The sequence below is a fragment of the Phytobacter sp. RSE-02 genome (assembly GCF_040578655.1).
Lineage (GTDB): Bacteria > Pseudomonadota > Gammaproteobacteria > Enterobacterales > Enterobacteriaceae > Phytobacter > Phytobacter diazotrophicus.
The window spans coordinates 114,364-172,034 of sequence record NZ_JBEULY010000007.1 but is presented as its reverse complement, the minus strand read 5'-3'; the positions used below and the strand labels follow the sequence as shown (position 1 = coordinate 172,034).

Sequence of the window (57,671 nt, the reverse complement as noted above, 5' to 3'; positions counted from 1 at the left end):
TGAGCGATTGCCTGAAAAACACCAAAACCGAACCCGGACAAAAAAGTCTGAGTCCTCAACAGCAAAAAATGCGCGAATGCAACGCACAGGCGACGCAGCAGTCGCTTAAAGGCGAAGATCGCAGCAAATTTATGAGTGGCTGCCTGAAAAAAACAGGCTAATCCAAACGGGTGAGCTCGCCACGCGACTCACCCGAAATTTCATACTTTCCCCGCATGACCCCTCTCTATAATTTGGGAAAATGTTTCAGAATGTTCCCAATAATGATGAATGATAATAACTTTTATACAACTGAGAGTGGCAAGGAGAGACGTCGTGCTCTGCACGATGACGATCCCCATTCAATGGGGCTCCAGTTCGCGCAACGGGAACGGCTGCCACGGGCGGTAGGGCTGGCCTGCTTGTTCATGCCGCTCGCTGGGGTACTGGTATTACAGCCGGTTGCGGGAGGCTGGTGGATTTTATTGGTTTTATGGACTTTCGTCTGGCCGCATCTCGCCTGGCAACTGGCGGCCCGCTCAAGCGATCCCTACGCCAGTGAAACCCATAATTTGAAGGCAGATGCCCTGCTGGCCGGAATGTGGATGGGGCTAATCGGTGTGAACCTGCTCCCCTCTATCGCCATGGCAATGGTGGTTTTTATCACCACGATGGGGGCTGGCGGGCCGCGACTGTGTCTTGCCGGCGTTATTCTGATGGCGGTTGCCTGCCTGGTCACACTCCAGCTTACGGGTATTGCCATTACTACCGACAGCTCGTCACTGATTGTCTGCCTGACGGTGCCGGTACTTCTGCTGTATCCACTCCTCTTTTCCTGGGTGACTTTCCGTAACGCCGCGAGGCTTGAGGAGCATAAACGCCGACTGCAGGTGATGAGTATTCGTGACGGTATGACTGGCGTTTACAATCGTCGCCATTGGGAGAGTCTGTTGCGTGATGAATTTGATGATTGTCGCCGTCATCAACGGATCGCGACGCTGTTGCTGATCGATGTCGATCATTTCAAAACTATTAACGATACCTGGGGACATGACGTGGGGGATGAGGCGATCATTGCCATCACCCGTCACCTGCAACTCACTTTGCGCGGTAGCGATCTGATTGGGCGTTTCGGTGGTGATGAATTCGCCGTGATCATGTGCGGCACGCCGCCTGAAAACGCGATTGCAGCCATGGAGCGTGTCCATGACCGCCTTACCGCCTTCCGCCTGCCTTCTGCTCCACAACTGGCGCTGCAAATCAGCGTCGGTGTTGCCCCTCTGACCGATGAAATGACCCACTACCGGGAGTGGCTAAAATCTGCCGATCTGGCGTTATACAAAGCGAAAAAAGCCGGGCGCAATCGCACCGAAGTGGCCGCCTGACTCCTCGCCTGGTTGCTATAGGCCTATTCTCTGCCAGGCTTAACAAGTCATCATTACAGATTGAGTGCTTTTTATTTCCTCGTGGTGTGCGCTGTCTGGCGTTACGTCCGTATCTCCAACACTGACACGAGAGCAATGTTATGAGCTACCAATACGTCTTAGATATCAATTCACTACCGGAGAGCAAGCCGGTAAAAGTCGAAGTGGCGGGTACCGCCATGATCCTCATTCGCACCTTAACGCAGGTGCGCGCATTCCAGAGTAAATGCCCCCATGCGGGAGCTCCCCTTGAGAAAGGGGCCGTCTGCGAAGGGCGCCTGGTTTGTCCGTGGCACAAAGCTGAATTCGACATTAAGAATGGACAGTGGCTTGAGCCGCTTGCGCTGACCAGCCTTAAACAATATCCGGTACTGCTGGAAGAAAACCGCGTTCTGGTCAATCCACGTCCGATGTCCCCTGCCAGCAGGCCGCTGATCCGCGGTGAACAGGAACAGACCACGGTTATTTTGGGGACCGGGGCCGCCGGCAGTTCCGCCGCCATAACGCTGCGCGACTCGGGTTATAGCGGGCGTTTAGTGCTTATCGATAAAGAGAACGATGCCCCCTATGACCGTACGGCACTGAGCAAATTTGTCCCCGCCGGCAAAATGAAAATCAGCGAAGTGCCGCATGTGCTGGATGATGCGTTTTACCAGCAGCCGGGCGTTGAAAGCCTGCGAGAAGAGGTGACCGACCTCAACAGCCGTGAGCGCTTTCTTACCCTGGCCAGCGGGCAAAGGCTCCATTTTGACAAACTGTTGCTGGCGACCGGTGGGCAGCCGCTGTGTCCTGATATTGAAGGTAACCACCTGCAAGGCGTTCATGTTTTGCGAGATCTCCATCAGGCACAGCAGTTGCTCAACGAAGTGGAACAGGAGCATCAACTGGTGATCATCGGCAACAGCTTTATTGCTATGGAGCTGGCGGCGGCCTTACGCAACCAGGATATTGACGTGACGGTGGTGTCGCGCCACGAATTGCCTTTTGTTCCGCAGTTTGGTGAAGAGATGGGCCAACACTTTCTCAATATGCATAAGCAGAATGGCGTGAAATTTGTGACCGGTGAGCCGGCGGCACTGGAGGGCAACGGGCATGTGCAGGGGGTATGCCTGAAAAATGGCCTGACACTGCCTGCACATGTGGTGGTGCTTGCCACCGGGGTTCGTCCGTTTACCGATCTGGCCCATGATCTTCACCATGAAGAAGACGGTAGCCTGACGGTGGATGAAACCTTATGCGCCGCGCCAGGAGTGTGGGCGGTGGGCGATATCGCCAGTTATCCGGCGCCGGAAGGCAGACGGCGAATTGAACACTGGCGCGTGGCGCAGCAGCAGGGGCGACTGGCGGCAAAGAATATGCTGGGGGAACACCAGGCGTTTGATCGGGTGCCGTTTTTCTGGACCACCCATTTCGGTACGCGCTTCGAATATCTGGGTTATGCGCGGGAATGGGACAGTGTGAAAATGCTTGGTTCGTTTGAGGATAAGCGTTTTGCGGTGCTTTATGGCGAAGAGGGGATGCTGAAAGCGGTGCTAAGCTGCGGTGAAAATACCGCAACGGCAGAACTGTTGGTGAAAATGCAGCAGCCGATGCCTCTGCGTCAGGCCAGTGAGATGCTGGCCTAGCACATGACTGCGCCGTATGTGGCCCGGCGGCGCAGTCACGGTCTTATTTACTCATCTGTTCGGATTTCGCCATACAGGCCTGAATGGCGTCGATAACGGCCGCGCGGAAGCCTTTCTCTTCCAGTACCTTGACCGCTTCGATGGTCGTACCGCCAGGGGAGCAGACCATGTCTTTCAACTCTCCCGGATGCTTGCCGGTTTCCAGCACCATTTTCGCCGATCCCATCACCGCCTGCGCGGCAAACTTGTAAGCCTGCGCGCGTGGCATTCCGCCCAGCACGGCGGCATCGGCCATGGCTTCGATAAACATAAACACATACGCCGGGGCGGAACCACTGACGCCTACCACCGGGTGAATCATCGGTTCGGCAATAACCTCAGCGGCACCAAAGCAGCGGAAGATGTTAAGTACGTCGGCGATATCTTCCGGTGTCACCAGGGCGTTCGGCGTGATAGAGGTCATACCGGCATTTACCAGCGACGGTGTGTTAGGCATGGTGCGGACGATTTTCCGATCGTGGCCCAACGCCCGCGCCAGTTGATCGAGGGTGACGCCTGCGGCAATCGACACGACCAGCGACTCTTTATTCAGGCTGGATGCGACGTCGCTAAGAACCTTGACCATAATATTCGGTTTTACGGCGCCAAAGACAATGTCGGCTATCTGGGCGACTTCCTGCGCGCTCTGCGCGGCGTTAATGCCGTACTGGTCATGCAGTGCGGCGACTTTTTCTGGCGATGGGGTATAGACCCAGACCTGTCCAGGTTGTACCTGGCCGCTGGCGATCAGACCCCCGAGAATGGCTTTGCCCATGTTACCGCAGCCGATAAAACCGATTTTTTTCTCCATTACGTCTGTCTCTCTGCTGTTACGTGTTGTGAGGTATAGCTTAACGTGGAAAGGCTTACAGGGCGAAAGCTTAACGTCATGCTTTGCGAAGCGGGGCATTTAACGCGACAATGCCCGAAATGAGAGTGAGGAGCGATGATGGCGATTTGGGTTGATGCGGACGCCTGTCCGAATGTGATTAAAGAGATTCTGTTTCGTGCAGCCGAGCGCACACAAACGCCAGTGACGCTGGTGGCGAACCAAAATATCCGTGTGCCCCCCTCGCGCTTTATCCGTTCCGTGCGCGTTGCCGCGGGGTTTGATGTCGCAGATAACGAAATTGTGCGTCTGTGTGAGGCGGGCGACCTGGTGATCACGGCAGACATTCCATTGGCGGCGGAAGTCTTAGCCAAAGGGGCGGCAGCCATTAACCCGCGCGGCGAGCGCTACACTGAAGCGACGATTCGCGAACGTCTGACGATGCGAGATTTTATGGATACGCTGCGTGCCAGCGGGATTCAGACCGGCGGTCCGGATAGCCTGTCCCAGCGCGACCGCCAGCAGTTTGCCGCTCAACTGGATAAATGGCTGCTCGAGCGCCAGCGCCGCAAGGCTGACGAGTAGTATCATCAACGGTTATATGAATATGTTACGCTAAACGAGCCTGTGGGCTTGTCAACAGACAATCTTTTAAAGTAAGGTTATCGCTACATAGGTTGCATTAAAATCTTTACACTCAAATGTGGCGTCGTCTCTGGGTTCTAATGAGGAAGGATGCAAGTTGTTTTTGAAGCGTAACGATTTGTTTACGATCGCTCAACGCCCGGCAGGGTGATTTACCGTTATCTTATTTTTCTTTTTTTCACCTTGCGATATCAGAGGGAACACCCGTTCATGACGTTACCCATTTTTTTAGTTGGCGCACGTGGTTGCGGTAAGACTACCGTTGGTCATGCGTTATCACAGTTACACCTTTGTCAGTTTGTTGATACAGACCACTGGTTGCAGGAGCAGGCGCAGATGACCGTTGCCCAGCTCGTAAGCAAAGAAGGCTGGCATGGTTTTCGTGCGCGTGAAACCGAAGCTCTGGAAGCGGTTACCGCGCCTGCGCGTGTTGTTGCCACTGGCGGTGGTATCATTCTGAGCGAGTACAATCGCAAATTTATGCGCGAGCAGGGTGTGGTGATTTATCTCTCTGCACCTGTCCCGGTACTGGTTGATCGTCTGGAAGCGTATCCGAAAGAGAGCCAGCGTCCGACCCTGACCGGTAAGCCTGTTCGCGAAGAAGTGGGCGAAATTCTTGCGGTCCGTGATGCCCTCTACCGTGAAGCTGCACATCATGTTGTGAATGCCGCGCAAGATCTTGATTTGGTGATCGCTGAAATTCAGACTGCTCTGCGTCTGGCGCGCGCCAGCTAGCGAAACGATTGTCTATACTTAAGGCCTGACCCCGTAACTGAGGTAACGTCATGCCTGGTAAACCACCTTATCCTCGTGAAGCCCGTGTTGTTGCTGTAGAAAAAGGCACAGCCGGGCAGACCGTCACCTGGTACGAATTACGTGCCGACCATCCTAAACCTGACTCTTTAATCAGTGAGCACCCCACTGAGCAAGAAGCGCTGGATGCTAAAAAGCGGTATGAGGATCCAGATAAAAACTGATTGCCTTGAAAAAGTTCTGAAACATGAAATAAGCGGGGCCTCATCACATTTTTCACTCTGGCAAGATGGATGAGGACCGTCAATAATCAGACATTACTGGCGTATTTGGGAATCTTTAAGAACCTGGAAGTTGCCTGTGCATTTAGGCGGCGTCAAAGCATTAACGAAAAAGCAGTGTTGCAAGGTGGATGAACAAGATGAGTTCAACGATGGCGATCCTCACCGTGGGGGTGGTGCCTGTTCAAACGATATTACCGTTGCTGACCGAGCATATTTCTGAACAGCAGATAACCCATTTCAGCCTGCTTGGTAAAATGGATCCCCAGGACGTCCTGACCGATTACAAAGTTGATCCGGGCGAAACGCCGCTACCTACGCGTCTGTGCGATGGCAGTATTGCGATGGTCTCGCGTGAGAAAGTGGAGCGAGATCTGCAAAGCGTTATCGAAGTGATGGACAACCAGGGCTACGACGTTATTTTGCTGATGAGTACGGCAGATATCCGTGGGCTGAATGCGCGTAATGCCATTTTGATCGAACCACAGCGTATTATTCCGCCCCTGGTTGCCTCGATTGTTGATGGTCATCAGGTAGGGGTGATTGTGCCGATTCCTGAACTGATGGAACCGCAGCAGCGTAAATGGAGCGTGCTGGAAAAGACGCCATTTTACACGCTGGCACATCCGTATGAGGCGACTGAGTATCAACTGGTTTCAGCGGGAAAAGAGCTTATTGAGCAGGGTGCGGACGTATTAATGCTTGATTGCCTCGGTTTTCATCAATGGCACAGAGATTTACTTCAAAAATCATTGGATGTGCCAGTGTTACTTTCTAATGTTCTGGTGGCGCGGCTCGCCTCGGAGCTGCTGGTATAAGCCGTGTTACCCTGCAATTTCGCGTGACAGAAGCGAAGTCTGGCCTCTATAGTGTTTTTCCAGACATTTTCTTTATAAGGGCCAGTTCATGCTTCAAAGTAACGAATACTTTTCCGGTAAAGTGAAATCCATTGGTTTTACCAGCAGCAGTACTGGCCGCGCCAGTGTGGGCGTGATGGTGGAAGGTGAATACACCTTTGGTACTGCGCAGCCGGAAGAGATGACGGTCATTAGCGGTGCGCTTCATGTTCTGCTGCCTGGTGAAACCGAGTGGAAGACTTTCTCTGCGGGGGAAGTGTTCAATGTTGCCGGCCAAAGTGAATTTCATCTGCAGGTAGCCGAGCCGACCTCTTATCTCTGCCGTTATCTGTAAAAAAACGCCCGGCTTAACCGGGCGTTCTGCTTTTTAACGTCTGATTTTTTTCTTAGCGCTGAGCTTCGCCGCCGAGCCCTTCTACCAGACTGTGTATCAGCGTCGCCAGTTCACCGGTCATCAGAATAAAATCGGCATCAAAGCGCTGGGCGATATCATCGCGGTCAATATCTTCGTTCTGATCGCGTAGCTCATCACTAAATTTCAGGCGCTTAATCGAGCCATCATCACACACCACAAACTGAACGCGTTGCTGCCAGTCGAGCGCCAGTTTGGTTACCACTTTGCCCGCTTCGATATGCACTGCGATCTCATCGCTGACCAGTTCCTGTTTTTTGCAGCGAATCACGCCGCCATCTTCCAGGATGGCTTTCAGTTCGGCCTCGTCGAGAAGCTGGAAGCCTTGTGCCACCGTACCGGAACGCACCCATTCCGTCAGCGTCAGTTCAATAGGGGTCTCCAGCGTCAGCGGGACAACGGGCAGAGAACCGAGGCTTTTGCGCAGCAGCGCCAGCGTGTCTTCCGCTTTTTTCGCGCTGGCGCAGTCCACCATAATGAGACCATTGACGGTATCAATCCACATCATGGTCTGGCTAAAACGACTGAAGGCGCGCGGCAGCAATGAGTGCAGCACTTCGTCTTTCAGGGAATCTTTTTCGGTTTTTTTCAGCTTGCGGCCCTGGTCGGCCTCAAGACGGGAAATTTTGGCTTCCAGCGCCTGTTTAATCACCGGCGCAGGCAGGATTTTCTCTTCTTTGCGCGCGCAGATAATAATCTGACCGTTCGCAGTGTGGGTCAGCGCATCACTGTGTGAACCCATCGGTGGAACCCAGCCGGTTTTCGCCATATCCTGACTACCGCACGGGGTAAACGATAGTGGGGCAAGCTGTTTTTCCATCTCTTCCGCCCGCAGCGCTACATCGCGGCTGAGACGGTATACCATTAAATTTTTGAACCACAGCATGATATTTTCCACGGTCTAGTCGTTAATTGCAGCGGGCATGATAACCAATTGTCGCCGCGCTTGCATGTGAATGCGTTGTCCAACTATGAGGAGCATTATGTGCGTATTGGTATCGATTTAGGCGGCACAAAGACGGAAATCATTGCGCTCAGCGATAGCGGCGACGAGCTGTTTCGCCATCGTCAGCCGACACCGCGTGATTACCATCAAACCCTTGATCTGCTGGTCTCTCTGGTGGCGTTGACTGAGAAAGAAACCGGGCAAACGGGCACCGTTGGTATGGGGATCCCCGGCTCTATTTCCCCCTATACGGGCGTGGTAAAAAATGCCAACTCAACCTGGCTCAACGGTAAGCCCTTCGATAAAGATTTAAGCCAACGTTTAAACCGGGACGTTCGTCTGGCGAATGACGCTAACTGCCTGGCCGTTTCTGAGGCGGTAGATGGCGCAGCGGCCGGTGCGCAGACCGTGTTTGCGGTGATTATAGGTACAGGCTGCGGAGCGGGTCTGGCGTTTAATGGCCGCTCGCATATCGGCGGCAACGGGACGGCGGGCGAGTGGGGGCATAATCCGCTGCCATGGATGGATGCAGATGAATTGCGTTATCGGGAAGAGGTGCCGTGCTATTGCGGCAAGCAAGGGTGCATCGAAACCTTTATCTCCGGTACGGGCTTTGGCACCGATTATCAGCGCTTAAGCGGACACACGCTTAAAGGCAATGAAATCATTCGTCTGGTAGAAGCGCAGGATCCGCTTGCCGAGCTGGCGTTAAGCCGTTATGAGCTGCGTCTGGCGAAGTCGCTGGCCCATGTGGTGAATATTCTCGACCCGGATGTGATTGTGCTTGGCGGTGGGATGAGCAATGTCGAACGATTATATAAAACCGTGCCAAATCTGGTGAAAAACTGGGTATTCGGCGGTGAGTGTGAAACCCCGATCCGTAAAGCGCTGCACGGTGATTCCAGTGGTGTGCGTGGTGCAGCCTGGCTGTGGCCGCAGGCGTAATAATCAAACCGGCGGTGATCCTGCCGGTTTTGTTTATTTATTATTTAAAGAAATAAATAATGGTTAATTATTGATTGTTAATATGTGTTTCTTCTTTCGGAATTCCCCCCTAATGTTTTGAGTAACCATTTGTTGCATGGTTCTTTGTTACTGTATTTCTTGGTGAAAAATCTTCCTGACACGTAATTAAGTGAAAAATTAAAGGCGCCGTGGTTGGTTTATGCGTTGATATTGCCGCAATGAAGTGGATAGGTTTTATTCATCCGTTTGACTGCCGGAGTGAACAGGGGTATAAAATTCCGTGATTTAATTTTATTCTTGATACCGCTGCAAGAACTATCTGCCATATGTATGAATAAAGTGATTGCCATTCACATTGAATATGTTTGCAGTTTTTAAGGAATGGTTAGTATGCCAAGGAACTCCCTGCTTACCCTGTTTTTTTTATTTTTATTTAGCCCTGCAGTTTTTGCTACAACATGGGGATGTACTCGAGCATTTCCATCAGTTATGGGTAACGATTTCAAAATTCCTCCAGTTAATATTACATTGAATGCCAGCACGCCAGATAACACACTTCTCTATACGATTAAGCATGTGACACCCGGCGTTCAGAAAGTATACAACTGCAAGTCATCAGATATGCTCTGGCATTTGGCGTTGCAAAATGCGGGAACGCCAGTCTATCAAGGGACTGTTGGCGGTGTCAGTGTATCCATATATCCTACAAATATATCAGGTCTTGGTATTTCTATTAATGATGCTGATGCGGGAGGTGCAACAAACGGTAAGCCTGTAAATCAATACCCGAATGATATCAATAAAAATGTTGCCGATTCCGATATAGTGGCGATGGGTATGTGGCTTGATATCAGGCTCTGGAAAATAGCAGGTTCTGTCCCACTCAATCCCGGTTCGATCACTTTCATTGGCCCAACAATTAATCAGGGTATTGTATCAAAAAATAGTACCGATACATTTAGCGATACCACCATGTCTCCCAGCCCTGGAAAATGGTTCACAGGTAATTATTCACGAATTACAGGTAGTATAAATTTAATTAACAGTACATGTAATCTCCAGGGTGGGGATAAGACGGTCCAGATGGGGGCGTTTAACGGTTCCTCAAGCCAGACAATGGGGAAGTCCTCCTGGAAAGATGCAAGTTTTAATATCGTATGCCCGAATGCTTATGGTTATGGTGGTCAGAACGGTAACGGAACCTGGAGTAGTACTACGGGGATAGGTGATTACGGAACAGTGACTGCGGCTAACTCTGTCAAAAACAATCCAATAACAATTCGAATTATTCCCCGAACCGCGATTGTCAGCCAAAATTGGCTGGGCGCGCCTCTCACCGGAACTATCGCTCTTGATGGGAGTGGGGCACAAGGATACGGTGTGCAACTTTCCTGGGGGGACGCCGCTACATTAGGCTCGGGCGAACCCGCCAGACCCGTTATCTTTAATACCCCCATAACCGCTAACAGCCTGAACTCTTCTGCCTTTCGCGCGGGAGCCTATGATATCGGTTCATCCGCCATTGCATCAGGTCAGGACGGGACGATAAAAATGGCGGCTCGTTTTATTCGCACGACTGGCAATGTTTCGCCCGGGCCAGCCAAAACGGCTATAGAAGTTATAATTGGTTATGATTAGTGTGTCTTTAAACAGGGGCAATCCTGATACGCCGTCTTGCCCCATTTTTAATGATTAATTAATGATTAAAAATGCGCTATCCAGCTTGCTGTACCCCAGCCCGTTAATCTTCCTGACCTTAATCTGCACCGGAATACGCTCCTTCATCGCCTCAACGTGACTGATAACGCCAATGGTTTTTCCACTGGCATTCAGAGCGTCGAGCGCATCCAGTGCCGTATCCAGTGTTTCGCTGTCCAGCGTGCCGAAACCCTCATCCAGGAAGAGTGAATCGATGCGGGTTTTATGGCTCACCAGGTCCGACAGCGCCAGCGCCAGCGCCAGGCTCACAAGAAAACTTTCGCCGCCGGAAAGGGTGCGGGTATCGCGTATCGCATCGGCCTGCCAGGTATCGACGACCTCCAGCTCCAGCGCTTCGCTGACTTTGCGTTTAAGCAGATAGCGCCCGTGCAGGCGGTTCAACTGATTGTTGGCCAGCCACACCAGGTTATCGAGAGTTAACCCCTGGGCGAATTTACGGAATTTATCCCCTTCTTTTGAGCCAATCAGCGCGTTGAGATGCCCCCAGTCGTCACAGCGCAGCGCCGCGCGTTCAATATCCAGCATCAGCGCCTGCTGGCGCTGGCGATTGTCTGCATCCTGTTTAAGTTGCTGTCGGCACTCCCCCTGGCGGGTGGTGTTTTCACGCAACTGGCGGGCCAGCAACTCCAGCGCTTCACGGGATTTTTCGGCGTCCGTATCGTCAGTCAGGGCGGCAGGAGGCTGCGCGCTATGCGCCGCGAGAGCCTGTTCAGCGTTGGCCACCAGTACCTGTGCCTGTTGTTCGTCACGGTCGAGACGCTGACGAAGCTGCTCCAGGCGCGCGCGCTCGTCATCGCTCAACAGCGCAGCAAGAAAGTCTTCCCGATCGGCAAACTCACTGTTTGCCAGCGCATCGGCAAACTGTTTCTCCAGTTCAGCCAGGCGCTCCGTCTCAAGCCGTAGTTGCTGTTGCAGCGTTTGCCACTGACTGTGCAGCGACACGCAATCGTTATGTACCTGCCGCCAGTTGTCCAGGGCAACGGTTTTTATCGCGTCCGGAACAGCTTCTTCCGGCAGCGTGTCGAGAAGCGGTGTTAGTTGTGCAATCTGCTCGTGCAATGCGCTAAATGCGCTCTGTTTTTCCTGCCAGAGTTCCGTTTCGGAGGTGCGTGCTGCCAGCCATTGTGCCTCTTCACCTTCTGGCGGCAGCGCCAGCCCCAGTGGCTCCAGCATCGCGGCCAGACTGGCCCGGCGCGCCTCTGCCGCCTGCTGGTATTGCTGAACCTGCAGGCGCAACTCGTTGATCTGGCTTTGTAATGTCAAACGCTGGCTCAACTGATAGAGCTGATGTTCGTAGGCATCCTGCGAGCTCAGCCAACTGGAGATGTCTTGCTGCGGCCGCAGGGTGACATTCAACGTCAGGCACAATTCCTGCCACTCGTTGGTAAGCGTTTGCTCCTGCTCGCGAAGTGATTTCGCTTCGCGGTCGTCTTTTTCAATGCGCTCACTTATCCCCTTCAGACGCTCGCTGAGTGCCACGCCATCCTCTTTTACCTGACGGACTTCGAGATCCAGCGCATCGCGGCGGGCATGATTCACGCCGGGGACGATGGCCTGATATTCAGCAATCGCAGGGTGAGATGTCGAACCACAAAGCGGGCAGGGATGACCCGGTTGTAGACGGGCGCGTTCGGTTTCCAGGCTGTGGATGCGGTCTTCCAGCTCGCAAATGGTGCGAACATCCATCAGCAACTGGTTTTTTTCTTTATAAAGCTCACGCTTACGCGCCAGCTCGGCCGTCAGTTTTTCCTGCTCAGCTTTCAATTCGGTCAGGCTTTGCTGCCGCTGGGCGAGATGTTTTTGTAACGGAGCAAAACGTGCATGCAGGGCGGTCAGGCGTTGACGCAGCGGGCGGTTCTGCGCACAGAGCGTCATCGCTGCGTTAACCTCATCGGCGGTCATCTCCAGCGAGACGGTCATCAGATTACGTAATTTGTGCTCGTTTTGTTGAATGCGTTCCTGCAGGGCATGCCACGGCTTTTTGTCATCTTCTTGCTGGCTTAGCATCGCCCGCCAGCCGGTTAACTCGGTCTGCCAGCGCTGGAAGCGTTTGTTGTCTTCAAGCCAGAGTGACAGCGTTTTTTGCGACGCCATTAATTCCTGATGCTGGTGTGCAGCGCTGGCGCGGATCTGTGCCCGCAGCGCGAGGCTCGCCTGTAAGCGAGTATTTACTTCCTCATTCTGGCGACGACTGCTGTCCTGTGCTTTTCGCTGCTCCAGTAACCGTTCCCAGACGGGCCGCAACAGCAGGGCCGGTTGAACCCGCGCAAGCCGCGCCAACTGAGGCTCGGCGGCAGTGCGTGCCTGTTGTGCCTGCTGCCGGGCTTTGTGTGCCTGGTCGCAGGCGGCTTGTAGTTCACCGCTGCGAATAAGCCAGTTCAGTTGTGCCTGCACACTCCGCTGCCCGTCTAACAGACGCTGTTCTTCGTCAGTGAGTGCCTGCACACTTGCATTCAGCGATTCCCGCTGCTCATCGGTAAGCAGAACCACGCCTTCGGCCTGCGCCTGCAGTTTCTCCAGCTCGATTTTGGCGACTTTATGTTTTTCAAACACATCGGCAGAAATCTGCCCGTAGATTTCTGTGCCGGTCAGTTCTTCGAGCAGTTCTGCGCGCTCTTTCGGTTTAGCGTTAAGAAACGCGGCGAATTGCCCCTGGGAGAGCAACATGGAGCGGGTGAAACGGCCATAATCGAGCCCGGTTAAGGCGGCGGTTAGCTCCAGTTTATCTTTTACTTTGTCGGCGAGGATCTTGCCGTCTGCACAGCGGGCCAGCTCTACACGCGGAACCTGCAAATTACCGTCCGGCTGATTGCGCGCACGGCTCTGGCTCCAGAATGCACGGTAAGCGACCTCTTTAACTTCGAATTCGACCTCTGCCAGGCAGTCGGCGGTGTCACGGGTCATCAGATCATTCTGCGACTGTGAAACGATATTCAGACGCGGTGTCTCGTGATAGAGCGCCAGGCAGATGGCATCCAGCAGGGTCGTTTTCCCGGCGCCGGTTGGCCCGGTGATGGCAAACAGGCCGTTACTGGCAAACGGCTCGGCGGTGAAATCAATCTTCCATTCGCCTTTTAATGAGTTAAGGTTTTTCAGGCGTAGGCTGAGGATTTTCATGCGTCATGCTCCTGATTGAGCGAGTGGAGCGTTTCGGAAAAGAGCGACTGCAGGCGGGCAATCTGGATGTCATCGAGCTCCTCCTGCGCCAGGCGACGCGCGAAAACCTCTTCCACTTTTAACTCGCTTAAGGTTTCGCGGCGCTCACCTGCGAGGATGCGCTCCCGCTGTTCGCGGCTGCGGCGAACCAATAACACCTCGACCGGCAGATCGGCGGTGAGTGCCTGAATTTTTCGCTGCATGTCGCTCAGATAATCCTCGGTTGCGATCTCAATATCCAGCCACACGGGAGCGTCGGTTGGGCTGCCACGCCACTGCTCAAGTTGCTGACGAATCGACTCAAGATCGCCCTTGATGACAGCCAGTTGCTGTGTAACAGGGACTTCCAGCGCTGTCACATCCGCCAGTTTTCCTGCTGAAAATGTCACTAGATTGACATATTTGCTGTTCCCGGTTTCGTCAAAGCTCAGAGCGATAGGCGAGCCACAGTAGCGGATATGCTCTTGCCCACCCGGCTTTTGCGGGCGGTGAATATGCCCAAGCGCGATGTAATCCGCAGGCGGAAAGTTTTGCGCGGGGAAGGCATCCAGCGTACCGATATAGATGTCACGTACGGCGTCACTCTTACTGGCACCGACGGTGGTCAGATGCCCACTGGCGATTATCGGCAGCACGCTGTCGCCGCGTAATTCGCAGGCGGCCTGGTACTGTTGCTGGTAGTAATCGGTGATGGCATGCAGCAAATGAAGCTGTTTTTCTTGCCCGGAGAGTCCCGCCTGGCTGGTCACGATGTCGCGTGGACGCAAAAAAGGCACCGGGCAGAAAACCGCGCCGGGCGAACCGTCACGCAACGGTAAATAAAAAGGCGCGCTGCCTGCGCTGGCGACAACGGTTGTCTTCAGCCACGCAAGAATATCTTTCGATTCATTAAGGGTGGCTACTGAATCATGATTACCTGCCAGCACAACCAGATGACAACCCGTCTGCTGTAATTTCACCACAAAACGGTTGTACAGCTCGCGCGCATAGCTAGGTGGGGAGCCGGTATCAAAGATGTCGCCCGCGACAATAATGGCGTCGACCAGGTACTCCTCAGCGGTGGCCAGCAGCCAGGTGAGGAAAGCGTCGTGTTCGGCGGCGCGGCTTTTACTGTAGAAGTTCTGACCCAGGTGCCAGTCCGAAGTATGAAGGATGCGCATAGCGGTTCCGTGGCAAAAAAGCGTAAACGCGATTATAACATTCAGGGGCACACGAGCCGCCAGTGAAAGAATTTCCCACTGTCATAAAACAAAGGCTTGGGTCACCTGTTGGTCATTTGTTTCATAAATCTGTCACAAAAGTGACGCATAATGGCGCCGCACTTAGCTGATGACTTAATTTAAACAGGGCAAATTATGGCAAGACGCATTCTGGTCGTAGAAGACGAAGCGCCAATCCGTGAGATGGTGTGTTTCGTGCTCGAACAAAACGGCTTTCAACCTGTCGAAGCGGAAGATTATGACAGCGCGGTGAACCAACTTAATGAACCCTGGCCCGATCTGATTTTGCTCGACTGGATGCTGCCAGGTGGCTCAGGTATTCAGTTCATTAAACATCTCAAGCGTGAAGCGATGACCCGTGATATCCCGGTGATGATGTTGACCGCTCGTGGTGAAGAAGAAGACCGCGTGCGCGGACTTGAGACGGGCGCGGACGATTACATTACTAAGCCGTTTTCGCCCAAGGAACTGGTGGCACGTATTAAAGCTGTCATGCGTCGTATCTCGCCGATGGCGGTAGAAGAAGTCATTGAAATGCAGGGGCTGAGCCTTGATCCGAGCTCTCACCGTGTGATGACCGGTGAAAATCCTCTGGACATGGGGCCGACGGAGTTTAAGCTACTGCATTTCTTTATGACGCATCCTGAGCGTGTGTATAGCCGCGAACAGCTGCTGAACCATGTCTGGGGAACGAATGTGTATGTTGAAGACCGCACGGTGGATGTTCATATTCGCCGGTTGCGTAAAGCGCTGGAACACAGCGGCCACGATCGTATGGTTCAAACCGTTCGCGGCACGGGTTATCGTTTCTCGACCCGTTTCTAAAATCTGAAAGGAGTGTGACGCGTGCTGGAACGGCTGTCATGGAAAAGGCTGGTACTCGAACTCATCCTTTGTTGTCTACCCGCTGCACTGCTCGGCGCTTTCTTTGGTTATCTGCCCTGGTTTTTACTGGTGGCAGTCACCGGGTTACTGGCCTGGCATTTCTGGAATTTAATGCGTCTTTCCTGGTGGTTGTGGGTCGATAAAAGTATGACGCCGCCGCCGGGCACGGGAAGCTGGGAACCCCTGCTTTATGGTCTGCACCAGATGCAGATGCGTAATAAAAAACGCCGTCGTGAGCTGGGTAATCTGATCAAACGTTTTCGTAGTGGCGCGGAGTCGCTACCTGATGCGTTAGTGATGATCACCGAAGAGGGTACGATGTTTTGGTGTAATGGCCTGGCACAGCAATTGCTGAATCTACGCTGGCCGGACGATAACGGACAAAACATCCTCAACCTGCTGCGTTATCCGGAATTTACCCGCTATCTTAAAACGAAAGATTTCACCCGCCCGCTGAATCTGGTGCTTAACAATGGTCGCCATCTGGAGATCCGCGTGATGCCCTACAGCGAGCAGCAGTTATTGATGGTCGCGCGTGACGTCACGCAAATGCATCAGCTTGAAGGGGCCCGGCGTAACTTTTTTGCCAACGTCAGCCACGAGCTACGCACACCGCTGACGGTATTGCAGGGCTATCTGGAAATGATGCAAGAGCAGACGCTGGAAGGGCCGCCGCGTGACAAGGCGCTGCACACCATGCGTGAGCAGACATCGCGAATGGAAGGTCTGGTCAAACAGTTACTGACATTATCCAAAATAGAAGCGGCGCCGACGTTACCGCCGAATGAAACTATTGATGTGCCGATGATGCTGCGTGTTGTGGAGCGCGAGGCGCAGACGTTAAGCCAAAAGAAGCATGAGCTTGAATTCGTGGTCGACAGTGACCTGAAAGTGCTGGGGAATGAGGATCAGCTACGCAGCGCGATTTCCAATCTGGTCTATAACGCCGTGAACCATACGCCAGCGGGAACACACATTACCGTGCGCTGGCAACGCGCGATCTCTGGCGCACAGTTTATCGTTGAAGATAATGGGCCGGGGATTGGGCCTGAACATATTCCTCGCCTGACAGAGCGCTTTTACCGCGTTGATAAAGCCCGCTCCCGGCAAACCGGTGGTAGCGGTTTGGGGCTGGCTATCGTAAAACACGCGCTTAACCATCACGAAAGTAAGCTCGAAATCGACAGTACGCCGGGTAAAGGCACCCGTTTCAGTTTTACATTGCCCGCACGTCTCGTCGTGAAGAACGCAAGCTGACACCTGAGGTGTCAGTTTTTCTTTCCACTTCTGTCATAGACCCGCTTTTCACACTTCGTTTTTCCCGAATCTGCAAACAGATTATGTCTCTGACTATTTTTTGTTCGCATGATTAGCCATCCGTTTTTCTTATATACAGTATCTTCATCTGGCATTTATTGTAGAGTTGGTATAACCATCTGGTTTTGCGATCCCTTATTGCCTTTAAACGTTATAAGCGTTTAAATTGCGCCCCGTATGTCGTCAGACCGACTGTATTTGCGTGGTAAATCGAAAAACTATTCTCCGTCACGCAGCGCGGGAAGTGTTTCCCGCTACGTTTAAAGGTTATTTCCGCCGTAATGTTCCGCTGAAATAAGGCGAAAATTTCAACACTTACAACATCACATCCACAGGCAGTAAACGTTTATGACCCATCATTTAAAACCACGAGACATTGTTGCTCTGGGCTTTATGACTTTCGCGTTGTTCGTCGGCGCCGGAAATATCATCTTCCCTCCGATGGTTGGTTTGCAGGCGGGCGAGCACGTCTGGACTGCCTCAATTGGCTTTCTGATTACCGCTGTGGGCCTGCCGGTGCTGACGGTCGTCGCGCTGGCGAAAGTGGGCGGAGGGGTGGATAGCCTCAGCACGCCGATTGGTAAAGTAGCCGGCGTACTGCTGGCCACCGTCTGCTATCTGGCCGTGGGGCCGCTGTTTGCCACGCCGCGTACCGCGACGGTATCGTTTGAGGTGGGGATTGCGCCGCTGACCGGTGAAGGCTCACTGCCGCTGCTGATTTACAGCATTATCTACTTTGCGCTGGTCATTCTGGTTTCGCTCTATCCGGGCAAATTGCTGGATACCGTCGGGAATTTTCTCGCGCCGCTGAAAATTATCGCGCTGATCGTTCTCTCTGTTGCCGCTATCATCTGGCCAGCCGGTCCGATTAGCCATGCGATGGATGCCTACCAGCATGCGGCGTTCTCGAACGGTTTTGTGAATGGCTATCTCACCATGGATACGCTGGGCGCGATGGTGTTCGGCATCGTTATCGTTAATGCGGCACGTTCACGTGGCGTAACAGAAGCCCGCTTGCTGACCCGCTATACCGTCTGGGCTGGCCTGATGGCCGGTGTCGGTCTGACGCTGCTCTATCTGGCGCTGTTCCGTCTGGGTTCTGATAGCTCGACGCTGGTGGACCAGTCTGCCAATGGTGCTGCGATTTTGCATGCATATGTTGCCTATACCTTTGGTGGCGCTGGCAGCCTCCTGTTGGCTGCGCTGATTTTTATCGCCTGCCTGGTTACGGCGGTGGGGCTGACCTGCGCCTGCGCTGAGTTCTTCTCGCAATATTTGCCGCTCTCTTATCGTGCGCTGGTGTTTATCCTGGGGATCTTCTCCATGGCGGTGTCGAATCTGGGGCTGAGTCATCTGATTCAAATCTCTATTCCGGTGCTGACAATGATTTATCCGCCGTGTATCGCACTTGTGGTGTTAAGCTTTACGCGCTCCTGGTGGCATAATTCGACCCGCGTAATTGCACCGGCGATGTTCATCAGTCTGGCGTTTGGCGTACTGGACGGTATCAAAGCATCTGCATTTAGCGATATGCTTCCGGCCTGGACTCAGCGTCTGCCGCTGGCAGAGCAGGGGCTGGCCTGGTTGATGCCAACAGTGGTGATGGTGGCTCTGGCTGTGTGCTGGGATCGTGCCGCCGGGCGTCAGGTGACATCCAGCGCCCATTAATTGCGCAATAAGGTTTGCTAACCACGGGACGTAAAGTCCCGTGGTTTTTTGTTTTTTTTAGATCCTGGAACAGGAAACCATGGAAAGTACGAACAAACTAAAGCGAGGTCTTAGTACCCGGCACATTCGCTTTATGGCCCTGGGGTCGGCGATTGGCACCGGGCTGTTTTACGGTTCCGCCGATGCCATCAAAATGGCCGGGCCAAGCGTATTGCTGGCCTATATCATCGGTGGTGTGGCGGCGTATATCATCATGCGTGCGCTGGGCGAGATGTCAGTACACAACCCGTCCGCCAGTTCATTTTCCCGCTACGCGCAGGAAAACCTCGGGCCATTGGCCGGTTATATCACCGGCTGGACCTATTGTTTCGAAATCCTGATTGTGGCGATTGCCGATGTGACGGCCTTTGGCATTTATATGGGGGTCTGGTTTCCCGCCGTACCGCACTGGATCTGGGTGCTCAGCGTCGTGCTGATCATCTGCGCCATCAACCTGATGAGCGTGAAAGTCTTTGGTGAGCTGGAGTTTTGGTTCTCTTTCTTCAAAGTGGCTACCATCATCATCATGATTGTCGCCGGTTTTGGCATCATCATCTGGGGGATTGGTAACGGCGGACAGCCTACCGGTATCAGTAACCTGTGGACCAACGGCGGTTTCTTTAGTAACGGCTGGTTGGGGATGGTGATGTCGCTGCAAATGGTAATGTTCGCCTACGGCGGTATTGAAATCATCGGCATCACCGCCGGGGAAGCGAAAGACCCTGAGAAATCTATTCCGCGTGCGATAAACTCCGTACCGATGCGTATCCTGGTGTTTTACGTGGGCACGCTGTTTGTCATCATGTCTATCTACCCGTGGAACCAGGTGGGGACCGACGGCAGCCCCTTCGTGCTGACCTTCCAGCATATGGGGATCACTTTCGCGGCCAGCATTCTTAACTTCGTCGTACTGACAGCCTCATTGTCGGCGATTAACTCCGATGTGTTTGGCGTGGGGCGTATGCTGCACGGTATGGCGGAGCAGGGCAGTGCGCCCAAAGTGTTTGCCAAAACGTCCCGTCGCGGCATTCCGTGGGTCACGGTAATGGTGATGACCATCGCGCTGCTGTTTGCGGTTTACCTCAATTACATCATGCCGGAAAACGTCTTCCTGGTGATTGCCTCTCTGGCGACATTCGCCACCGTGTGGGTATGGATCATGATCCTGCTGTCGCAAATTGCCTTCCGTCGTCGTTTGTCGCCGCAGGAAGTGAATGCCCTGAAATTCAAAGTGCCGGGCGGCGTTGCCACCACCGTGGCTGGCCTGGTTTTTCTGGTCTTTATTATCGCCCTGATTGGCTGGCACCCGGACACGCGCATTTCGCTGTATGTGGGTTTCGCGTGGATTGTTCTGCTACTGATTGGCTGGATGTTTAAACGCCAGAAAGCATAAATTCGCTAATACCCGGTAGTGTCAGGCTACCGGGCAAACGCTGTTTTACCACTATCTCATCATTTCCCATCTTACCGCGCTTATACCGACGAATCACATCTGGCTTTGCGAAAAATATGCGCAGCGAGTTTTCTGCGCCCTGGTTCTCAACCCCATAAAAACGCAGAAAAGATGAGCTGTCGTGACGAGATTTGTGCAAGAGTGAGGTCATTTTTGACATAGGGGAAAGTCGATGTTGCAAGCCTGGCATCTGCCTGTCGCGCCGTTTGTAAAACAGAACAAAGACCAACTGGTGATGACACTCTGGCTAACCGGAAGTAAGCTTCCGTCACGCGTCACGTTACGGGCCGAGATAGATAATGAAGAGACCTCGATATCGATGCGGCGGGTCCGCCTGGCGCCAAAACCTGGCGTGACGGCCTGGCGTGCAGCCATCTCACTGCAAAGTGGGCAGCCGCGGCGTCGTTACAGCTTTAAGCTGCTGTGGGACGACCGCCAGCTCTGGTTTACCCCCCAGGGGTTCAGCCCGTTTCCCCCTGCACGGCTGGAGCAATTCGCCGTCGATTCCCCTGACAGTGGGCCGCAGTGGGTAGCAGAACAGGTGTTCTATCAGATCTTCCCCGATCGTTTTGCCCGGGGTGAACAGCATCAAGATCAGCAGGACAACGTTTACTATCACCACGCCGCAGGCCAGGAGATCGTGCTGCGCGACTGGGATGAACCGTTGAGCGGCGAGGCCGGCGGCTCGACTTTCTACGGCGGCACGCTGGACGGTATCAGTGAAAAGCTGCCCTATCTGCATGAACTGGGTGTGACTGCGCTTTATCTGAACCCGGTCTTTGTCGCCCCTAGCGTGCATAAATACGATACGGAAGATTACCGTCACGTGGACGCACGTTTCGGCGGCGATCAGGCACTGCTTCGCCTGCGTCGGAGTACCCATCGTTTGGGGATCCGTCTGTTACTGGACGGAGTCTTTAATCACAGCGGTGATTCACATGCCTGGTTTGACCGACACAACCGCGGCACCACCGGCGCCTGTCATAACCCCGCTTCCGAATGGCGTGAATGGTACAGTTTTGATGAGGATGGCCGCGCGCGTGACTGGCTGGGCTATTCCAGCCTGCCAAAGCTGGACTACCAGGCGCAAACTCTGGTGGACGAGATGTACCAGGGCGAAGACAGCGTGGTACGTCACTGGCTGAAAGCGCCCTGGAATATGGATGGCTGGCGGCTGGATGTGGTGCACATGCTGGGTGAGGGGGGCGGTGCGCGCAATAACCTACAACATGTCGCCGGGATAACCAAAGCCGCCAAAGAGACGCTGCCTGAGGCCTATATCGTCGGCGAGCATTTCGGCGATGCGCGCCAGTGGCTACAGGCGGACGTGGAAGACGCCGCCATGAACTACCGTGGTTTTACCTTTCCGGTATGGGCGTTTCTGGCGAATACCGATATTTCGATGGATCCCCAGCGTATTGATGCGCACACCTGTATGGTGTGGATGGATAACTACCGCGCCGGACTTTCGCATCAGCAACAGTTACGCATGTTCAACCAACTGGATAGCCACGACACACCGCGTTTTAAAACGGTGTTGGGAAAAGATGTGGCCCGGTTGCCGCTGGCAGTGGTTTGGCTGTTTACCTGGCCCGGCGTACCCTGCATTTACTATGGTGATGAGGTTGGGCTGGACGGTGCCAACGATCCCTTCTGCCGCAAACCCTTCCCGTGGGACAAAGCGAAACAGGACACGGAACTGCTGGCGCTCTATCAGCGGCTGGCCCGTCTGCGCAAACGTAGCCAGGCGCTCTGTTACGGCGGCTGTCAGGTTATCTACGCCGAAGGGAACGTGGTGATCTTTTTGCGTCTGTATCAGCAAGAAAGGGTGCTGGTGGCGATTAACCGTGGCGAGCCCTGCGAAGTTGTCCTGCCGGAATCGCCGCTACTGGATGTCAAAGTCTGGCACGGTAAAGAGGGCAAGGGCACATTACAGGATGGGGTACTGTCGTTACCGGCAATCTCTGCCTCAGTGTGGCAGGGGAACTAACACCTACCAGAAAGCGCAGCGGGAATAGCGCAATTCCGATACTTTGTGCCAAAGTATATGCACGCTCCGGAATGAAGGTGAAATCATGGATGGACTGGTACTGATAGCCTGTACTATGTTGTTTTTATTGCTGGTGGTTATCCCGGTAATGTCGATTCTGGCTTACCGGCGTAGTAATGCGGCCAGAGATGAGCTGTCGCGCCTGCGTCAGCGCGTGGCTCTGCTTGAACAGCAGATGAGTGGTTATGCGCCGGGACATGCGCCTGCAGCGCAGGAGGCCGCTTCTCCTGTTGACTCGCCTGAGGTTATCGTACCTGAGGTTATCGTACCTGATATTTCAGTCCCGGAGCCGCAGCTAACGCCTGAACCCGAACCGGTTCCTGTCGAACCGGCTCCGGTGAATGTCGAACCGGCTCCGGTGAATGTCTGGGCGCGAGGGACACCAGCGGCAACCGTGTCTGCCAGAGGTTCCGTTCCCCTACCGGAACGCGAGGAACCCGCGTCTGGCAGCCAGGCTGGCGGTATGGTCACCGCGCTGTTGCGCTGGTTTATGCAAGGAAACCCGCTGGCAAAGCTGGGTATCATCCTGCTGTTTCTTGGGCTGGCCTTTCTCTTTCGTTATAGCGTTGAACGCTCGCTCTTCCCGTTGGAGCTGCGTCTGGCTGTTGCCGCGCTGGGTGCGATGGCGCTGTTATTCCTCGGCTGGCGTTTGCGACACAAGCAGCCTGTTTTTGCCTTAATTCTACAAGGTGGTGCAACAGGCGCGCTCTATTTAACGGTCTTTGGCGCGTTTCGACTGTGGCAGATGCTCCCCATGTCGCTGGCGTTTGCGCTGTTATTGCTAATTTGCGCGGCCAGCGTCGGGCTGGCGGTGCTACAGCGCGCGTTGAGTCTGGCCATGCTGGCGAGTCTGGGCGGTTACGCCGCGCCGCTGCTGCTGTCTTCGGGCGGCGGCAGTCATGTCACGTTATTCTCTTTCTATTTATTACTTTCTGTCGGCATCCTGGCGATCAGCGTCTGGCAGCACTGGCGCGAACTTAACCTGTTGGGGATGTTCTTCACCTTCGGGGTGGGGGGAGTGTGGGGTATCGCCGACTACCGGCCTCAGTACTATCTGAGCTGCCAGCTCTTCCTGATTACTAATCTGTTGATCTTCGGCGTATTGAGCGTGGCGCTGTCACTGCGTGCGCAAAAGAAAGGCAAGCGCATTATCGATGGCGTGCTGCTCTTTGCCCCGCCGCTGATAGGGTTTGGCATGCAATATGCCATCACACAGCACCTGACATATGGCCCGGCACTCAGTGCGCTGGGTTACGGCGCGTTTTATATGTTGCTGGCCTGGAGCGCCGTAAAACGCTTTCCTGCGGCGGGAAAACCGCTTGTTCTGGCGGCGCTGGCACTTGGCGGCGCATTCACCACGCTTGCTATTCCGCTGGCGCTTTCAGCCCGCTGGACTGCGATGGCCTGGGCGCTGGAAGGGTTGGGCGTACTGTGGCTTGGCGTGATGCAAGGGCAGCGTCGCATGAGCTATAGCGGTACGGGTTTGTTGGTACTGGCGCTCGGCAGCGCGCTATGGGCGATGACCGACGGCACAACGGCGCTCTCGGTGATGGTGATTTTTGCGGTATTGAGCGCGACCTGGCTGGTTGCCGCCAGGTTGTGGCGTCGCCTGCCGGCACCAGGTAGCCTGGTGCTGTTGGCGGGCGGTATCGCCTTCTGGCTGGTGGCGCTCTGGGGCGCGTCTGACTGGATACTCAATAAAAGCATTCCGGCGGCGGTACTCGGACTGCTGGCGCTGTCGGTTTGGGGCTGGCGCTATATGGCACGGCGGCTTCACTGGCGGGCGTTACACTATGCTGTATGGCTGCTTTGGCCCGTGATGCTGGTGGTTTTGCTCTGGCAGTTGACTATCGAGCGGCAATTGTTGGGGGCGGGCTGGCAAAACCTCGCCTGGTGTGTGGCGCTGCCCTCGGCGTACTTACTGTTATCGCGGGAGCGCAGAGTTCCTGCCCGGTTGTCGCAAGGGCTTCATATTTCGCTGCTGTGGATGATTTTACTGGCGGCGGGAACCGAGCTTTTCTGGTTTGTTGATGCACTGCCCTGGGGAATGGACGCCTGGCGTATCGGCTTGCCGATGGCGGCTGGCGGTATTGTTATTCTGCTGCTTCACGGCGGCATTCGTCGCAACATTTGGCCGCTACGCGTCTGGCCTGCACTCTATGGTCAATTGGGACCGCTACCGCTTATCCCGCTGTTAGTTGTTCTGCTGGTGGCTGGCAATATGCATGACGGGCGCGTTATTCACTCTCTTTATCTGCCGCTGGTTAACCCGCTGGAAGAGGGGGCAGCCTTCGCGCTGCTCGGCGTGTGGTTCTGGTGTCGTTATGCGCGGCCGCGCCTGCCTGCGAACGTTACGCCATTGGTTGCACCTGCGCTGCTGGCGCTGGCTTTCTGGTGGATTAACGGGCTATTGCTGCGCCTGCTGGCGCACTATGGCGGTGTGGACTGGGATAGCGAAAGCCTGTGGAATTCGCGTCTGATTCAGACCAGTTTCGCGCTGTTCTGGATGTTGGGTGCGCTGGTGGTGATGCTGCTGGCTACCCGGCGAGGGTCGCGGCACCAGTGGCTCGGCGGCGCGGCGTTGCTGGGGGTTGTCATCGTGAAATTAATGCTGGTGGACAGCGCGGGCGGTGGCGGCCTGGCGCGGGCTATCGCCTTTATTGGCGTGGCGGTGCTGGTGTTAATCGTGGGGTATTTCTCTCCCTTACCGCCTAAAGGGGCGAAGGCGTTCAGCGAGGAAGAAAAATCATGAAATGGAAGATAGCGATTTTTACCGGCGCGTTATGGTGCGCGGCGTTACCGGGGCTTGCCCAGGAAACCGCCCCGGAGTCGCCGCAGGATTATGCCTGGGGCAGGTCGCTTACGACAGCGGCCTCATCGCCTTGGTATCGGGTTACGCTACCCGACGATGTCTACCAGCAAAGCGTCTGGCCCGATCTGCGCGATGTCCGGGTGTTTAACCATCAGGGTGAGCGTGTGCCTTTTACGCTCCAGGTGCAGCAGGAGGCGCAGCCCGCGCCGAAGGAGCAGGCTTTACGCCTTTTCCCTCTTGCTGCTTCACCTGTTGAAAAGCTGTCAGATTCCGGGGAACGGGTCTGGCTGCGTTCCCCGGAGGGTTATGAAATCAAGCTTGAAGGGGAACGCATTAACACGATGGGCGAGAGCTATCTGCTGGCGCTGCCGGATAACGTGCAAAGGCAGAACGTCACACAGCTTCAGCTTAGCTGGGATAAACCGGCGGTGAACTGGCAGGGGAAAGCATCGCTCTACTACAGCAGTGATATGAAAGAGTGGGATTTAATGCAGGCGGATGCGCCGCTGATGGACGTCGCGAGCGGCAGCGATCGCCTGACGCTGAATACCATCAACATTAGTCTTTCGATGGTTACCAATACTCCGCGCTATTTACTGCTGGTGTTTGATAAGCCGCAGTTGCCTGTCACGCTTACCCGCGCAGTGGTGATAGAAAACCCGCAATCGACGGAGATAACGAACGTGGCCCTGCCCGCCGCCGGGCGTGCGCTCTCGCAGGATAAGGCGCTTTATCATTGGGCCAGCCCGCAGCCTGTGACCTCCATTTCCTTGAGTCTGGAAGAGGAGGGTACACTGCCGGTAGAGATCGCCTGGCGCTCCGGCGCCGATGAGGCGTGGCGACCGCTTGCGAAAACAGTGCTGTGGAATTTAAATAACCAGATATCAGAGCCAATTCCCGTCACGGTGGGTAACGTGCAGGAGATTCAGGTGACAACGGTCAACGCTCACCTGCCGAAAGTCTTGCCGCAATTGACTGGGTTACGACCGGGCCAGACGCTTATCTTTAATGCCCAGGGGAGCGGCCCGTACATTCTGGCGTGGGGGAATAAAGCGGCGCAAAGCGTGGCAACGGATCTCGATGCGTTGATTCCTGCGGCTTTACGCCAGAAGCATGCGCCGGAAAGCCTGCCAGAGGCGTGGGTCGGCGACGAGGTAAAACTGGGCGGCGAAGCGCGTCTGAGCGCCACCTCGCCGATTGAGCAGCGTAGCCAGTGGCTTACCGGCCTGGTCTGGGCCGCGCTGGTACTGGGCGTACTGGCGCTGGCATGGATGGCGCTGCGCATATGGCGCGAGGTGAAAGAGAAGGCGTAATTACAGCGTTCTGGCTTCTGCCTGCGCCATCATGCGTGGGTAGAATTGCCAGAACTTCTCTTCCAGCGCCTCGTAGTGGTTATCCAGGTCCTGCCACGAGTCACGTAGAGCATCGAGTCGCGGTCGGCGGCTGGCCATGCCGTTTAGCACCCGCTGGATAAAATCCATCTCCCGGTAGCGCTCAAGCCAGCGCTCCGACCATAAATAGTCATTTAAATTGACGAAACGTGGCGGGGCTTCCGACAGGATCACACTGACTTGTGCATGCGCGTAGCCGACAAATTCGCTAAGCGGCATTGAAGGCGAGATCTGCTCCCAGTGGCGCGAGACGAAATGATCCCACATCACATCAAGCGTGATTGGCGCGACACGGCGTGTTTCAGGACGAAACCAGCCGCGAGCTTCTTTGACTTCCGGCAGGTTGTCGGTCAGTACGTCGATACGGCGGTGCATATGGATGCCGGAAACCACGTCGGGCGCGTAGAGTTCATCCGGGTTGCCGCGAACAAAATCCGCCAGCAAATTACCGGAAAGCGAGCTATTGGCGAGGTGAGCCAGGTGCAGGTGTGCGAGAAAATTCATCGTTATACTCGTTTTTGTTCAGGTCGCATATCGTAGCGGCGTGTGTCATTCACCAGCGATGATTGGGAATTTCCTGTGCTGCCGCCATTTGTAATGCGAATTATTTAGAGTATATGAACTCTCCGGAGGGGTAAAGGTTGCAGGGAGAACGCCCCGGCACTAGACTACCCGCCTCTTATTTACGTCTCGAGTTAGTGTCATGCGCGTTGCCGATTTTTCCTTTGAATTACCAGAATCCCTGATTGCCCATTATCCGCAGCCTGAGCGCAGCAGTTGCCGCTTGCTGTCGCTGGACGGGCCGACAGGCGCGCTTGCGCACGGTACGTTCACGGATTTACTCGACAAACTGAATCCTGGCGACCTGTTGGTTTTCAATAATACCCGCGTGATCCCGGCGCGCCTGTTCGGGCGCAAAGCCAGCGGCGGTAAGATTGAAGTGCTGGTTGAGCGTATGCTCGACGATAAGCGCATTCTGGCGCATATCCGTGCCTCTAAAGCACCGAAACCGGGGGCGGAACTGTTGCTGGGCGATGACGAGAGCATCCATGCCACCATGGTGGCCCGTCATGATGCGCTGTTCGAAGTGGAATTTAACGACGAACGTCCGGTGCTTGATATTCTTAACGCCATCGGCCATATGCCGCTGCCGCCTTATATTGACCGTCCTGACGAAGACGCCGACCGTGAGCTTTACCAGACGGTCTATAGCCAGAAGCCGGGTGCGGTTGCGGCGCCCACTGCCGGTCTGCATTTTGATGAACCGCTGCTGGCGCGTTTGCGCGAGAAGGGTATTGAGATGGCATTCGTTACGCTGCACGTCGGGGCGGGAACCTTCCAGCCGGTGCGCGTGGACAGCATCGAAGACCATATTATGCACTCTGAGTACGCCGAAGTGCCGCAGGAGGTCGTCGATGCGGTGCTGGCGGCCAAAGCGCGTGGCAATCGTGTTATCGCCGTGGGGACCACCTCCGTGCGTTCGCTGGAGAGCGCGGCGCAGGCGGCGAAAAATGCATTGATCGAGCCCTTCTTTGGCGATACGCAAATCTTTATTTTTCCGGGCTATCAGTATCAGGTTATCGATGCGCTGGTGACCAATTTCCACCTGCCGGAATCGACCCTGATTATGCTCGTTTCAGCTTTCGCTGGTTATAAGCACACCATGCACGCCTACCAGGAAGCGGTTGCGCACAAATATCGCTTTTTTAGTTACGGTGATGCGATGTTTATCACGTACAATCCGCAGGCAATTAATGAACGTCCGGGTGAGTGATCTCCCCTGACCGTCGTAGCCCGGCTAAGCGATAGCGCCAGCCGGGGCACTATTAGCACTCTGGCGTGATGCCGGGGTGAATTTTTAACCATCAGACTGTCTCTCTGATGCAGGAGAAATGAAGTGAAATTTGAACTGGATACCACCGATGGTCGCGCACGCCGCGGCCGTCTGGTGTTTGATCGTGGCGTAGTGGAAACGCCTGCATTTATGCCTGTCGGCACCTACGGCACCGTTAAGGGGATGACGCCGGAAGAAGTGGAAGCCACTGGCGCGCAGATTATCCTCGGCAATACCTTCCACCTGTGGTTGCGTCCGGGTCAGGAAATCATGAAATTGCACGGCGACCTGCATGACTTTATGCAGTGGAAAGGGCCGATCCTGACCGATTCCGGCGGCTTCCAGGTCTTTAGCCTGGGTGACATTCGTAAGATCACCGAGAAAGGCGTTCACTTCCGTAACCCAATTAACGGCGATCCGATCTTCCTCGATCCTGAAAAATCCATGGAAATTCAGTACGATCTCGGCTCCGATATCGTCATGATTTTCGATGAATGTACGCCGTACCCGGCAGACTGGGACTACGCCAAACGCTCAATGGAGATGTCGTTGCGCTGGGCAAAACGCAGCCGTGACCGTTTCGACTCGCTGGAAAACCCGAATGCGCTGTTTGGCATCATTCAGGGGAGCGTTTACGAAGATTTACGCGATATCTCTGTGAAAGGTCTGGTAGAGATTGGCTTTGATGGCTACGCTGTCGGCGGTCTCGCTGTGGGTGAACCAAAAGCGGACATGCACCGTATTCTGGAACATGTTTGCCCGCAAATACCAGCGGATAAACCACGTTATCTGATGGGCGTGGGTAAACCAGAAGATTTGGTAGAAGGCGTTCGTCGCGGCATCGATATGTTTGACTGTGTTATGCCAACACGTAATGCCCGCAATGGTCATCTGTTTGTGACCAACGGCGTGGTGAAAATCCGTAACGCGAAATATAAGAGCGATACGGGTTCACTCGACCCTGAGTGTGATTGCTACACCTGTCGCAATTATTCCCTCGCTTACTTGCATCATCTCGATCGTTGCAACGAAATATTGGGCGCGCGACTCAATACCATTCATAACCTGCGTTATTACCAGCGCTTGATGGCGGGTTTACGTAAGGCTATTGAAGAGGGTAAATTAGAGAGCTTCGTGACCGATTTTTACCAACGTCAGGGGCGAGATGTTCCGCCTTTGAATGTTGCTTAATTTTAATAATGAGGGAATTTGAATGAGCTTTTTTATTTCTGATGCGGTAGCAGCAACAGGCGGCGCGGCAGGTGGCAGCCAGAGCCCGATGTCTCTGATCCTGATGTTGGCGGTGTTTGGTCTGATTTTTTACTTCATGATCCTTCGCCCACAGCAGAAACGCACCAAAGAACATAAAAATCTGATGAACTCCATCGCGAAAGGTGATGAAGTGCTGACCAACGGTGGTCTGGTTGGTCGCGTAACCAAAGTAGCGGAAACTGGCTACATTGCTATCGCGCTGAACGATACCACCGAAGTGGTTATCAAACGTGACTTCGTAGCTGCCGTTCTGCCGAAAGGCACCATGAAGGCGCTGTAATTTCTTGTTTTCCCAAAGGGAACTGCCGTGTTAAACCGTTATCCTTTGTGGAAGTACATTATGCTGGTCGTCGTCATTGCCGTCGGCCTGCTCTACGCACTTCCCAACCTGTATGGTGAGGATCCGGCTGTTCAGATCACTGGTGCGCGCGGTGTCGCCGCCAGTGAGCAAACGCTGATCCAGGTCCAGAAAACTCTACAAGAAGAAAAAATCGACGCGAAGTCTGTGGCACTGGAAAACGGCGCTATTCTCGCTCGCTTTGACAGCACTGACGTTCAGTTACGCGCGCGTGAAGCGCTGGTGTCTGAGCTGGGTGACCAGTTTGTCGTGGCGCTTAACCTTGCTCCGGCCACCCCACGCTGGCTGAGCGCAGTCAATGCCGAACCCATGAAACTGGGTCTCGACCTGCGTGGCGGCGTGCACTTCCTGATGGAAGTGGACATGGACACCGCGCTTGGCAAACTCCAGGAACAGAATATCGACAGCCTGCGTAGCGATCTGCGCGATAAAGGCATTCCTTACACCACTGTGCGTAAGGAAGATAACTATGGCCTGAGCATTCTCTTCCGCGATGCCAGCGCACGTGACCAGGCGGTCACTTATCTGACCCAACGTCACCGTGATCTTGTTATCACCAGCCAGGGCGACAATGCGCTGCGTGCGGTGATGTCCGACGCGCGTCTGAGCGAAGCCCGCGAATACGCGGTGCAGCAAAACATTAATATCCTGCGTAACCGTGTGAACCAACTCGGCGTCGCTGAGCCGCTGGTACAGCGTCAGGGTTCAGACCGTATTGTGGTTGAGTTGCCGGGTATTCAGGATACGGCGCGTGCAAAAGAGATTCTGGGTGCAACGGCGACGCTGGAATTCCGTCTGGTAAACAGCAATGTTGATCAGGCTGCTGCTGCCGCAGGCCGCGTTCCGGGTGATTCCGAAGTGAAGCAGACCCGTGAAGGTAACCCGGTTGTGTTGTACAAACGGGTGATTCTGACCGGTGACCATATCACGGACTCCACGTCCAGCCAGGATGAGTACAACCAGCCACAGGTGAACATTTCCCTGGATAGCGCTGGCGGTAACATCATGTCTAACTTCACTAAGGATAACATCGGCAAACCGATGGCGACCCTGTTCGTGGAGTACAAAGACAGCGGTAAGAAAGACGCGAATGGCCGCGCTATTCTGGTGAAAGAGGAAGAGGTGATTAACATCGCCAATATCCAGTCTCGTCTGGGTAACAGCTTCCGTATCACTGGTATCAGTAACCCGACCGAAGCGCGTCAGCTCTCTCTGCTGCTGCGTGCCGGTGCGCTGATTGCGCCGATTCAGATTGTTGAAGAACGTACCATTGGTCCAACACTGGGGATGCAGAACATCACTCAGGGGCTGGAAGCCTGTCTGGCAGGTCTGGTGGTCTCCATCATCTTCATGATCTTCTTCTATAAGAAGTTTGGTCTGATCGCGACGAGCGCACTGATTGCCAACCTGGTACTGATTGTCGGCATTATGTCCCTGCTGCCAGGGGCGACGCTCACCATGCCGGGTATTGCGGGTATCGTGTTAACCCTTGCGGTCGCGGTCGATGCTAACGTACTGATAAACGAACGTATCAAAGAAGAGTTGAGTAACGGTCGTTCGGTGCAGCAAGCCATTGATGAAGGTTATAAAGGCGCGTTCAGTTCCATCTTCGATGCGAACGTCACCACGCTGATTAAAGTCCTGATCCTGTACGCAGTGGGTACGGGCGCCATCAAAGGCTTTGCCATTACAACCGGTATCGGTGTGGCAACGTCGATGTTTACTGCCATTGTCGGCACCCGTGCCATCGTGAACCTGCTGTACGGCGGCAAGCGCGTTAAAAAGCTGTCTATCTGAGGAGTGCGTTGTGGCACAGGAATACACTGTTGAACAATTGAACTACGGCCGTAAAGTCTGGGACTTTATGCGCTGGGATTACTGGGCGTTCGGCATCTCAGGTCTGCTGTTAATCATCTCTATCGCTATCATTGGCGTGCGCGGGTTTAACTGGGGTCTGGATTTTACCGGCGGTACGGTTATCGAAATCACGCTGGAAAAACCAGTGGATATGGACCAGATGCGTGAAGCACTGCAGAAGTCGGGCTTTGAAGAGCCGCTGCTGCAAAACTTCGGCAGTAGCCGTGACATCATGGTACGTATGCCGCCTGTACACGGGGAAACCGGTGGTCAGGAGCTGGGCAGCAAAGTCGTTAAAGTCATTAACGAAACCAGCAGCCAGAATGCAACGGTTAAACGTATTGAGTTTGTTGGCCCGAGCGTGGGTGCAGACCTTGCGCAAACCGGTGCTATGGCGCTGATGGTGGCGCTGATTTGTATCCTTGTTTACGTCGGATTCCGCTTTGAGTGGCGTCTGGCTGCAGGGGTGGTTATCGCGCTGGCGCACGACGTGGTGATTACCATGGGGGTGCTGTCGCTGTTCCATATCGAGGTTGACCTGACTATCGTGGCATCGCTGATGTCTGTTATCGGTTACTCGCTCAACGACAGTATCGTGGTGTCTGACCGTATTCGTGAAAACTTCCGTAAAATTCGTCGCGGAACGCCTTACGAAATCTTTAACGTGTCGCTGACCCAGACGCTGCATCGTACGTTGATCACCTCCGGGACAACCTTAGTCGTGATTCTGATGCTGTATCTGTTTGGTGGTCCAATTCTGGCGGGCTTCTCCCTGACCATGCTTATTGGTGTCACCATTGGTACGGCGTCCTCGATTTACGTGGCCTCTGCGCTGGCGCTGAAACTGGGCATGAAACGCGAGCATCTGATTCAGCAGAAAGTGGAAAAAGAAGGGGCGGATCAGCCGTCAATTCTGCCGTAATCCGGCTCTCCGCTTAAAAAAACCGCAGCCGCAAACTGCGGTTTTTTTATGGTTGATGCGGCTGCGTTACGTCGACGAGGACTTTCTCCGTCCAGAAGCGGGAATATTGATAAAAATACTGCCGCGCGCGAAACTGACGCTAATCCGATATTTATCCAGGTACTGACATATATGGCGATTATCCCTAAAAACTATACGCGGCTGGAAAGCGGCTACCGTGAAAAAGCATTAAAACTGTTTCCATGGGTGTGCGGGCGCTGTTCGCGGGAGTTTGTTTATTCGAACCTGCGTGAACTCACCGTTCACCATATCGATCACGATCATACCAATAACCCCGAAGACGGCAGTAACTGGGAATTGCTTTGCCTGTTCTGCCACGATCATGAGCATTCGAAATATACCGAAGCGGACCAGTACGGTTCGACGGTTGTTGCAGGTGAGGATGCGCAAAAGGATATTGGTGAGGCGACCTATAATCCGTTCGCCGACCTGAAAGCGATGCTCAACAAGAAAAAATAAAACAAAAGTGAAAACCACGGATGGTTTTCTGACGAACAAGGATGTCTGCTATGAGTAAACCTCACTATTTTGCATTCCGCTTTCGCGGTTTTGCCGTGGGTAACGATCCCGAAAGCGGCTATCTGCGCCTCATTACCCGCCATCACACTTTTTATACCGATAAGCGCTTTTTCAACGATGATTCAGGCTTTGACCAGCTTCAGCCAGACAGTCGAATCTACCTTGGAACCCACCGTTTAAAAGATGGTAGTTACTGGATTGACTGGATAACTGATGGCACGACGACGCTTGAGATCGCTCACGCACGTCCCGCGTTATTTCTTCCGCTTAGCCGCCTGCTAACAGGAATTCCGGCTTTTTTTATCTCTGGCTCAATGATGTTTAGCTGGGGATTTGCTTTTCTTATGCCGCTGCTGTTTCTGTCCGTCACAATGATGCTGCTAACCTGGGGACTGGCGGACCTTCATGCGGTCTGTTTGCGCTTTTCCCCACGGGTTCGTGACCTTCTGGCAAAGCTTGAGCAGGCAAAGCGGGGTGATACCTCCTTTTGCGAAGATATTGGTCGGGCGCTGTTAAACCCGCCGTATCCCGATTCGATGCCGGAAGGCTTCTCTGACGTTGGCCCAACGTTGAGTGAAATAAAACAGACGGTCTCGGCTGTCAGAAGCGGGGAGTGGAAATCGTATGTTGCCGACAATTCCGGTGCGGCGCTGGTATATGTATGTCAGGGGCGAGGGTTATCGCTGTCATGGCGGATGGGAGATCCGGCGCTGCGCAGCCAGATCGATAAAATTTTGCCTTTTTTCTACCGGACCCACGCGCCTTTTATCAGTCAGGGCGATCATGTTCTGACCATTTTCAACCACCATTCAAATAAAGCGATTGGCGTCTATAACTTTACCGATGGCGGCTGCTACATCGCCAACGGCAACTGGTATCGCAGTGACCAAAGCATGGCGGCATTTTATCGGGGGATGTTGTTTATCTTCGCCCCATGCATGATGGCGCTGATGATGCTTTTTAGCGCGGGCTTTGCATTGAGCGCGGGCGACGTATGGCGCTGGCATGCAGTTTGCGGGGCACTGAAAAGTATGTTTTCCGTCCTCTGCATCCTCTGTGGCGCACTGCTTGGGGGAAGCGACCTGGCTATTCAACTGACACGCTTATGCTCATCTCGGGTCAGCGACTGGCTACGCCTGCGCAGGCGGCTTGAAAAATTGCGTCAGGAACAGCAGCACCCACCTTACATTCAGGAGATTTGCTAATGTTCGCTACCTTTCCCCGGCGCTGCCTGTGCGTGGCGCTTTTGTTGGCGCTCGGTTACTGGCTGAGCCCGTTTACTGTTTGAAAATAAAAAGGCACCGACGCAAATCGCGTTCGGTGCCTGATTTTAAGCCCAAAAGCGCTTAGAAGTTGTAACCCACAACCAGGTATCCACCCCAACCCGTAGAGCGTACGTTCTCTTTCATCCAGACCAGGTCGGCATCATTATTCCACTGACCACCATTGTGCCAGTAACGCGCAACAGCAGAGTAGTGCCAGTGATCGTAGCTCAGAGACAGGATGTGGCTGGACGCGATAGAGTTGTTGGTGCGCTGCTTGATGCCGTTTTCAGCATACGCACTCTTATCGCCCAGATCTGAACCCCAGTCAAAGTTGGTGAAACCGATATAGCTCAGGTTGCCGCCCCACAGGGAGGTGATCGGCACAAAGTATTTCACTTTGAAACGGTAGCCGTCCCAGTCGTTCTGGTTTTCTGCACCGTAGTTCTGCCACTGGTATTTCGCGTACACGTTCAGAGACAGGCTCATCGGCAGACCGGTATCGATGTCAGTACCCAGACCCATGTACCAGGTGCTCTGGCGGCCGGATGCGTTGCGACCCATGTCGTAGATGTAGTTGTTCGCGAAGTACCACTCTTTGAACGGGCCAAAGCTCAGGTCGGTACCGGTCAGCTTATCAATCGAGAAGCGCGGTTCGATTTCCATGAACAACGGAGAGCCGTGGTTCCAGATACCTTTTGCGTCGGTGTTACCACCGAAGAAGACGGGGGCATCGGCATAGCCATAAAAATCGAACCAGTCTTTTTTAGCAAATGCTTCATATTCCAGATAGGTATCGTTACGAATCTGCGGTCCGAAGCGGGTGTGATAGCTGCCTACCACGTTAACGCTCTGGTGCCACCAGTCAGACACGTATTCCGGTTTGCTGTTATCCGCTGCATTCACGGAGAAAGAGGTCGTAAAAGCCAGTGCAGCGCCGGCTGCGAGTAATGTTTTCTTCATAATTATGCCACTGATAAGAGATCCCTTACGGGAATGAAAGAATGCACGCATTGCGTTTCTAAATATTTCATGTTTCTGCGGACTTATTATAAGTATCCTTGCTCACAAAAATATGTGTTGTTTCACATTAATGAAACACACGTAATCGATTGCGTTCACGTTTGCGCGTATTAAGCAGCGGGGATTGTACTGATGATCATCATTGTTGCCAATAAATGACACCCACCAGATTCTCATCCGGTGGGTGTTCAGACGTAACAAAGTGTGAATAAGAGCGACGGCGTCGCCGGGAAAAATTATTGCGGAGTGGCGGGCTGAATATCGTGGATGCGAACGAAACCTAACTGATCCGGCGTGATGCCATTGAGTTGTAGCGCGACGTCAACATCACTTGGCGCGAGCGTACTGGCCGGAGCACTAATGAGCTGGTTTTGCACATTAACTTCCTGGAAGTTCTGCGTGGTGCCCTGAATTTGTCCCCACTCAACGGTGCCGCTGAATGCCGGGAGTGGATCGTTAGACTCCCCCTGAATTCGCAGCGTGGCCCGCGTGCCGTTCGCATTTGGCGTGATGTCTTTCAGCGTCATACGTAGCATACCGATCTGGCTGTTCAGCCGGGCAGGGGTGTTGGAACCAGGCAGCAGATAGACGCCGTTGCTGGATTTCGCATTCAGCGCGTTTTGCTGGGTAATTTTCACTGTCTCTTTGTTCAATTTGGCCATTTCATTGTTCAGGGTGCTGACATCCTGATGCAACTGGCGGACCTCGCTTTGCTGTGCACAGGCGCTAAGGGCGAAAACGCTTCCCAGTAACAGGGATCTTAGGTAACGTCTTGTCATTCTGTCTGTTTCCTTGAAGATGAGGATGTTCTTTATGGTAGATCGCAACGGCTGCGTTGCCATCGATCCATTGTCTCAAAATCGGCTCGTCTTTGTTGTCATGCCAGTTCAGGGTAAAATAGATTTCAGTTAACTCACTCGCCAGGACGTCGTATGCATTGCCCATTCTGTTTCGCCGTGGATACCAAAGTAATTGATTCTCGCCTTGTCGGTGAAGGTTCCTCTGTTCGCCGCCGCCGCCAGTGTCTGGTATGTAATGAACGTTTCACCACGTTCGAAGTGGCTGAGCTTGTCATGCCGCGCGTTGTAAAAAGCAATGAAGTTCGCGAACCGTTTAACGAAGATAAGCTACGCAGCGGCATGTTAAAAGCGCTGGAAAAACGCCCGGTGAGCTCTGATGACGTTGAGATGGCGTTAAATCACATCAAGTCACAATTACGTGCTACCGGTGAGCGAGAAATTCCCAGCAAAATGATCGGCAATCTGGTCATGGAACAATTGAAAAAGCTCGATAAAGTTGCCTATATCCGTTTTGCGTCGGTATATCGCAGTTTCGAGGATATCAAAGAGTTCGGCGAAGAGATCGCCCGTTTACAGGACTGATCATGCACGACGAAATGTACATGGCGCGCGCGCTTAAGCTCGCGCAACGCGGGCGTTTCACCACTCATCCGAACCCGAATGTCGGCTGTGTGATTGTGAATAACGGCGAAATCGTCGGCGAAGGCTTCCACTATCGTGCGGGTGAACCGCACGCTGAGGTACATGCATTGCGTATGGCGGGTGAGCGCGCACGGGGTGCTACCGCGTATGTGACGCTTGAGCCGTGCAGCCATCATGGGCGTACACCGCCGTGCTGTGAAGCACTCATTGCCGCTGGTGTCGCTCGCGTTGTGGCGGCCATGCAGGATCCGAATCCGCAGGTTGCGGGGCGGGGGTTGTACCGTCTGCAGCAGGAGGGCATCGAGGTCAGTCATGGTCTGATGATGTCAGAAGCCGAAGCGCTGAATAAAGGTTTTTTAAAACGCATGCGTACCGGTTTCCCCTGGATCCAGCTTAAACTTGGCGCATCCCTTGATGGCCGTACCGCGATGGCCAGCGGCGAGAGCCAGTGGATCACGTCGCCGCAGGCGCGACGCGACGTACAGCGTTTACGCGCCCAGAGCCACGCGATTTTAACCAGTAGCGCGACGGTACTGGCGGATGACCCCAAACTGACCGTCCGCTGGGACGAGCTGAGCCCGGACGTACAGCAACTTTATCCGCAGGAAAACCTGCGCCAGCCGGTGCGTATTGTCGTGGACAGCCAGCATCGTGTGACGCCTGAGCATGCCATCGTTCAGCAGCCGGGAGAGACCTGGTTTGCGCGGACACGCCACGATAGCCGAGCCTGGCCTGAATCAGTACGTGAGATCCTCGTGCCGGAACACCGTGGTCATGCAGACCTGGTCACGCTGATGATGATGCTGGGCAAACAGCAGATCAACAGCATTTGGGTAGAAGCAGGGGCTAACCTTGCGGGCGCGTTGCTGCAGGCGGGGCTGGTCGATGAACTGATTGTCTATCTTGCGCCGAAACTGTTGGGCGCGGATGCTCGGGGGCTGTGCGTGCTGCCAGGGCTGGAAGCGCTGGCCGATGCACCCTCTTTTAAATTCAATGAGATACGTCAGGTTGGGCCAGACGTCTGCCTGCATCTTACCCACGCGTAGCCTCTGCTGTAAAAGGGAGGCAGCGCGTGAAATATTATGATAAAATCCGCCCCCCTGCGGGGTCTGAACTGAACCTGTAAAGGAAGAGTATGAACATTATTGAAGCTAACGTTGCTACCCCGGACGCTCGCGTCGCCATCACCATTGCGCGTTTCAACAACTTTATCAATGACAGCCTGCTGGAAGGTGCGATTGACGCCCTGAAACGCATTGGTCAGGTAAAAGATGACAACATTACCGTTGTTTGGGTGCCAGGCGCGTATGAACTGCCACTGGCGGCTGACGCGCTGGCGAAAACCGGTAAATATGACGCGGTGATTGCGCTGGGTACCGTTATCCGTGGCGGCACCGCGCACTTTGAATATGTGGCTGGCGGTGCAAGCAATGGTCTGGCGCATGTCGCTCAGGACAGTGGGATCCCGGTAGCCTTCGGTGTTCTGACCACTGAAAGTATTGAACAAGCCATCGAACGTGCTGGTACCAAAGCCGGTAACAAAGGTGCAGAAGCTGCACTGACCGCGCTTGAAATGATTAACGTATTGAAAGCCATCAAGGCCTGAATTTTGTAAGGGGAATTCCGTGAAACCTGCTGCTCGTCGCCGCGCCCGTGAGTGTGCCGTCCAGGCGCTTTACTCCTGGCAGTTGTCCCAAAACGACATCGCTGATGTTGAATACCAGTTCCTGGCGGAACAGGACGTAAAAGATGTGGACGTTCTGTACTTCCGTGAACTGTTGACCGGGGTGGCGACTAACAGCGCGTATCTCGACGGCCTGATGAAGCCGTACCTGTCCCGTCTGCTCGAAGAGCTGGGCCAGGTTGAAAAAGCGGTGCTGCGCATTGCTCTGTTCGAATTGTCTAAACGTGATGATGTCCCGTACAAAGTTGCGATTAACGAAGCTATCGAACTGGCGAAAACCTTCGGCGCAGAAGACAGCCACAAATTTGTAAATGGCGTGCTCGACAAAGCAGCCCCCGCGATCCGTCCCCACAAAAAATGATCCGTAAGCCGGAGCCGGGCGTTGCTTTGACACGCCCGATCCGGCTTTTTCTTTTCTTTGCTGAGGCATAACGTATGGCATGCGGCGAATTTTCCCTGATTGCCCGTTATTTTGACCGTGTAACAAGCTCGCGCCGTGACGTCGATACCGGCATTGGCGACGACTGTGCACTGCTCAACGTACCCGAAAAGCAGACGCTGGCAATCAGCACTGACACGCTGGTGTCAGGCATCCATTTTCTTCCTGATATCGAACCGGCTGACCTGGCATATAAAGCCCTGGCGGTGAACATTAGCGATCTGGCGGCCATGGGGGCTGATCCGGCATGGCTAACGCTGGCGCTGACCCTGCCGAATGTCGATGAAGACTGGCTTAAAGCGTTTAGCGATAGCCTGTTCGAGCAACTCAATTACTACGATATGCAACTCATTGGCGGTGACACAACCCGTGGCCCGTTGTCGATGACGTTGGGTATTCATGGCTATGTTCCCGCCGGGCGCGCTTTAAAACGTAGCGGCGCCAGGCCTGGTGACTGGATTTATGTCACGGGCACACCGGGCGATAGCGCAGCCGGGCTGGCTATTTTGCAAAAGCAGTTACAGGTCGCCGACGCACAAGATGCCAAATATCTGTTGCAGCGCCACCTGCGCCCTGTACCGCGCATTTTGCACGGGCAGGCGATGCGCAATCTGGCAAGCTCGGCTATCGATCTCTCCGATGGGTTGATCTCGGATCTTGGACATATTCTCAAGGCCAGCGGTTGCGGTGCGCGGGTCGATCTCAGTGCGTTACCTTATTCGCAGGCGATGTTGCGTCATGTGGATGAGGAACAGGCTCTGCGCTGGGCGTTGTCAGGCGGTGAAGATTACGAGTTGTGCTTTACCGTGCCGGAAATTAACCGGGGTGCGCTGGAGGTAGCCGTGGGCCATCTGGGTGTGCCTGTGACCTGTATTGGGCAGATGAGCGCGGATGTGGAAGGCCTGAATTTTACCCGTGAAGGTAAAACTGTGACGCTTGACTGGAAAGGATATGACCATTTTGCCGCGCTTTAAAGACATTGCCAAAAGCCGTTTGAAAATGAGCAACCCGTGGCATTTACTGGCTACGGGTTTTGGCAGCGGATTAAGCCCTGTCGTGCCGGGCACAATGGGCTCTCTGGCCTCTATCCCGTTCTGGTATCTGATGACCTTTCTGCCGTGGCAGCTCTATTCGTTGCTGGTGATGCTGGGGATTAGCGTGGGCGTTTATCTCTGCCATCGTACGGCGAAAGATATGGGCGTGCACGATCATGGCAGCATCGTCTGGGATGAATTTATCGGGATGTGGATCACCCTGATGGCACTCCCGACGAATGACTGGCAGTGGGTTGCCGCCGGTTTTGTGATCTTCCGTATTTTCGACATGTGGAAACCGTGGCCGATTCGCTGGTTTGATCGGAATGTGCATGGGGGCATGGGGATCATGGTTGACGATATCGTGGCCGGGATTATCTCCGCAGGCATTTTATATGCGGTGGGTCACTACTGGCCGATTGGTATTCTCTAGCCGTCGCTTTTATCAGCGGTTGCCCGGATGGTAAGGCGTTTAACGCTGCATCCGGGACATTTCAGACCGTTCAAAAAATCACTGACGAATCACTTAAACCCGACCACCGGATGCTGTTTGTAAGGTGTTTCCATTTCGGCGATCTGCTCTGGTTTTAGCGTTAAATCTACCGCCTGTAATAGCTCTTCGAGTTGTTCTTCGCGCGATGCGCCGATAATCGGGGCGGCGATACCGGGTTTGCTCAGCAGCCATGCCAGCGCGACCTGCGCGCGCGTAGCGCCCGTTTCTTCGGCAATGGAGCCAAGACGCTCAGCAATCTGCGCGTCGTTCTCATCGCTTTCGTTGTAGAGTTTTTTCCCTACTTCGTCTGATACGATTCGCGCGGTGGTTTCACCCCAGGGACGAGTCAGGCGACCGCGCGCCAGCGGACTCCACGGGATCACCGCAACCCCCTCTTTATAGCAGAGCGGCAGCATTTCACGCTCTTCTTCACGGTAGATGAGGTTGTAGTGATCCTGCATGGTGACAAAGGGCGCCCAGCCGTGCTGTTTTTGCAATTCCAGCGCCTGTGCGAACTGGTAGGCGTACATGGAGGACGCGCCGATGTAACGGGCTTTCCCGGCTTTTACGACATCATTGAGCGCTTCCAGCGTCTCTTCAATCGGCGTGTTGTAGTCCCAGCGGTGGATTTGCAGTAAATCGACATAGTCCATCCCCAGGCGTTGCAGGCTGTCATCAATGGAGCGCAGAATTTGCGCACGTGAGAGGCCTTCTTTGAGCGTGCCGGATGCATGATAGACCTTGGTGGCTACCACCACGTCTTCACGGCGGGCGAAGTCACGTAGCGCACGGCCCACGATCTCTTCACTGCTGCCATCGGAATAGCTGTTTGCGGTATCAAAGAAGTTAATTCCGCCATTCAGGGCGTGCTGGATAATCAGACGACTGCTCTCTTCCGGCAGCGTCCAGGCGTGGTTGCCACGATCTGGTTCGCCAAAGGTCATGCAGCCAAGGCAAAGGCGGGAAACTTTAAGATCTGTTTTTCCTAACGTGTTGTATTGCATGGGTCCACTCCTGCTTATACTCGTTATATTTCGAGTGACAGGTGCGTTGCCTGCGTCAGCGCGCCCCAGTCACATAGGTGTCTATGCTCCTGGGGGTTTACTGACTTGGTGCCTTCCTGCAACCCGAACTATTTAGAGTAGGATTTAAAACATTACCGTTAAGCATAGCAGGAGCGTCAGGGGAGGTTATGCGAGCCAGCCTGTGATACGTGCTTGAATACCCGCAGCATCCAGCCCCAGTTCGGCACGCGCTTCATCCTGGGTTCCCTGCGGAATGAAGAAGTCCGGCAGGCCGAGGTTCAGGACAGGAATCGGCTTACGCTGCGACATCAATAGCTCGTTCACCCCGCTGCCCGCACCACCGATGATGGCATTTTCTTCCAGCGTAACCAATGCCTCATGCCGTGCCGCCATCTCCAGAATCAGCGCGTTATCAAGCGGTTTAACGAAACGCATATCGACCAGTGTGGCGTTGAGTGCTTCCGCGGCTTTTGCGGCTTCCGGCAATAAGGTGCCGAAGTTAAGGATGGCGATTTTCTCACCTTCGCGCTTCACAACGCCTTTACCTAACGGCAGTTTTTCCAGCGGTTCGAGCGTCACACCAACCGCGTTACCACGCGGGTAACGCACGGCGCTCGGGCCTGCGTTGTGGTGATATCCGGTAAACAGCATCTGGCGGCATTCGTTCTCGTCGCTTGGCGTCATGATAATCATGTCCGGGATACAGCGCAGATAGGAAATATCAAACGCCCCCTGGTGAGTCTGGCCATCAGCACCGACGATCCCTGCGCGATCAATGGCGAACAGCACCGGCAATTTCTGGATAGCGACGTCGTGGATAACCTGATCATAGGCGCGCTGCAGGAAGGTGGAGTAGATAGCGACCACTGGCTTATAACCGCCAATCGCCAGCCCGGCGGCAAAGGTCACCGCGTGCTGTTCAGCGATCGCAACATCGAAATAGCGATCCGGGAATTTGCGGGAAAACTCCACCATGCCTGAACCTTCACGCATCGCGGGGGTAATCGCCATCAACTTGCTGTCTTTTGCCGCCATTTCGCACAGCCAGTCACCGAAAATCTTCGAATAGCTCGGCATGCCGCCACTGCTTTTCGGCAGGGTACCGCTGGTCGGGTCGAATTTCGGTACCGCATGGAAAGTGATTGGGTCTTTCTCGGCGGGCTCATAACCACGGCCTTTCTTGGTCATGATATGCAGGAACTGCGGGCCTTTCAGACCACGCATATTCTTAAGCGTATTGATAAGCCCCAGAACATCGTGGCCGTCAACCGGGCCAATGTAGTTAAAGCCCAACTCTTCAAACAGGGTGCCGGGCACTACCATGCCTTTGATGTGTTCTTCGGTACGCTTGATGAGCTCTTTGATTGGCGGCACGCCGGAAAGCACCTTTTTGCCGCCTTCGCGCAGCGTGGAATAGAGCTTACCGGAAAGTAACTGCGCCAGATGGTTATTCAGCGCGCCGACATTTTCAGAAATCGACATCTCATTGTCGTTCAGCACAACCAGCATATCCGGGCGGATATCGCCCGCATGGTTCATGGCTTCGAATGCCATCCCGGCGGTAATCGCGCCATCGCCAATCACGCAGACGGTGCGGCGCTGTTTGCCCTCTTTCGCGGCGGCAACGGCAACACCAATGCCCGCGCTAATGGATGTGGAGGAGTGACCGACGCTTAACACATCGTACTCGCTCTCACCGCGCCACGGGAAAGGGTGCAGGCCGTTTTTCTGCCGGATAGTACCGATGCGGTCGCGTCGGCCTGTAAGAATCTTGTGCGGATAAGCCTGGTGGCCAACGTCCCAGATTAACTGATCAAATGGCGTGTTATAGACATAATGCAGTGCCACGGTCAGTTCAACCGTGCCAAGCCCGGAGGCGAAGTGTCCGCTGGAGCGGCTCACGCTGTCGAGCAGGTAGCGACGCAGTTCATCGCACAGCTTCGGCAGGCTCTCTTTTGGCAGCGAACGCAATTCCGCAGTGGAATCGACAAGTGCCAGGGTCGGGTATTTGGCTATATCAAAACTCATCAGAGACTCATCGTGTTGCTCGTCATCCATTGGGCGATGTTTTTGCCTTTCGGCAACCCGGACGATTCGGAGCGTATTGTTTATTTATCACGCTGGATTATGTAATTCGCCAGTGCTTCCAGTGCCGTTGTATCCAGTGATTGTGCCGCCAGGAGATCCAGAGACTGGCGAGCGTCGTCAATCAGATCGCGGGCTTTAATCCGGGCTTGCTCAAGGCCCAGTAACGCAGGATAGGTGCTTTTGCCGAGCTGCTGATCGGCACCCTGGCGTTTACCAAGTGTCGCAGTATCGCCGACAACATCCAGGATGTCATCCTGAACCTGGAAGGCCAGACCGATGCTTTCGGCATACTTATCCAGCACCGGCAGCCATTGATGACCTGAATTCCCCGCACTGAGTGCCCCCATTCTTACCGCCGCGCGAATCAATGCTCCCGTTTTATGGCGATGAATGCGCTCCAGCGCGGCTAAATCGACCTGCTGACCTTCTGCGGCGAGATCCAGAGCCTGGCCTCCGCACATGCCGGCAGCGCCGCTGGCAATCGCCAGTTCGCGTACCATGGCAAGGCGGTCCTGCGTTGCCACTTCTGGCATGGGCGCATCACTGAGGATAGTAAACGCCAGCGTTTGCAGCGCGTCTCCGGCCAGTATCGCATTGGCTTCGCCGAATTTGATGTGGCAGGTGGGCAGGCCACGACGTAAATCATCGTCGTCCATGGCAGGCAGGTCATCGTGAATCAGCGAATAGGCGTGAATACACTCAACCGCTGCTGCAGGGGCATCCAGGGTTTCCCGGCTGACGCCGAACATGCCGCCGGTCGCATAGACCAGGAACGGACGCAGGCGCTTACCGCCTAATAATGCGCCATACTGCATGGCCTCAACCAGAGGAGTGTTCTGAAAGGGAAGAGGGGCAATAAACCGCCGCAGGGCATCGTTGGCATGTTCGACACAGGCCTGTAATTGTTGGCTAAAGTCCATTTACTCGTTATCCGGTGTGAACGGCGTGAGAGGTGCCTCTTCATTGTCGGACAGCAAAATCTGTACGCGCTGTTCCGCCTGCTGGAGTTTCACTTGCCCCTGACGGGCAAGCTGTACGCCGCGTTCGAATTCATTAAGGGCCTCTTCCAGCGGAAGATCGCCGCTTTCAAGACGGGTAACAATCTGTTCCAGCTCGCTCAACGCCGTTTCAAATGTGGCGGGTGCGTCGTTTTTCTTTGGCATAGTGAATGTCTGACTCTTATTGATACCGACTACGATATGGTAGCGAAGTCGTGAGGCTTAGCAAATAACGCGCAATGGTCATGCAAAATGCGCAGGAGCTTCGCGATGGTGGTATACTTCCGCGCCTGGATGGCAGCCGCGGTATACACTTCATCCTTCAAACTGCTTCTTTGTTGGCTGCCTTTGTTCACCCCAGTCACTTACGTGAGTAAGCTCCTGGGTTCACTCAGTTGCCGCCGCGAAGCATTTTGAATGATTTTGTGTATAAGGGCTGCTGTACTATTTTCCATTTCTAGCCCCGTCGGGCTTACCAACGAACCATTGCCGCCATGAAGTTTATCATTAAATTGTTCCCGGAAATCACCATCAAAAGCCAATCTGTGCGTTTGCGCTTTATTAAGATTCTCACCGGGAACATTCGTAACGTTCTTAAGCAGTATGATGAGACCCTCGCCGTTGTCCGTCACTGGGATAATATCGAAGTGCGCGCCAAAGATGAAAACCAACGTCTGGTGATTCGTGACGCGCTGACCCGTATCCCGGGTATTCACCATATTCTGGAGGTGGAAGATGTCCCGTTCACCTCTTTGCACGATATTTTCGAAAAAGCGCTGGTGCAATACCGCGACCAGATCGAAGGCAAAACGTTCTGCGTGCGTGTAAAACGTCGTGGCAAGCACGAGTTTAGTTCTATTGAAGTGGAACGCTACGTCGGCGGCGGTTTGAATCAACACGTAGAGTCCGCCCGCGTGAAGCTGACGCACCCGGATGTCACCGTGAATCTGGAGATCGAAGATGATCGCCTGCTGCTGGTAAAAGGCCGTTACGAAGGCATTGGTGGTTTCCCGATTGGTACGCAGGAAGATGTACTGTCGCTGATTTCCGGCGGTTTCGACTCCGGCGTCTCCAGCTACATGCTGATGCGTCGTGGCTGTCGCGTACATTATTGCTTCTTTAACCTGGGCGGTGCGGCGCATGAGATTGGCGTGCGTCAGGTTGCGCATTACCTGTGGAACCGCTTTGGTAGCTCCCACCGGGTACGTTTTGTGGCGATCAATTTTGAACCAGTGGTTGGCGAGATCCTCGAAAAAGTCGATGACGGCCAGATGGGCGTAGTGCTCAAACGCATGATGGTGCGGGCGGCATCCAAAGTTGCCGAGCGCTATGGTGTGCAGGCGCTGGTAACGGGTGAAGCGCTCGGTCAGGTCTCCAGCCAGACGCTGACCAACCTGCGCCTGATTGATAATGTCTCCGATACCATGATCCTGCGTCCGCTGATCTCTTACGATAAAGAGCACATCATCGATCTGGCGCGTGAAATCGGTACCGAAGATTTTGCCCGTACGATGCCGGAATATTGCGGTGTTATTTCGAAAAGCCCGACGGTGAAAGCCGTGAAGGCCAAAATCGAAGCGGAAGAAGCACATTTCGATTTCGAGATCCTGGATCGTGTGGTTGCGGAAGCCTCGAATATCGATATTCGTGATATCGCTGCGCAGACCAGCGAAACGGTTGTTGAGGTCGAAACGGTCAGCGGATTTGGCCCGAACGATGTGATTCTCGATATCCGTTCTATTGACGAGCAGGACGATAAACCGCTGACGGTGGAAGGTATCGACGTGGTGTCGTTGCCGTTCTATAAGCTGAGCACCAAATTCGGCGACCTCGATCAGAGCAAAACCTGGTTACTGTGGTGTGAGCGTGGGGTGATGAGCCGCCTGCAGGCGCTCTATCTGCGTGAGCAGGGTTTTGAGAATGTGAAGGTGTACCGACCTTAAATTCAGTAAAACAAGGATGTTTACCCATAATGGATTATGAATCTGTATCCGCACGTCAGGATGACGTGCGCTTTTCAATTAACGTACCCGCGCAGTCTTTATCTTTTGAACATTATTTACGAGGCTTAGGTTTTTGCCGTGCGACATTACCTGAAACTCGTCGCCGCTTTGGCAGATTGCCCTTGTTTATCATTACGGCATTCTTTATGTGGCTGGTAATAGCCCTTGCGGTTTCACTGTTTAACGGCAATTTTCATTTCCGTTTTATGGGCTGGGTTGCAGACGATACAACAGATGATTATCTCTTTTATTTTCGCGATGGTGCGGCCCTGTCGCTATTGGTGCTGTGCTATATCGCAGGTGTATTGACCGTAAAGATAACGATGACCCGGCGTTACAGGCAATGGTCACGCAGATATTATGAAGTCAATGATGCCAACCGTTATGGCTACTCACTTGAGCTGACAAATGAAGGGATACAGTGGACGCATGCTGATAATCACGCTTCTCACGCCTTTATGGCGTGGAGTAAAGTCACATCAGTAATGAGTGATGGTACGCTTGATTATATCGTCATGGGGCCGGCAGGGTTTTTATGGATCCCCATTCATTTACCGGATTACCCACAAGAAAAGGTAATCGCGTTTATTAAACAACATCTGTAATCCGTTTAGCGGCGGAAACTACTCCCGCCGCCTGTTCAGGCTTCGTAGTAATTATAAATCCCCGCCGCCATCACCAACTGCGATGCCACTTCATAGGCCTTTTCCCGCCCGACCAGCAGATCAATAATCTTTAAGCCAAAATCAATGCTCGTGCCTGGCCCCTGGCTGGTGAGCAGTTTTACGCGTGGATCCCAGACAACGCGTTTGTCCTGCCACTGCTCCGCCGGTATTTTCTCTTTCAGCGCCGGGAAGCCGGTCATATTGCCTAGTGGGAACAGGTTGTGAGGCACCAATACGGTAGCTGCCGCTGCGCATATGGCCGCGACGATACGTCCGGAGGCATGGAATTGCCGTACAGTCTCTACCAGCAGTGGGCTGTCACGGAAACATTCTGCCCCCTTAATTCCGCCCGGTAAGACGATAATGTCGTAATCACCGTCTGCCACAGAGACCAGCGGCGCATCTGCCAGCAGCTTGACCCCACGCGAGCAGGTGATCGCAAGATTACCGTCACTGGCAACGCTGGCGGTGGTCACGCTGATGCCGCCACGAACAAGCAGGTCGATAGTGGTGACCGCTTCGGTCTCTTCACTACCAGGGGCGAGACATACCAGAGCTGATGCGCTCATACTCACTCTCCTTACGTTTCACTAAGTCATACAGGCGGGCGTTTTCCGGCACCGCGATACCGTGGGCACGGGCGCGTTTGAGCAAGTAGCCTGTGATGTAATCGCACTCGGTATGACGCATGGCGCGAATGTCCTGCAACATTGAGGAAATATTATCCGCCGTGTTATCAATCACCTGGTATACATAGCTGAGTAACTCATCAGCCGAGATATGGTGGCCTTCACGTTCGATAACGGCAGCAACCTCGTGGGTGATTTTCTTGATTTCATCGGGAAAGGTACGTAAATCGCCGTTTCGGCAATTTTCCAGCGCGCTCAGCGGATTCACCACGCAATTAACCGCCAGTTTGCGCCAGAGGGCCGGACGAATGTTGTTGTGCCAGGCCACGTCCGGAAGCACCTCCTGCAGACTATCAGCCAGATAGCTAAAGTCGCCGTCCTGCTGCCTCGCCGGGCCAATATGCGTCGTGCCGCTGGCAACATGCACAATGACATTGCCGTCGCGGCGCGCCGCGTGCGTCGTGGTGCCAATCAGTAAAGGCTGCGACAGTGATTTCAGCTCTTCTACCGTTCCCATGCCGTTATGAATCAGCAAAATGGGTGTGGTGGCTGGCAACATCGCCGCCAAACCTCTTACCGCGTCAGAAACCTGCCAGGCTTTAAGCGTGACCAGCAATAAGTCGCTGCTCGCCAGAAATTCGGGATCGTTCGCGGTCAGAGATTCGTTAAAAATGGAGCCGTCTTCATCAACCAGGTTCACACTGCAAAAGGGTTGCGGTACGCGCAACCAACCCTGTACTTCGTGTCCATGCTTGCACAGAGCAGTTAACCACAATTGCCCTAAAGCACCGCATCCGAGTACGGTAATTTTCATTGTTCCTCCTCACCTGCAACTGCGCCAGGTGTCACTGCTTACAGTATAGCGCCGTCAGCACTGCATTCAGCTATTACAAGTTGAGTTATGCTTTGTTGCGGGTATTATGCATCGCAATAAACACTGAGGGAGAAGAAAAGATGCCATCTTTCGATATTGTTTCTGAGGTTGATCTTCAGGAAGTCCGCAACGCCGTTGAAAATGCGACCCGTGAAGTCGAAACACGCTTCGATTTTCGTAACGTTGAAGCCACTTTTGAGCTGAATGAACAGAATAAGACGATCAAAGTTCTCAGTGAGTCCGATTTTCAGGTCAATCAATTGCTGGATATCCTGCGTGCGAAGCTGTTAAAACGCGGCATTGAAGGCACATCAATTGATGTTCCGGAAGAGTTTGTCCACAGTGGCAAAACCTGGTTCGTTGAAACCAAACTCAAGCAGGGAATTGAGAGCGCCGTTGCCAAAAAAATCGTTAAGCTGATTAAAGACAGCAAACTGAAGGTGCAGACGCAAATTCAGGGCGAAGAAATTCGCGTTACCGGGAAAGCGCGTGACGATCTGCAGTCCGCGATGGCGCTGGTACGTGGCGGTAATCTGGGACAGCCTTTCCAGTTCAAAAACTTCCGCGATTAATAAAAAAGCGGGATTTCCCCGCTTTTTTTATACCCCTTTGATGGCTTGCTCAACCTCAAAACGGTTGGTGACTTTGCTGTCTATTTTGACGTAGGCGCTGCGTTCTTCAGCGACGACCAGCACTTCGCTCACCCCGCTAGTTGCCAGCAGCCGCGCCTGCAGCGAGGCATCTGGCGTGACACCTTCCGGTATGGCAATACGCAGGCTACTGACATAGGGCGGTTCCTGCATACTTCCGGCGACCAGCAGCCAGACCATGGACAACAGCGCGCCTGCCAGAAAGACCGTCTGTGAGTCGAACAGGCCGTCGACCCAGCCACCGAGCGCGCCGCCAATCGCCACCCCAAGGAACTGGCTGGTGGAGTAAATCCCCATCGCTGTGCCTTTATATCCGGCAGGGGCTTCTTTGCTAATAAGCGACGGCAGCAGGGCTTCCATCAGATTAAAGGCGAGGAAGAAAATCTGCACCCCCAGCACCAGTTCCCAGAAATGGGGACCCGCACCCCAGAGCACGATCTCCGCAATAAGCAGCAGCGCGACGCAAAATACAAACACGCGCTTCATGCGGCGCTTCACTTCGGCATAAATAATAAAAGGCACCACGGAAACAAACGACACCAGCATCGTAACAAGATAGATTTTCCAGTGATCGCGGGCGGCAAATCCGGCGGCTTCGAGCATGCCCGGCAGGGCGACGAAGGTGGACATTAGCAGGATATGCAGACACATGATGCCGAAGTTCAGTTTCAGCAGTTTTGGGCTGGCGATGACCTGACTAAAGCAGCCTTTTACCATCCCGGAGTCCCGGTTAAGCACGTGGTTGTGGCTGTTTGGCACCACCCACAATGTTAATGCGATACCCATGGCCGCCAGTGCGGCAATCAGCCAGAAGAGGGCATGCAGACCCAGTGTATGGGTGATGATCGGGCCAAGCACCATCGCGATAGCAAAGGTCACGCCGAAGCTGACGCCAATAAACGCCATGGCTTTGGTGCGATTTTGTTCACGGGTTAAATCAGAGAGCAGGGCCATCACCGCGGCGGCAATGGCGCCGGAGCCCTGGAGCGCGCGCCCAAGGATAATGCCCCAGATGGAATCTGAGAGGGCCGCAATAATACTGCCAACCACAAAGATGGCGAGGCCACCGACGATAAGCGGTTTGCGACCAACGCGGTCTGAAAGCAGACCAAAGGGAATTTGAAACACCGCCTGTGCCAGGCCGTAAATGCCAATCGCCAGACCAATCAGCGCCTCGCTGGCACCCTGTAATGCCATGCCATACGTGGTCAGAACGGGCAGGACCATAAACATGCCAAGCATGCGCAGGGAAAAAACAGTCCCTAAACCCCAGGTTGCGCGCAACTCGCCTGGCGTCATTTTATAATCGTTCATTACCACCTCAATCGAAAAACAGGCCATAGTTTAGGCGGGGTGCCAGGCGCGGTAAATAGGTGATTGTTTAATAGATATTACGAGGCTGTGAACGGTATTTATTTCGCTGCCAGCACACATTAACTACCCAGCCGAAACGGACCGCATCTGGAAACGTGCCGCGAAAGAATTATAAAGGCCATATCGCAGTAAAGAGATGAGGGGAGGGGGCTATGGGGAGGTGGAACGCTGTAGCCAACTGACAGACATAAAAAAGCCGGGTTATCCCCGGCTTTTAAAAGGTGTTATCCGTTACCAGACAGCCGCGAGCAGATTGTGAGAGTCAGGGACCATAAAATCCACTGACATCATCACGCTTAACGCGGTAATCGCGATGATGGAAAAGCCGAACAGCTTACGCGCCCAGACTTTGTCGTCTTCCACTTTGTAGCCACGCAGCGCCATACCCAGCCACCATACGCTTACGGCCGCGGCAACCACCAGATATTTGTACCCGGCATAACCGCCAAGGGAGAGCATCAGTGTTGCGACCGCAAAAGCGATGATATAGAGCGTGATATGGTTCTTGGCGACCGAAATGCCTTTCACCACCGGCAGTACCGGGATGTTTGCCGCCTGGTAATCTTTAAAGCGGAAAATGGCGATGGCGTACGAATGTGGCATCTGCCAGAGGCTGAAAATCGCCAGCAAAATAGCCGCACCGCTGTCAAACCCGCCGGTGACGGCACAGTAGCCAATCACCGGAGGCGCTGCGCCGGAAAGCGAGCCGATCAGCGTACCGTAGACCGAGTGGCGTTTCATATACAGGCTATAGACGCCCACATACACCACAAAGCCCATCACCCCCAGCCAGCAGGCCAGAGGATTCGCGCCAAACCACAGCAGCATGAAGCCAGCAATACCCAACAAGGCAGCGTAAACCAGCGAGACTTTCGGCGAAATCAGGCCCCGGACCAGCACGCGGTTTTTCGTCCGCTCCATCTTCTTATCGATGTCACGGTCAATGTAGTTATTAAATACACAACCGGAGGCGACAACCAGCGACACGCCAACCAGCGTGTAGACGAACAGCGGGTAATCAATGTGGCCTTTAGAGGCCAGCAGGAACCCACCGATCACCGAGATCAGGTTGCCAAAAATAATGCCAGGTTTCGTTACTTGCAGGTATTGCTTCAACATACTCGCCGCTCTTAGTGAACCATCATGTTGTAGTTGAGGTTCCACATGATCCAGATGGAGCCGACTACCAGGATTGCGATGATAATCACGGTAAAGACGAAAGCTGTCATATTCCAGCCTTCATCGGACTTCGTGTTCATGTGCAGGAAGCAAACCAGATGCACCAGAATCTGCACAACCGCGGTAACCAGTACGGTGCCCAGAATCGCAGCATGAGATGCTGTGCCGCTCATCACCATCCAGAACGGAATAACCGTCAGGATGACCGACAGGATAAAACCTGTCATGTAGGTTTTTACGCTACCGTGGGAAGCGCCATGTTCCGTTGAATGACTCATTACATCGCCCCCATCAGATAGACTACAGAGAACACACAGATCCACACCACGTCCAGGAAGTGCCAGAACAGGCTCAGGCACATGATACGGGTACGGTTAGTGCTGGTCAGGCCGCGACGCGAAACCTGGAACATCAGCACTGCCATCCATACCAGACCCGAGGTTACGTGCAGACCGTGGGTGCCGACCAGCGCGAAGAACGCGGAGAGGAAGCCACTGCGGTCCGGACCCATACCTTCTGCGATCAGGTGATGGAATTCATAAATCTCCATGCCTACGAACCCGGCACCGAACAAGAAGGTCAGTGCCAGCCAGGAAATAACCTGGCTTTTGTTGTTTTTGTACATGGCGATCGCCGCCATGCCGTAGGTGATGGAGCTGAATAACAGCAGTGCGGTTTCTACCAGGACGAACGGCAGCTCGAAAATGTCCTTGCCAGTCGGGCCACCCGCCGTGCCGTTCACCAGAACGGCATAGGTAGCAAACAGGCATGAGAACAAAATGCAGTCGCTCATCAGGTAGATCCAGAACCCAAATACCTTAGTCGGGCCTGCATCGTGGTGCCCATGTTCGTGCGCGTGGGCATTCGCATGCGTTAAAGTATCAGTTGCCATTTTTCAGCCCTGCCTTAGAAATCTCATCGAAATGCTGTTTTTCCAGTTTTTCGATTTCTGCAACCGGTACGTAGTAATCCACGTCCTCGTCGAAGCTTTTCACAATCCAGGTAATGATCATGCCGGCGAAGCCAACAATCGCCATCCACCAGATGTGCCAGATCATCGCGAAACCAAACACCGTTGCGAAGGCGGCAATCACAACGCCCGCACCGCTGTTTTTCGGCATATGAATTTCTTCATAATGCGCTGGTTGCTTGTACGCTTCGCCTTTTTCTTTCATTTCCCAGAAGGAGTCACGTTCGTGAATCTCAGGAACCACAGCGAAGTTATAGAACGGCGGCGGAGAAGAGGTCGCCCATTCCAGCGTACGGCCACCCCACGGGTCACCGGTCAGGTCACGGTTCTGGTCGCGGTCGCGAATAGACACGTAAATCTGAATCAGCAGGCAGAGGATACCGATAGCAATCAGTGCCGCACCGCAGGCTGCAATCACCAGCATAGAGTGGAACTGCGGATCAATCTGCTGGCTCAGGCGACGGGTCATACCCATAAAGCCCAGCACGTACAGCGGCATAAATGCCACGAAGAAGCCGATGATCCAGAACCAGAATGCGCGTTTGCCCCAGGTTTCATTCAGCGTGAAGCCAAATGCCTTCGGCCACCAGTAGGTCAGGCCTGCGAAGCAACCGAACACCACACCACCGATAATCACGTTATGGAAGTGGGCAATCAGGAACAGACTGTTGTGCAGGACGAAGTCCGCACCCGGCACCGCCAGCAGAACGCCCGTCATACCGCCCACCGAGAAGGTGACGATAAAGCCGATGGTCCACAGCATCGCAGAGTGGAACACGATGCGACCCTGGTACATGGTGAACAGCCAGTTGAAGATCTTCACCCCGGTCGGGATAGCGATGATCATCGTCGTAATACCAAAGAAGGCGTTTACGTTCGCGCCTGCACCCATCGTAAAGAAGTGGTGCAGCCAGACGATGAACGACAGGATGGTAATACAGATGGTCGCCCATACCAGCGAAGTGTAACCAAACAGACGTTTACGCGAGAAGGTTGCTGCGATTTCGGAGAACACCCCGAACACCGGCAGAACCAGGATGTACACTTCCGGATGGCCCCAGGCCCAAATCAGGTTGATGTACATCATCATGTTGCCGCCCATATCGTTGGTAAAGAAATGGGTACCGATATAACGGTCGAGGGTCAACAGCGCGATGGTCACGGTCAGAATGGGGAACGAGACGATAATCAGGACGTTGGCGCACAGAGATGCCCAGGTAAAGACTGGCATCTTGAACATACCCATGCCCGGCGCACGCATCTTCAGAATCGTTACGAAGAAGTTGATACCGGTCAGCGTCGTACCGATACCAGAGAGCTGGAGTGCCCAGATCCAGTAATCGACCCCGACACCAGGGCTGTATTCAATTCCCGACAGCGGCGGATAAGCCAGCCAACCCGTCTGCGCGAACTCACCGACGCCCAGAGAGATGTTAACCAGAATCACACCGACAACCGTGAACCAGAAGCTCAGGTTGTTCAGGAACGGGAACGCCACGTCACGCGCGCCGATCTGTAGCGGAACCACGAGGTTCATCAGACCGATAACGAATGGCATCGCCACGAAGAAGATCATGATCACACCGTGAGCGGTGAAAATCTGATCGTAGTGGTGAGGTGGCAGGAAACCTGCTTCCCCGGCAGAAGCCAGCGCCTGCTGACTACGCATCATCACGGCGTCTGCAAAGCCACGCAGCAGCATAACGACTGCAACCGCAACATACATAATGCCAAGACGTTTGTGGTCTACAGAGGTAAACCATTCATTCCACAGCCATGCCCACTTTTTGAAGTAAGTGAGCAGACCGACTACCGCCAGTCCCCCGACGATAATCGCAGCAATCGTGACCATGATAATGGGTTCATGGTACGGCACTGCATCCAGTGTAAGTTTTCCGAACATCGTATTCTTCCTCGACCCCTTTAGTGAGAGGCTTCCGCGTGGCTCATGTCCATGCCTTCCATACCTTCATGCGAGGCGTGCTCACCTTCTGGCTGGGTCATGTCCATGCTCTTGCCGTGGCCCATAAATTTGTTGATAACGTCTTTAAACAAATCGGGTTTCACGCTGGAGAAGTATTCAACCTTATTGTATTCGCTTGGTGCGGCAACTTTCTCGTAAGCATCCATGTCAGCCATGGTGTTCTGAGATTGTTTCACTTTAGCGACCCATTGGTCGAACGCTGCGCGGTCCGGCGTGGCGATAGCTTTGAACTTCATACCGGAGAAGCCTGGTCCGCTATAGCTGGCGGAGATACCGTCGTAGGTACCAGCTTCATTGGCGATAAGATGCAGTTTGGTCTGCATACCCGCCATCGCGTAGATCTGGCTGCCCAGACGCGGGATAAAGAACGAGTTCATCACGGAGTTGGAGGTCACCTTGAATTCCACCGGAGTGTTCGCCGGGAAGGCGATTTCATTCACGGTAGCAATGCCTTGTTCCGGGTAGATGAAGAACCATTTCCAGTCCATGGCGACAACTTCAATGGTAACAGGTGCTTCGTCATGCGCCAGCGGTTTGCTCGGTTCGAGCGAGTGGGTAGTTTTCCAGGTGAGTACAGCAAGGAACAGGATGATCAGAATCGGCACCGTCCAGACCACAGCTTCAACTTTGTTGGAGTGTGACCAGTTAGGGCTATACTTCGCATCTTTATTGCTCGCACGATACTTCCAGGCGAAACCAACGGCCATCAAGATGGCGGGAATAACGACAATCAACATCAGGCCAAATGCCGTCAGTATCAGCGAACGTTGCTCCAGTCCAATCTGTCCTTTGGGGTCAAGTAGTGCAGAATCACAGCCACTGAGTAAAATCGTGCCTGCAAATAATGACAACCATCCCAAACTTTTATTGTATTTCCTGAGTCTCATTTACCGACCTCAATTCCACGGGGATCTGGTGGCGTTTAAAGTGTGCGGGCATTTTACGGGAAGGTTACATTACTGTAAACATGAATGGCGTAGTGTCAGTATGGTGTTACTGGGTTCTGCCGATTATGTCACACGAAATGCAACAACCTGTAAAATCGGGTGTTCGCACAGCCTGCCATTAAGGTTATAACGAAATCCCAGGAATACAATAAGGGGGCGGGTAAATTGGTATAACCAATCAAAATCATAAACAATTGCTTAACAATATTTCAGCATTTATTGAACATTACTGGAAACATATAATTAATAACCGTGCTGAATCGTTCAAGAGTAACCCTTAATTAATACCGCACAAAATAATTAAAGAAATTTTCTTCCCCTTTCGATAAATATTCGTATCCAGAATATTTCTGGCTTGCTTGTTTATTGAACGAAATAATAACTGAAAGGTAATATCTAAAGCGAATCCGCATAACTTGCTGATTATTATATTGCGATTCGTTTTTGCTTTTTTATCAGTGACTAAGGGATGGAAATGGCCATAACAGGAAACGACTCGCCAATTATTGGGATAGATCTGGGAACATCTAACAGTGCAGTCGCGTGGTTTGATGGTGAGAACCCACAGTTGCTCACGGGCTCGCGGGGCGAAAGATTGACCCCCTCAGTAGTTGGAGTGGACGACAACGGTAATCTGCTGGTGGGTGAAGCGGCGAAAGCACGACTGGTCAGCCATCCTCACCTGACCATTGCCAGTTTCAAACGCTACATGGGAACAGATAAGACGTGGAGTCTGGGGGCTCGCCGGTTCCGGGCAGAAGAGCTGTCGGCGTTGGTGCTACGTAAACTGAAGACTGACGCGGAAGTTGCGTTGGGTGGCACCATTTCTCGCGCCGTCATCACCGTACCGGCTTATTTTAATGACGTTCAGCGTAAAGCGGTCAAAGTGGCCGGAAGACTGGCCGGGCTTGAGGTTGAGCGCTTGTTGAATGAACCCACCGCGGCATCTTTGGCATACGGGCTTGCGGATAATCGCGAGCAAAAGTTCCTGATTTTCGATCTCGGCGGCGGCACCTTCGATGTCTCCATCGTCGATATGTTTGAAGGTGTGATTGAAGTTCGCGCCAGCAGCGGCGATGCCTGGCTTGGCGGCGATGATTTTACCCAGGCTATTCGTCAATGGATGCAGGAGCGTTACCCTGCGCTAGCTCATCCGAATACAGAGTGTGCGGCGGAGCTAACCCGCATTGCCGAAGCGTTCAAATGCGCACTGAGCCAGCAGGATGAGACCAGCGCGACGCTGAGTTATAACGGTGAAGAGTACTGTTGGACATTAACGGCTGAGACCTTTGCTGGTTGTGCCGCCTCACTTCTCACGCGGCTAAAAAAACCGGTTGTACAGGCTTTGCAGGATGCGCATTTCGACCCCGAACACCTCGACCATGTCATTCTTGTAGGGGGCGCCACCCGGATGCCGATTGTTCGTCAGATGGCGACCCGCATGTTCGGACGCTTCCCGCGTAGCGAATTAAACCCCGATGAAGTGGTGGCCCTTGGTGCCGGTGTACAGGCCGGACTGATTGCCCGGGCATGCGCGCTGGATGATATTGTCCTGACCGATGTCATGCCCTATTCCCTGGGGATCGAGGTTTCACGCAGAACTGGCGACAAAATCGATAC

The 57,671-nt window shown here is 53.9% G+C and carries 54 protein-coding genes (2 of these 54 only partly in view); 34 read left to right on the top strand and 20 right to left on the bottom strand.

Going from position 1 to position 57,671, the window contains the following annotated elements:
- The 3 genes from psiF to ABU190_RS16400 form a co-directional block, all read left to right on the top strand.
- Window positions 1-161: the 3' portion of a phosphate starvation-inducible protein PsiF gene (psiF, locus tag ABU190_RS16410; protein ID WP_354691854.1), read on the top strand. The gene continues 160 nt to the left of window position 1, outside the view; 161 of the gene's 321 nt are visible here — the last part of the coding sequence; its start codon lies off the left edge, out of view; the stop codon is at window positions 159-161.
- 90 nt (window positions 162-251) lie between these two features.
- Window positions 252-1,364 carry a diguanylate cyclase AdrA gene (gene adrA / locus ABU190_RS16405; protein ID WP_354691853.1) on the top strand — a complete coding sequence of 371 codons (1,113 nt, stop codon included), beginning with the start codon at window positions 252-254 and terminating at the stop codon, window positions 1,362-1,364.
- Between the two features lie 140 nt (window positions 1,365-1,504).
- Window positions 1,505-3,028, top strand: a complete 1,524-nt coding sequence (locus ABU190_RS16400) for an FAD-dependent oxidoreductase (protein WP_354691852.1) — start codon at window positions 1,505-1,507, stop codon at window positions 3,026-3,028.
- A gap of 43 nt (window positions 3,029-3,071) precedes the next feature.
- Here ABU190_RS16400 and proC read toward each other — a convergent pair whose 3' ends face one another.
- Window positions 3,072-3,878, bottom strand: coding sequence for a pyrroline-5-carboxylate reductase (gene proC / locus ABU190_RS16395; protein WP_071195854.1), 807 nt, complete (start codon window positions 3,876-3,878; stop codon window positions 3,072-3,074).
- Window positions 3,879-4,016: 138 nt separating this feature from the next.
- Between proC and ABU190_RS16390 the strand changes: the two genes are divergently transcribed.
- The 5 genes from ABU190_RS16390 (at window position 4,017) to ppnP (ending at window position 6,766) form a co-directional block, all read left to right on the top strand.
- A complete protein-coding gene (locus ABU190_RS16390; RefSeq protein WP_354691915.1) occupies window positions 4,017-4,481 on the top strand; it encodes a YaiI/YqxD family protein in 465 nt (154 codons plus the stop codon).
- Window positions 4,482-4,751: 270 nt separating this feature from the next.
- Entirely contained in the window at window positions 4,752-5,276 is a 525-nt protein-coding gene (gene aroL / locus ABU190_RS16385) for a shikimate kinase AroL (RefSeq protein WP_041852553.1), read from the top strand.
- Between the two features lie 50 nt (window positions 5,277-5,326).
- Window positions 5,327-5,518 carry a protein YaiA gene (gene yaiA / locus ABU190_RS16380; RefSeq protein ID WP_041852552.1) on the top strand — a complete coding sequence of 64 codons (192 nt, stop codon included), beginning with the start codon at window positions 5,327-5,329 and terminating at the stop codon, window positions 5,516-5,518.
- A 197-nt stretch (window positions 5,519-5,715) separates the two neighbouring features.
- Window positions 5,716-6,393 (top strand): AroM family protein, encoded by a 678-nt coding sequence (locus ABU190_RS16375; RefSeq protein WP_041852551.1) that lies wholly within the window; start codon window positions 5,716-5,718, stop codon window positions 6,391-6,393.
- Between the two features lie 88 nt (window positions 6,394-6,481).
- Complete coding sequence (gene ppnP, locus ABU190_RS16370) at window positions 6,482-6,766, top strand: pyrimidine/purine nucleoside phosphorylase (protein ID WP_193795258.1); 285 nt, start codon at window positions 6,482-6,484, stop codon at window positions 6,764-6,766.
- A 52-nt stretch (window positions 6,767-6,818) separates the two neighbouring features.
- On the opposite strand, the gene rdgC is transcribed toward ppnP, so the two are convergent.
- Window positions 6,819-7,730 carry a recombination-associated protein RdgC gene (gene rdgC / locus ABU190_RS16365; RefSeq protein WP_354691851.1) on the bottom strand — a complete coding sequence of 304 codons (912 nt, stop codon included), beginning with the start codon at window positions 7,728-7,730 and terminating at the stop codon, window positions 6,819-6,821.
- Between the two features lie 99 nt (window positions 7,731-7,829).
- Here rdgC and mak point away from each other — a divergent pair, with 99 nt between their 5' ends.
- Together mak and ABU190_RS16355 are read left to right on the top strand one after the other, a co-directional pair.
- Entirely contained in the window at window positions 7,830-8,735 is a 906-nt protein-coding gene (gene mak / locus ABU190_RS16360) for a fructokinase (protein WP_354691850.1), read from the top strand.
- Between the two features lie 411 nt (window positions 8,736-9,146).
- A complete protein-coding gene (locus tag ABU190_RS16355; RefSeq protein WP_354691849.1) occupies window positions 9,147-10,394 on the top strand; it encodes a hypothetical protein in 1,248 nt (415 codons plus the stop codon).
- Window positions 10,395-10,448: 54 nt separating this feature from the next.
- Here the strand turns inward: ABU190_RS16355 and sbcC are convergent, their stop codons facing one another.
- Window positions 10,449-13,592, bottom strand: coding sequence for an exonuclease subunit SbcC (sbcC, locus tag ABU190_RS16350; protein WP_354691848.1), 3,144 nt, complete (start codon window positions 13,590-13,592; stop codon window positions 10,449-10,451).
- Entirely contained in the window at window positions 13,589-14,791 is a 1,203-nt protein-coding gene (gene sbcD, locus ABU190_RS16345) for an exonuclease subunit SbcD (protein WP_354691847.1), read from the bottom strand. The genes sbcC and sbcD overlap by 4 nt, the downstream gene beginning before the upstream one ends.
- A 195-nt stretch (window positions 14,792-14,986) precedes the next feature.
- Between sbcD and phoB the strand changes: the two genes are divergently transcribed.
- The 4 genes from phoB to proY all read left to right on the top strand — a co-directional run bounded on the left by phoB (window position 14,987) and on the right by proY (window position 20,153).
- The gene (gene phoB, locus ABU190_RS16340; protein WP_041852545.1) at window positions 14,987-15,676 is read left to right on the top strand and encodes a phosphate response regulator transcription factor PhoB; all 690 of its coding nucleotides are present in this window, start codon (window positions 14,987-14,989) and stop codon (window positions 15,674-15,676) included.
- A gap of 21 nt (window positions 15,677-15,697) precedes the next feature.
- The gene (phoR, locus tag ABU190_RS16335) at window positions 15,698-16,993 is read left to right on the top strand and encodes a phosphate regulon sensor histidine kinase PhoR (RefSeq protein ID WP_354691846.1); all 1,296 of its coding nucleotides are present in this window, start codon (window positions 15,698-15,700) and stop codon (window positions 16,991-16,993) included.
- Window positions 16,994-17,401: 408 nt separating this feature from the next.
- Window positions 17,402-18,721: a branched-chain amino acid transporter carrier protein BrnQ gene (gene brnQ / locus ABU190_RS16330; protein WP_354691845.1), complete on the top strand. Its 1,320-nt coding sequence runs from the start codon at window positions 17,402-17,404 to the stop codon at window positions 18,719-18,721.
- A gap of 79 nt (window positions 18,722-18,800) precedes the next feature.
- A complete protein-coding gene (gene proY, locus ABU190_RS16325) occupies window positions 18,801-20,153 on the top strand; it encodes a proline-specific permease ProY (protein WP_079497574.1) in 1,353 nt (450 codons plus the stop codon).
- On the opposite strand, the gene ABU190_RS16320 is transcribed toward proY, so the two are convergent.
- A complete protein-coding gene (locus ABU190_RS16320; RefSeq protein WP_354691844.1) occupies window positions 20,134-20,373 on the bottom strand; it encodes a hypothetical protein in 240 nt (79 codons plus the stop codon). The two genes, proY and ABU190_RS16320, sit on opposite strands and share 20 nt — an antisense overlap.
- Before the next feature lie 12 nt (window positions 20,374-20,385).
- Between ABU190_RS16320 and malZ the strand changes: the two genes are divergently transcribed.
- From malZ to ABU190_RS16305, 3 genes are all read left to right on the top strand, one after another.
- Window positions 20,386-22,203 carry a maltodextrin glucosidase gene (gene malZ, locus ABU190_RS16315; RefSeq protein WP_354691843.1) on the top strand — a complete coding sequence of 606 codons (1,818 nt, stop codon included), beginning with the start codon at window positions 20,386-20,388 and terminating at the stop codon, window positions 22,201-22,203.
- Window positions 22,204-22,288: 85 nt separating this feature from the next.
- A complete protein-coding gene (locus ABU190_RS16310) occupies window positions 22,289-25,015 on the top strand; it encodes a DUF2339 domain-containing protein (RefSeq protein ID WP_354691842.1) in 2,727 nt (908 codons plus the stop codon).
- Window positions 25,012-26,388 carry a DUF3999 family protein gene (locus ABU190_RS16305; RefSeq protein ID WP_354691841.1) on the top strand — a complete coding sequence of 459 codons (1,377 nt, stop codon included), beginning with the start codon at window positions 25,012-25,014 and terminating at the stop codon, window positions 26,386-26,388. Before ABU190_RS16310 ends, ABU190_RS16305 begins: the two co-directional genes overlap by 4 nt.
- Here the strand turns inward: ABU190_RS16305 and acpH are convergent, their stop codons facing one another.
- Window positions 26,389-26,970, bottom strand: a complete 582-nt coding sequence (acpH, locus tag ABU190_RS16300) for an ACP phosphodiesterase (protein WP_354691840.1) — start codon at window positions 26,968-26,970, stop codon at window positions 26,389-26,391.
- A gap of 199 nt (window positions 26,971-27,169) precedes the next feature.
- Here acpH and queA point away from each other — a divergent pair, with 199 nt between their 5' ends.
- From queA to ABU190_RS16265, 7 genes are all read left to right on the top strand, one after another.
- A complete protein-coding gene (queA, locus tag ABU190_RS16295; RefSeq protein WP_107223661.1) occupies window positions 27,170-28,240 on the top strand; it encodes a tRNA preQ1(34) S-adenosylmethionine ribosyltransferase-isomerase QueA in 1,071 nt (356 codons plus the stop codon).
- Between the two features lie 123 nt (window positions 28,241-28,363).
- Window positions 28,364-29,491: a tRNA guanosine(34) transglycosylase Tgt gene (tgt, locus tag ABU190_RS16290; RefSeq protein ID WP_041852534.1), complete on the top strand. Its 1,128-nt coding sequence runs from the start codon at window positions 28,364-28,366 to the stop codon at window positions 29,489-29,491.
- Window positions 29,492-29,513: 22 nt separating this feature from the next.
- A complete protein-coding gene (gene yajC / locus ABU190_RS16285; protein ID WP_041852533.1) occupies window positions 29,514-29,852 on the top strand; it encodes a preprotein translocase subunit YajC in 339 nt (112 codons plus the stop codon).
- A gap of 27 nt (window positions 29,853-29,879) precedes the next feature.
- A complete protein-coding gene (gene secD / locus ABU190_RS16280) occupies window positions 29,880-31,727 on the top strand; it encodes a protein translocase subunit SecD (RefSeq protein ID WP_072039800.1) in 1,848 nt (615 codons plus the stop codon).
- Between the two features lie 10 nt (window positions 31,728-31,737).
- Window positions 31,738-32,709, top strand: a complete 972-nt coding sequence (gene secF / locus ABU190_RS16275; RefSeq protein WP_271850707.1) for a protein translocase subunit SecF — start codon at window positions 31,738-31,740, stop codon at window positions 32,707-32,709.
- Between the two features lie 171 nt (window positions 32,710-32,880).
- The gene (yajD, locus tag ABU190_RS16270) at window positions 32,881-33,228 is read left to right on the top strand and encodes an HNH nuclease YajD (RefSeq protein WP_041852530.1); all 348 of its coding nucleotides are present in this window, start codon (window positions 32,881-32,883) and stop codon (window positions 33,226-33,228) included.
- A 50-nt stretch (window positions 33,229-33,278) separates the two neighbouring features.
- Entirely contained in the window at window positions 33,279-34,493 is a 1,215-nt protein-coding gene (locus ABU190_RS16265; protein WP_354691839.1) for a hypothetical protein, read from the top strand.
- Between the two features lie 141 nt (window positions 34,494-34,634).
- Here the strand turns inward: ABU190_RS16265 and ABU190_RS16260 are convergent, their stop codons facing one another.
- Together ABU190_RS16260 and ABU190_RS16255 are read right to left on the bottom strand one after the other, a co-directional pair.
- The gene (locus ABU190_RS16260) at window positions 34,635-35,513 is read right to left on the bottom strand and encodes a nucleoside-specific channel-forming protein Tsx (protein ID WP_041852528.1); all 879 of its coding nucleotides are present in this window, start codon (window positions 35,511-35,513) and stop codon (window positions 34,635-34,637) included.
- 296 nt (window positions 35,514-35,809) lie between these two features.
- Window positions 35,810-36,352, bottom strand: coding sequence for a DUF3251 domain-containing protein (locus ABU190_RS16255; protein ID WP_296421898.1), 543 nt, complete (start codon window positions 36,350-36,352; stop codon window positions 35,810-35,812).
- A 153-nt stretch (window positions 36,353-36,505) separates the two neighbouring features.
- Here ABU190_RS16255 and nrdR point away from each other — a divergent pair, with 153 nt between their 5' ends.
- From nrdR to pgpA, 6 genes are all read left to right on the top strand, one after another.
- A complete protein-coding gene (gene nrdR, locus ABU190_RS16250) occupies window positions 36,506-36,955 on the top strand; it encodes a transcriptional regulator NrdR (RefSeq protein WP_041852526.1) in 450 nt (149 codons plus the stop codon).
- A 2-nt stretch (window positions 36,956-36,957) separates the two neighbouring features.
- The gene (gene ribD, locus ABU190_RS16245; RefSeq protein ID WP_354691838.1) at window positions 36,958-38,061 is read left to right on the top strand and encodes a bifunctional diaminohydroxyphosphoribosylaminopyrimidine deaminase/5-amino-6-(5-phosphoribosylamino)uracil reductase RibD; all 1,104 of its coding nucleotides are present in this window, start codon (window positions 36,958-36,960) and stop codon (window positions 38,059-38,061) included.
- 89 nt (window positions 38,062-38,150) lie between these two features.
- Window positions 38,151-38,621, top strand: coding sequence for a 6,7-dimethyl-8-ribityllumazine synthase (ribE, locus tag ABU190_RS16240; RefSeq protein ID WP_041852524.1), 471 nt, complete (start codon window positions 38,151-38,153; stop codon window positions 38,619-38,621).
- 19 nt (window positions 38,622-38,640) lie between these two features.
- Window positions 38,641-39,060, top strand: coding sequence for a transcription antitermination factor NusB (gene nusB / locus ABU190_RS16235; protein ID WP_041852523.1), 420 nt, complete (start codon window positions 38,641-38,643; stop codon window positions 39,058-39,060).
- A gap of 74 nt (window positions 39,061-39,134) precedes the next feature.
- Window positions 39,135-40,112 (top strand): thiamine-phosphate kinase, encoded by a 978-nt coding sequence (gene thiL, locus ABU190_RS16230; RefSeq protein ID WP_354691837.1) that lies wholly within the window; start codon window positions 39,135-39,137, stop codon window positions 40,110-40,112.
- Window positions 40,090-40,605, top strand: coding sequence for a phosphatidylglycerophosphatase A (pgpA, locus tag ABU190_RS16225; RefSeq protein WP_041852521.1), 516 nt, complete (start codon window positions 40,090-40,092; stop codon window positions 40,603-40,605). Before thiL ends, pgpA begins: the two co-directional genes overlap by 23 nt.
- An 89-nt stretch (window positions 40,606-40,694) precedes the next feature.
- Here pgpA and ABU190_RS16220 read toward each other — a convergent pair whose 3' ends face one another.
- From ABU190_RS16220 to xseB, 4 genes are all read right to left on the bottom strand, one after another.
- The gene (locus ABU190_RS16220; protein ID WP_354691836.1) at window positions 40,695-41,669 is read right to left on the bottom strand and encodes an aldo/keto reductase; all 975 of its coding nucleotides are present in this window, start codon (window positions 41,667-41,669) and stop codon (window positions 40,695-40,697) included.
- A 186-nt stretch (window positions 41,670-41,855) separates the two neighbouring features.
- Window positions 41,856-43,718, bottom strand: a complete 1,863-nt coding sequence (gene dxs / locus ABU190_RS16215) for a 1-deoxy-D-xylulose-5-phosphate synthase (RefSeq protein ID WP_296421954.1) — start codon at window positions 43,716-43,718, stop codon at window positions 41,856-41,858.
- A gap of 80 nt (window positions 43,719-43,798) precedes the next feature.
- The gene (gene ispA, locus ABU190_RS16210; protein ID WP_354691835.1) at window positions 43,799-44,698 is read right to left on the bottom strand and encodes a (2E,6E)-farnesyl diphosphate synthase; all 900 of its coding nucleotides are present in this window, start codon (window positions 44,696-44,698) and stop codon (window positions 43,799-43,801) included.
- Window positions 44,699-44,941, bottom strand: coding sequence for an exodeoxyribonuclease VII small subunit (gene xseB / locus ABU190_RS16205; RefSeq protein ID WP_041852518.1), 243 nt, complete (start codon window positions 44,939-44,941; stop codon window positions 44,699-44,701).
- 329 nt (window positions 44,942-45,270) lie between these two features.
- Between xseB and thiI the strand changes: the two genes are divergently transcribed.
- Together thiI and ABU190_RS16195 are read left to right on the top strand one after the other, a co-directional pair.
- Window positions 45,271-46,719, top strand: a complete 1,449-nt coding sequence (gene thiI / locus ABU190_RS16200) for a tRNA uracil 4-sulfurtransferase ThiI (RefSeq protein WP_354691834.1) — start codon at window positions 45,271-45,273, stop codon at window positions 46,717-46,719.
- A 29-nt stretch (window positions 46,720-46,748) separates the two neighbouring features.
- On the top strand, window positions 46,749-47,384 hold the full coding sequence (locus ABU190_RS16195; RefSeq protein ID WP_071195840.1) for a hypothetical protein: 636 nt from the start codon (window positions 46,749-46,751) through the stop codon (window positions 47,382-47,384).
- Between the two features lie 35 nt (window positions 47,385-47,419).
- On the opposite strand, the gene yajL is transcribed toward ABU190_RS16195, so the two are convergent.
- Both yajL and panE read right to left on the bottom strand, forming a co-directional pair.
- A complete protein-coding gene (yajL, locus tag ABU190_RS16190; RefSeq protein ID WP_041852515.1) occupies window positions 47,420-48,013 on the bottom strand; it encodes a protein deglycase YajL in 594 nt (197 codons plus the stop codon).
- Window positions 47,976-48,887 (bottom strand): 2-dehydropantoate 2-reductase, encoded by a 912-nt coding sequence (gene panE / locus ABU190_RS16185; RefSeq protein WP_354691833.1) that lies wholly within the window; start codon window positions 48,885-48,887, stop codon window positions 47,976-47,978. Before panE ends, yajL begins: the two co-directional genes overlap by 38 nt.
- A 140-nt stretch (window positions 48,888-49,027) precedes the next feature.
- On the opposite strand from panE, the gene ABU190_RS16180 reads away from it, so the two are divergent.
- On the top strand, window positions 49,028-49,519 hold the full coding sequence (locus tag ABU190_RS16180) for a YajQ family cyclic di-GMP-binding protein (protein WP_107223657.1): 492 nt from the start codon (window positions 49,028-49,030) through the stop codon (window positions 49,517-49,519).
- Window positions 49,520-49,546: 27 nt separating this feature from the next.
- Here the strand turns inward: ABU190_RS16180 and ABU190_RS16175 are convergent, their stop codons facing one another.
- The 6 genes from ABU190_RS16175 to cyoA all read right to left on the bottom strand — a co-directional run bounded on the left by ABU190_RS16175 (window position 49,547) and on the right by cyoA (window position 55,991).
- Window positions 49,547-50,911, bottom strand: coding sequence for an MFS transporter (locus ABU190_RS16175; protein WP_354691832.1), 1,365 nt, complete (start codon window positions 50,909-50,911; stop codon window positions 49,547-49,549).
- A 291-nt stretch (window positions 50,912-51,202) separates the two neighbouring features.
- Entirely contained in the window at window positions 51,203-52,090 is an 888-nt protein-coding gene (cyoE, locus tag ABU190_RS16170) for a heme o synthase (protein ID WP_071195839.1), read from the bottom strand.
- Window positions 52,091-52,101: 11 nt separating this feature from the next.
- Window positions 52,102-52,428: a cytochrome o ubiquinol oxidase subunit IV gene (locus ABU190_RS16165; RefSeq protein WP_041852511.1), complete on the bottom strand. Its 327-nt coding sequence runs from the start codon at window positions 52,426-52,428 to the stop codon at window positions 52,102-52,104.
- A complete protein-coding gene (locus ABU190_RS16160; RefSeq protein WP_041852510.1) occupies window positions 52,428-53,042 on the bottom strand; it encodes a cytochrome o ubiquinol oxidase subunit III in 615 nt (204 codons plus the stop codon). The genes ABU190_RS16165 and ABU190_RS16160 overlap by 1 nt, the downstream gene beginning before the upstream one ends.
- A complete protein-coding gene (gene cyoB, locus ABU190_RS16155; protein ID WP_193795281.1) occupies window positions 53,032-55,023 on the bottom strand; it encodes a cytochrome o ubiquinol oxidase subunit I in 1,992 nt (663 codons plus the stop codon). Before cyoB ends, ABU190_RS16160 begins: the two co-directional genes overlap by 11 nt.
- Before the next feature lie 20 nt (window positions 55,024-55,043).
- A complete protein-coding gene (gene cyoA, locus ABU190_RS16150) occupies window positions 55,044-55,991 on the bottom strand; it encodes a cytochrome o ubiquinol oxidase subunit II (RefSeq protein WP_271850717.1) in 948 nt (315 codons plus the stop codon).
- A gap of 535 nt (window positions 55,992-56,526) precedes the next feature.
- Here cyoA and ABU190_RS16145 point away from each other — a divergent pair.
- A protein-coding gene (locus ABU190_RS16145) for a molecular chaperone HscC (RefSeq protein ID WP_354691831.1) crosses the window boundary here: on the top strand, window positions 56,527-57,671 show its 5' portion. The gene runs 562 nt beyond the window's last position; the window shows 1,145 of its 1,707 coding nt (coding positions 1-1,145); its start codon is at window positions 56,527-56,529; its stop codon lies beyond the right edge, outside the window.

Bases quoted from the DNA above. Each gene is read 5' to 3' on its own strand.
- adrA (WP_354691853.1), top strand. From the start codon at position 252: ATGTTCCCAATAATGATGAATGATAATAACTTTTATACAACTGAGAGT.
- ABU190_RS16400 (WP_354691852.1), top strand. From the start codon at position 1,505: ATGAGCTACCAATACGTCTTAGATATCAATTCACTACCGGAGAGCAAG.
- proC (WP_071195854.1), bottom strand. From the start codon at position 3,878: ATGGAGAAAAAAATCGGTTTTATCGGCTGCGGTAACATGGGCAAAGCC.
- ABU190_RS16390 (WP_354691915.1), top strand. From the start codon at position 4,017: ATGGCGATTTGGGTTGATGCGGACGCCTGTCCGAATGTGATTAAAGAG.
- aroL (WP_041852553.1), top strand. From the start codon at position 4,752: ATGACGTTACCCATTTTTTTAGTTGGCGCACGTGGTTGCGGTAAGACT.
- yaiA (WP_041852552.1), top strand. From the start codon at position 5,327: ATGCCTGGTAAACCACCTTATCCTCGTGAAGCCCGTGTTGTTGCTGTA.
- ABU190_RS16375 (WP_041852551.1), top strand. From the start codon at position 5,716: ATGAGTTCAACGATGGCGATCCTCACCGTGGGGGTGGTGCCTGTTCAA.
- ppnP (WP_193795258.1), top strand. From the start codon at position 6,482: ATGCTTCAAAGTAACGAATACTTTTCCGGTAAAGTGAAATCCATTGGT.
- rdgC (WP_354691851.1), bottom strand. From the start codon at position 7,730: ATGCTGTGGTTCAAAAATTTAATGGTATACCGTCTCAGCCGCGATGTA.
- ABU190_RS16355 (WP_354691849.1), top strand. From the start codon at position 9,147: ATGCCAAGGAACTCCCTGCTTACCCTGTTTTTTTTATTTTTATTTAGC.
- sbcC (WP_354691848.1), bottom strand. From the start codon at position 13,592: ATGAAAATCCTCAGCCTACGCCTGAAAAACCTTAACTCATTAAAAGGC.
- sbcD (WP_354691847.1), bottom strand. From the start codon at position 14,791: ATGCGCATCCTTCATACTTCGGACTGGCACCTGGGTCAGAACTTCTAC.
- phoB (WP_041852545.1), top strand. From the start codon at position 14,987: ATGGCAAGACGCATTCTGGTCGTAGAAGACGAAGCGCCAATCCGTGAG.
- brnQ (WP_354691845.1), top strand. From the start codon at position 17,402: ATGACCCATCATTTAAAACCACGAGACATTGTTGCTCTGGGCTTTATG.
- proY (WP_079497574.1), top strand. From the start codon at position 18,801: ATGGAAAGTACGAACAAACTAAAGCGAGGTCTTAGTACCCGGCACATT.
- ABU190_RS16320 (WP_354691844.1), bottom strand. From the start codon at position 20,373: ATGTCAAAAATGACCTCACTCTTGCACAAATCTCGTCACGACAGCTCA.
- malZ (WP_354691843.1), top strand. From the start codon at position 20,386: ATGTTGCAAGCCTGGCATCTGCCTGTCGCGCCGTTTGTAAAACAGAAC.
- ABU190_RS16310 (WP_354691842.1), top strand. From the start codon at position 22,289: ATGGATGGACTGGTACTGATAGCCTGTACTATGTTGTTTTTATTGCTG.
- ABU190_RS16305 (WP_354691841.1), top strand. From the start codon at position 25,012: ATGAAATGGAAGATAGCGATTTTTACCGGCGCGTTATGGTGCGCGGCG.
- acpH (WP_354691840.1), bottom strand. From the start codon at position 26,970: ATGAATTTTCTCGCACACCTGCACCTGGCTCACCTCGCCAATAGCTCG.
- queA (WP_107223661.1), top strand. From the start codon at position 27,170: ATGCGCGTTGCCGATTTTTCCTTTGAATTACCAGAATCCCTGATTGCC.
- yajC (WP_041852533.1), top strand. From the start codon at position 29,514: ATGAGCTTTTTTATTTCTGATGCGGTAGCAGCAACAGGCGGCGCGGCA.
- yajD (WP_041852530.1), top strand. From the start codon at position 32,881: ATGGCGATTATCCCTAAAAACTATACGCGGCTGGAAAGCGGCTACCGT.
- ABU190_RS16265 (WP_354691839.1), top strand. From the start codon at position 33,279: ATGAGTAAACCTCACTATTTTGCATTCCGCTTTCGCGGTTTTGCCGTG.
- ABU190_RS16260 (WP_041852528.1), bottom strand. From the start codon at position 35,513: ATGAAGAAAACATTACTCGCAGCCGGCGCTGCACTGGCTTTTACGACC.
- ABU190_RS16255 (WP_296421898.1), bottom strand. From the start codon at position 36,352: ATGACAAGACGTTACCTAAGATCCCTGTTACTGGGAAGCGTTTTCGCC.
- nrdR (WP_041852526.1), top strand. From the start codon at position 36,506: ATGCATTGCCCATTCTGTTTCGCCGTGGATACCAAAGTAATTGATTCT.
- ribD (WP_354691838.1), top strand. From the start codon at position 36,958: ATGCACGACGAAATGTACATGGCGCGCGCGCTTAAGCTCGCGCAACGC.
- ribE (WP_041852524.1), top strand. From the start codon at position 38,151: ATGAACATTATTGAAGCTAACGTTGCTACCCCGGACGCTCGCGTCGCC.
- thiL (WP_354691837.1), top strand. From the start codon at position 39,135: ATGGCATGCGGCGAATTTTCCCTGATTGCCCGTTATTTTGACCGTGTA.
- pgpA (WP_041852521.1), top strand. From the start codon at position 40,090: ATGACCATTTTGCCGCGCTTTAAAGACATTGCCAAAAGCCGTTTGAAA.
- ABU190_RS16220 (WP_354691836.1), bottom strand. From the start codon at position 41,669: ATGCAATACAACACGTTAGGAAAAACAGATCTTAAAGTTTCCCGCCTT.
- dxs (WP_296421954.1), bottom strand. From the start codon at position 43,718: ATGAGTTTTGATATAGCCAAATACCCGACCCTGGCACTTGTCGATTCC.
- ispA (WP_354691835.1), bottom strand. From the start codon at position 44,698: ATGGACTTTAGCCAACAATTACAGGCCTGTGTCGAACATGCCAACGAT.
- xseB (WP_041852518.1), bottom strand. From the start codon at position 44,941: ATGCCAAAGAAAAACGACGCACCCGCCACATTTGAAACGGCGTTGAGC.
- thiI (WP_354691834.1), top strand. From the start codon at position 45,271: ATGAAGTTTATCATTAAATTGTTCCCGGAAATCACCATCAAAAGCCAA.
- ABU190_RS16195 (WP_071195840.1), top strand. From the start codon at position 46,749: ATGGATTATGAATCTGTATCCGCACGTCAGGATGACGTGCGCTTTTCA.
- yajL (WP_041852515.1), bottom strand. From the start codon at position 48,013: ATGAGCGCATCAGCTCTGGTATGTCTCGCCCCTGGTAGTGAAGAGACC.
- panE (WP_354691833.1), bottom strand. From the start codon at position 48,887: ATGAAAATTACCGTACTCGGATGCGGTGCTTTAGGGCAATTGTGGTTA.
- ABU190_RS16180 (WP_107223657.1), top strand. From the start codon at position 49,028: ATGCCATCTTTCGATATTGTTTCTGAGGTTGATCTTCAGGAAGTCCGC.
- ABU190_RS16175 (WP_354691832.1), bottom strand. From the start codon at position 50,911: ATGAACGATTATAAAATGACGCCAGGCGAGTTGCGCGCAACCTGGGGT.
- cyoE (WP_071195839.1), bottom strand. From the start codon at position 52,090: ATGTTGAAGCAATACCTGCAAGTAACGAAACCTGGCATTATTTTTGGC.
- ABU190_RS16165 (WP_041852511.1), bottom strand. From the start codon at position 52,428: ATGAGTCATTCAACGGAACATGGCGCTTCCCACGGTAGCGTAAAAACC.
- ABU190_RS16160 (WP_041852510.1), bottom strand. From the start codon at position 53,042: ATGGCAACTGATACTTTAACGCATGCGAATGCCCACGCGCACGAACAT.
- cyoB (WP_193795281.1), bottom strand. From the start codon at position 55,023: ATGTTCGGAAAACTTACACTGGATGCAGTGCCGTACCATGAACCCATT.
- cyoA (WP_271850717.1), bottom strand. From the start codon at position 55,991: ATGAGACTCAGGAAATACAATAAAAGTTTGGGATGGTTGTCATTATTT.